At 68.7% G+C, this 56475-nt stretch carries 53 protein-coding genes and 1 riboswitch (2 of these 54 cut by a window edge); of the genes, 35 read left to right on the plus strand and 18 right to left on the minus strand.

Annotated features, from left to right (window positions below):
* A protein-coding gene (cobT, locus tag TSH64_RS27480; RefSeq protein ID WP_109449953.1) for a nicotinate-nucleotide--dimethylbenzimidazole phosphoribosyltransferase crosses the window boundary here: on the plus strand, positions 1 to 677 show its 3' portion. It extends 349 nt beyond the left edge of the window; the window shows 677 of its 1026 coding nt (coding positions 350-1026); its start codon lies off the left edge, out of view; its stop codon occupies positions 675 to 677.
* 36 nt (positions 678 to 713) lie between these two features.
* Here cobT and TSH64_RS27485 read toward each other — a convergent pair whose 3' ends face one another.
* The 4 genes from TSH64_RS27485 to TSH64_RS27500 all read right to left on the minus strand — a co-directional run bounded on the left by TSH64_RS27485 (position 714) and on the right by TSH64_RS27500 (position 4324).
* Complete coding sequence (locus TSH64_RS27485) at positions 714 to 1283, minus strand: hypothetical protein (RefSeq protein ID WP_109449955.1); 570 nt, start codon at positions 1281 to 1283, stop codon at positions 714 to 716.
* 22 nt (positions 1284 to 1305) lie between these two features.
* The gene (dapE, locus tag TSH64_RS27490) at positions 1306 to 2454 is read right to left on the minus strand and encodes a succinyl-diaminopimelate desuccinylase (protein ID WP_109449957.1); all 1149 of its coding nucleotides are present in this window, start codon (positions 2452 to 2454) and stop codon (positions 1306 to 1308) included.
* Between the two features lie 137 nt (positions 2455 to 2591).
* Positions 2592 to 3434 carry a 2,3,4,5-tetrahydropyridine-2,6-dicarboxylate N-succinyltransferase gene (dapD, locus tag TSH64_RS27495; RefSeq protein WP_109449959.1) on the minus strand — a complete coding sequence of 281 codons (843 nt, stop codon included), beginning with the start codon at positions 3432 to 3434 and terminating at the stop codon, positions 2592 to 2594.
* A gap of 122 nt (positions 3435 to 3556) precedes the next feature.
* Positions 3557 to 4324: a pyrimidine 5'-nucleotidase gene (locus TSH64_RS27500; protein ID WP_109449961.1), complete on the minus strand. Its 768-nt coding sequence runs from the start codon at positions 4322 to 4324 to the stop codon at positions 3557 to 3559.
* Between the two features lie 235 nt (positions 4325 to 4559).
* Here TSH64_RS27500 and TSH64_RS27505 point away from each other — a divergent pair, with 235 nt between their 5' ends.
* The 4 genes from TSH64_RS27505 to TSH64_RS27520 all read left to right on the plus strand — a co-directional run bounded on the left by TSH64_RS27505 (position 4560) and on the right by TSH64_RS27520 (position 9078).
* Positions 4560 to 6299 carry a sensor domain-containing diguanylate cyclase gene (locus TSH64_RS27505; RefSeq protein WP_109449963.1) on the plus strand — a complete coding sequence of 580 codons (1740 nt, stop codon included), beginning with the start codon at positions 4560 to 4562 and terminating at the stop codon, positions 6297 to 6299.
* Positions 6296 to 7624 carry a DUF2336 domain-containing protein gene (locus TSH64_RS27510; protein ID WP_109449965.1) on the plus strand — a complete coding sequence of 443 codons (1329 nt, stop codon included), beginning with the start codon at positions 6296 to 6298 and terminating at the stop codon, positions 7622 to 7624. Before TSH64_RS27505 ends, TSH64_RS27510 begins: the two co-directional genes overlap by 4 nt.
* A gap of 31 nt (positions 7625 to 7655) precedes the next feature.
* On the plus strand, positions 7656 to 8288 hold the full coding sequence (locus TSH64_RS27515; RefSeq protein WP_109449967.1) for a hypothetical protein: 633 nt from the start codon (positions 7656 to 7658) through the stop codon (positions 8286 to 8288).
* Positions 8289 to 8433: 145 nt separating this feature from the next.
* Positions 8434 to 9078 (plus strand): hypothetical protein, encoded by a 645-nt coding sequence (locus TSH64_RS27520; RefSeq protein ID WP_109453083.1) that lies wholly within the window; start codon positions 8434 to 8436, stop codon positions 9076 to 9078.
* Between the two features lie 39 nt (positions 9079 to 9117).
* Here the strand turns inward: TSH64_RS27520 and TSH64_RS27525 are convergent, their stop codons facing one another.
* Positions 9118 to 10470: a pentapeptide repeat-containing protein gene (locus tag TSH64_RS27525; RefSeq protein WP_109453085.1), complete on the minus strand. Its 1353-nt coding sequence runs from the start codon at positions 10468 to 10470 to the stop codon at positions 9118 to 9120.
* Between the two features lie 333 nt (positions 10471 to 10803).
* On the opposite strand from TSH64_RS27525, the gene ffh reads away from it, so the two are divergent.
* From ffh to thiC, 16 genes are all read left to right on the plus strand, one after another.
* Positions 10804 to 12189, plus strand: coding sequence for a signal recognition particle protein (gene ffh, locus TSH64_RS27530; RefSeq protein WP_109453087.1), 1386 nt, complete (start codon positions 10804 to 10806; stop codon positions 12187 to 12189).
* Between the two features lie 61 nt (positions 12190 to 12250).
* On the plus strand, positions 12251 to 12607 hold the full coding sequence (rpsP, locus tag TSH64_RS27535; protein ID WP_042704821.1) for a 30S ribosomal protein S16: 357 nt from the start codon (positions 12251 to 12253) through the stop codon (positions 12605 to 12607).
* Positions 12608 to 12683: 76 nt separating this feature from the next.
* The gene (gene rimM, locus TSH64_RS27540; protein ID WP_109449969.1) at positions 12684 to 13259 is read left to right on the plus strand and encodes a ribosome maturation factor RimM; all 576 of its coding nucleotides are present in this window, start codon (positions 12684 to 12686) and stop codon (positions 13257 to 13259) included.
* A complete protein-coding gene (gene trmD, locus TSH64_RS27545; RefSeq protein WP_109449971.1) occupies positions 13256 to 14065 on the plus strand; it encodes a tRNA (guanosine(37)-N1)-methyltransferase TrmD in 810 nt (269 codons plus the stop codon). The genes rimM and trmD overlap by 4 nt, the downstream gene beginning before the upstream one ends.
* A 41-nt stretch (positions 14066 to 14106) precedes the next feature.
* A complete protein-coding gene (gene rplS / locus TSH64_RS27550) occupies positions 14107 to 14502 on the plus strand; it encodes a 50S ribosomal protein L19 (protein WP_109150133.1) in 396 nt (131 codons plus the stop codon).
* A gap of 101 nt (positions 14503 to 14603) precedes the next feature.
* A complete protein-coding gene (rpmH, locus tag TSH64_RS27555) occupies positions 14604 to 14738 on the plus strand; it encodes a 50S ribosomal protein L34 (RefSeq protein WP_012973146.1) in 135 nt (44 codons plus the stop codon).
* Positions 14739 to 14746: 8 nt separating this feature from the next.
* Entirely contained in the window at positions 14747 to 15133 is a 387-nt protein-coding gene (rnpA, locus tag TSH64_RS27560) for a ribonuclease P protein component (RefSeq protein ID WP_098740537.1), read from the plus strand.
* Positions 15134 to 15148: 15 nt separating this feature from the next.
* Positions 15149 to 15478, plus strand: coding sequence for a membrane protein insertion efficiency factor YidD (gene yidD, locus TSH64_RS27565; RefSeq protein ID WP_109449973.1), 330 nt, complete (start codon positions 15149 to 15151; stop codon positions 15476 to 15478).
* Between the two features lie 55 nt (positions 15479 to 15533).
* Entirely contained in the window at positions 15534 to 17261 is a 1728-nt protein-coding gene (gene yidC, locus TSH64_RS27570; protein ID WP_109453089.1) for a membrane protein insertase YidC, read from the plus strand.
* Positions 17262 to 17375: 114 nt separating this feature from the next.
* Complete coding sequence (gene yihA / locus TSH64_RS27575) at positions 17376 to 18059, plus strand: ribosome biogenesis GTP-binding protein YihA/YsxC (RefSeq protein WP_109449975.1); 684 nt, start codon at positions 17376 to 17378, stop codon at positions 18057 to 18059.
* 13 nt (positions 18060 to 18072) lie between these two features.
* A complete protein-coding gene (locus TSH64_RS27580) occupies positions 18073 to 19371 on the plus strand; it encodes a cation:proton antiporter (RefSeq protein ID WP_109449977.1) in 1299 nt (432 codons plus the stop codon).
* Between the two features lie 82 nt (positions 19372 to 19453).
* Entirely contained in the window at positions 19454 to 20353 is a 900-nt protein-coding gene (argB, locus tag TSH64_RS27585; RefSeq protein ID WP_098740533.1) for an acetylglutamate kinase, read from the plus strand.
* A 19-nt stretch (positions 20354 to 20372) separates the two neighbouring features.
* Positions 20373 to 20669 carry a hypothetical protein gene (locus TSH64_RS27590; RefSeq protein ID WP_109449979.1) on the plus strand — a complete coding sequence of 99 codons (297 nt, stop codon included), beginning with the start codon at positions 20373 to 20375 and terminating at the stop codon, positions 20667 to 20669.
* Positions 20670 to 20781: 112 nt separating this feature from the next.
* Positions 20782 to 22395 (plus strand): FliM/FliN family flagellar motor switch protein, encoded by a 1614-nt coding sequence (locus TSH64_RS27595; protein WP_158285418.1) that lies wholly within the window; start codon positions 20782 to 20784, stop codon positions 22393 to 22395.
* An 81-nt stretch (positions 22396 to 22476) separates the two neighbouring features.
* Complete coding sequence (locus TSH64_RS27600; protein WP_109449983.1) at positions 22477 to 23460, plus strand: magnesium transporter CorA family protein; 984 nt, start codon at positions 22477 to 22479, stop codon at positions 23458 to 23460.
* Positions 23461 to 23537: 77 nt separating this feature from the next.
* A riboswitch (TPP riboswitch) is annotated at positions 23538 to 23672 on the plus strand.
* 132 nt (positions 23673 to 23804) lie between these two features.
* Positions 23805 to 25532, plus strand: a complete 1728-nt coding sequence (gene thiC / locus TSH64_RS27605; protein ID WP_109449986.1) for a phosphomethylpyrimidine synthase ThiC — start codon at positions 23805 to 23807, stop codon at positions 25530 to 25532.
* Between the two features lie 33 nt (positions 25533 to 25565).
* Here the strand turns inward: thiC and greB are convergent, their stop codons facing one another.
* On the minus strand, positions 25566 to 26117 hold the full coding sequence (gene greB / locus TSH64_RS27610; protein ID WP_109449988.1) for a transcription elongation factor GreB: 552 nt from the start codon (positions 26115 to 26117) through the stop codon (positions 25566 to 25568).
* A gap of 102 nt (positions 26118 to 26219) precedes the next feature.
* A complete protein-coding gene (locus TSH64_RS27615; protein WP_109449990.1) occupies positions 26220 to 29216 on the minus strand; it encodes a ribonuclease E/G in 2997 nt (998 codons plus the stop codon).
* 717 nt (positions 29217 to 29933) lie between these two features.
* Here TSH64_RS27615 and TSH64_RS27620 point away from each other — a divergent pair.
* Positions 29934 to 31424: an N-acetylmuramoyl-L-alanine amidase gene (locus TSH64_RS27620; RefSeq protein WP_109449992.1), complete on the plus strand. Its 1491-nt coding sequence runs from the start codon at positions 29934 to 29936 to the stop codon at positions 31422 to 31424.
* 215 nt (positions 31425 to 31639) lie between these two features.
* Entirely contained in the window at positions 31640 to 34180 is a 2541-nt protein-coding gene (locus tag TSH64_RS27625) for a penicillin-binding protein 1A (RefSeq protein WP_109449994.1), read from the plus strand.
* 71 nt (positions 34181 to 34251) lie between these two features.
* Here the strand turns inward: TSH64_RS27625 and TSH64_RS27630 are convergent, their stop codons facing one another.
* Positions 34252 to 35376, minus strand: a complete 1125-nt coding sequence (locus TSH64_RS27630; protein ID WP_109449996.1) for a hypothetical protein — start codon at positions 35374 to 35376, stop codon at positions 34252 to 34254.
* An 18-nt stretch (positions 35377 to 35394) separates the two neighbouring features.
* Positions 35395 to 36831, minus strand: a complete 1437-nt coding sequence (locus TSH64_RS27635; protein WP_109449998.1) for an MBOAT family O-acyltransferase — start codon at positions 36829 to 36831, stop codon at positions 35395 to 35397.
* A gap of 384 nt (positions 36832 to 37215) precedes the next feature.
* Between TSH64_RS27635 and prfB the strand changes: the two genes are divergently transcribed.
* Both prfB and TSH64_RS27645 read left to right on the plus strand, forming a co-directional pair.
* A protein-coding gene (gene prfB / locus TSH64_RS27640) for a peptide chain release factor 2 (RefSeq protein WP_109450000.1) occupies positions 37216 to 38347 on the plus strand; the annotation gives its coding sequence in 2 pieces (ribosomal slippage) (positions 37216 to 37284 and positions 37286 to 38347; 1131 coding nt in all).
* A 143-nt stretch (positions 38348 to 38490) separates the two neighbouring features.
* Positions 38491 to 38802: a peptidoglycan-binding domain-containing protein gene (locus tag TSH64_RS27645; RefSeq protein ID WP_109450002.1), complete on the plus strand. Its 312-nt coding sequence runs from the start codon at positions 38491 to 38493 to the stop codon at positions 38800 to 38802.
* Positions 38803 to 38809: 7 nt separating this feature from the next.
* Here TSH64_RS27645 and TSH64_RS27650 read toward each other — a convergent pair whose 3' ends face one another.
* Both TSH64_RS27650 and otsB read right to left on the minus strand, forming a co-directional pair.
* The gene (locus TSH64_RS27650; RefSeq protein ID WP_109450004.1) at positions 38810 to 39046 is read right to left on the minus strand and encodes a hypothetical protein; all 237 of its coding nucleotides are present in this window, start codon (positions 39044 to 39046) and stop codon (positions 38810 to 38812) included.
* 99 nt (positions 39047 to 39145) lie between these two features.
* Positions 39146 to 39952, minus strand: coding sequence for a trehalose-phosphatase (gene otsB / locus TSH64_RS27655; RefSeq protein ID WP_109453091.1), 807 nt, complete (start codon positions 39950 to 39952; stop codon positions 39146 to 39148).
* Positions 39953 to 40404: 452 nt separating this feature from the next.
* On the opposite strand from otsB, the gene TSH64_RS35440 reads away from it, so the two are divergent.
* Positions 40405 to 40710: a hypothetical protein gene (locus TSH64_RS35440; RefSeq protein ID WP_146208077.1), complete on the plus strand. Its 306-nt coding sequence runs from the start codon at positions 40405 to 40407 to the stop codon at positions 40708 to 40710.
* 114 nt (positions 40711 to 40824) lie between these two features.
* Here TSH64_RS35440 and TSH64_RS27660 read toward each other — a convergent pair whose 3' ends face one another.
* Together TSH64_RS27660 and TSH64_RS27665 are read right to left on the minus strand one after the other, a co-directional pair.
* Positions 40825 to 41070 carry a hypothetical protein gene (locus TSH64_RS27660; RefSeq protein WP_247873179.1) on the minus strand — a complete coding sequence of 82 codons (246 nt, stop codon included), beginning with the start codon at positions 41068 to 41070 and terminating at the stop codon, positions 40825 to 40827.
* A gap of 201 nt (positions 41071 to 41271) precedes the next feature.
* Positions 41272 to 42162 carry an ROK family protein gene (locus TSH64_RS27665; RefSeq protein WP_109450006.1) on the minus strand — a complete coding sequence of 297 codons (891 nt, stop codon included), beginning with the start codon at positions 42160 to 42162 and terminating at the stop codon, positions 41272 to 41274.
* 218 nt (positions 42163 to 42380) lie between these two features.
* Between TSH64_RS27665 and TSH64_RS27670 the strand changes: the two genes are divergently transcribed.
* Positions 42381 to 44777, plus strand: coding sequence for an ankyrin repeat domain-containing protein (locus tag TSH64_RS27670; protein ID WP_109453093.1), 2397 nt, complete (start codon positions 42381 to 42383; stop codon positions 44775 to 44777).
* A gap of 54 nt (positions 44778 to 44831) precedes the next feature.
* Here the strand turns inward: TSH64_RS27670 and TSH64_RS27675 are convergent, their stop codons facing one another.
* Positions 44832 to 46550, minus strand: coding sequence for a caspase family protein (locus TSH64_RS27675; RefSeq protein ID WP_109450008.1), 1719 nt, complete (start codon positions 46548 to 46550; stop codon positions 44832 to 44834).
* 267 nt (positions 46551 to 46817) lie between these two features.
* Between TSH64_RS27675 and TSH64_RS27680 the strand changes: the two genes are divergently transcribed.
* Positions 46818 to 47081 carry a DUF3126 family protein gene (locus tag TSH64_RS27680; protein WP_098740518.1) on the plus strand — a complete coding sequence of 88 codons (264 nt, stop codon included), beginning with the start codon at positions 46818 to 46820 and terminating at the stop codon, positions 47079 to 47081.
* A 36-nt stretch (positions 47082 to 47117) separates the two neighbouring features.
* On the opposite strand, the gene TSH64_RS27685 is transcribed toward TSH64_RS27680, so the two are convergent.
* Complete coding sequence (locus tag TSH64_RS27685) at positions 47118 to 47747, minus strand: hypothetical protein (RefSeq protein WP_109450010.1); 630 nt, start codon at positions 47745 to 47747, stop codon at positions 47118 to 47120.
* Positions 47748 to 48442: 695 nt separating this feature from the next.
* Here TSH64_RS27685 and TSH64_RS27690 point away from each other — a divergent pair.
* The 7 genes from TSH64_RS27690 to TSH64_RS27720 all read left to right on the plus strand — a co-directional run bounded on the left by TSH64_RS27690 (position 48443) and on the right by TSH64_RS27720 (position 54491).
* Positions 48443 to 49219: an ABC transporter ATP-binding protein gene (locus TSH64_RS27690; protein ID WP_109453094.1), complete on the plus strand. Its 777-nt coding sequence runs from the start codon at positions 48443 to 48445 to the stop codon at positions 49217 to 49219.
* A complete protein-coding gene (locus TSH64_RS27695) occupies positions 49212 to 50075 on the plus strand; it encodes an ABC transporter permease (protein ID WP_109450012.1) in 864 nt (287 codons plus the stop codon). Before TSH64_RS27690 ends, TSH64_RS27695 begins: the two co-directional genes overlap by 8 nt.
* Positions 50072 to 51232 (plus strand): ABC transporter permease, encoded by a 1161-nt coding sequence (locus tag TSH64_RS27700; RefSeq protein ID WP_109450014.1) that lies wholly within the window; start codon positions 50072 to 50074, stop codon positions 51230 to 51232. The genes TSH64_RS27695 and TSH64_RS27700 overlap by 4 nt, the downstream gene beginning before the upstream one ends.
* Before the next feature lie 69 nt (positions 51233 to 51301).
* On the plus strand, positions 51302 to 51634 hold the full coding sequence (locus TSH64_RS27705) for a hypothetical protein (protein ID WP_109450016.1): 333 nt from the start codon (positions 51302 to 51304) through the stop codon (positions 51632 to 51634).
* 176 nt (positions 51635 to 51810) lie between these two features.
* Complete coding sequence (locus TSH64_RS27710; RefSeq protein ID WP_109450018.1) at positions 51811 to 52584, plus strand: ABC transporter ATP-binding protein; 774 nt, start codon at positions 51811 to 51813, stop codon at positions 52582 to 52584.
* Positions 52577 to 53404: an ABC transporter permease gene (locus TSH64_RS27715; RefSeq protein WP_348770331.1), complete on the plus strand. Its 828-nt coding sequence runs from the start codon at positions 52577 to 52579 to the stop codon at positions 53402 to 53404. Before TSH64_RS27710 ends, TSH64_RS27715 begins: the two co-directional genes overlap by 8 nt.
* A 49-nt stretch (positions 53405 to 53453) precedes the next feature.
* On the plus strand, positions 53454 to 54491 hold the full coding sequence (locus tag TSH64_RS27720) for an ABC transporter substrate-binding protein (protein WP_247873180.1): 1038 nt from the start codon (positions 53454 to 53456) through the stop codon (positions 54489 to 54491).
* 19 nt (positions 54492 to 54510) lie between these two features.
* Here the strand turns inward: TSH64_RS27720 and TSH64_RS27725 are convergent, their stop codons facing one another.
* The 3 genes in view from TSH64_RS27725 to TSH64_RS27735 are tightly spaced (each overlapping or abutting the next) and all read right to left on the minus strand, a layout consistent with a single transcriptional unit that may run on beyond the window.
* Positions 54511 to 55224: an ABC transporter ATP-binding protein gene (locus tag TSH64_RS27725; protein WP_109450021.1), complete on the minus strand. Its 714-nt coding sequence runs from the start codon at positions 55222 to 55224 to the stop codon at positions 54511 to 54513.
* Entirely contained in the window at positions 55221 to 55964 is a 744-nt protein-coding gene (locus TSH64_RS27730) for an ABC transporter ATP-binding protein (RefSeq protein ID WP_109450023.1), read from the minus strand. The genes TSH64_RS27725 and TSH64_RS27730 overlap by 4 nt, the downstream gene beginning before the upstream one ends.
* On the minus strand, positions 55961 to 56475 hold the end of the coding sequence (locus TSH64_RS27735; protein WP_109450025.1) for an ABC transporter permease. The gene runs 1318 nt beyond the window's last position; 515 of the gene's 1833 nt are visible here — the last part of the coding sequence; its start codon lies off the right edge, out of view; the stop codon is at positions 55961 to 55963. Before TSH64_RS27735 ends, TSH64_RS27730 begins: the two co-directional genes overlap by 4 nt.

The following is a 56475-nucleotide window of genomic DNA, read 5'->3' on the forward strand; positions in this document are numbered from 1 at the left end:
ACCTGCGCGTCTACGAGCTGGACCTGGAGAACCCGACCGCCGACTTTACCCAGGGCCCGGCCATGGGTGAGGAGGAGTGCTGCCGCACCATGGCCTACGGCATGATGGCGGTGGAGATGGGCGTCCAGCTGCTGTCGCTGGGCGAGATGGGCATCGCCAACTCGACCTCGGCAGCGGCGCTCTGCCTCGCGCTGTTCGGCGGCGAGGCGGCCGATTGGACCGGCCGCGGCACCGGCATCGACGACGACGGGCTCGCCCGCAAGATCGCCGCGGTCGAGGCCGGCGTCGCCGCCAACCCGCAGGCCAAGGACGACCCGTTCGAGGCGCTGCGCTGCCTGGGCGGCTACGAGTTCGCCGCCATCGTCGGCGCCATCCTGGCCGCCCGCGTCGCCCGCGTTCCGGTGCTGCTCGACGGCTTCGCCTGCACCGCCGCCGCCGCGGTGCTCTACAAGGCCGACCGCCGCGCGCTCGACCATTGCATGGTCGCCCACCGCTCGGTCGAACCGGGCCACAGCCGCCTGATGCAGCTGATCGGCAAGGAGCCGCTGCTCGATCTCGGCATGCGGCTGGGCGAGGGATCCGGTGCGGCGCTGGCGATCAACATCGTCAAGTCGGCCGTCGCCTGCCACGCCGGGATGGCAACCTTCGCCGACGCAGGCGTCAGCACGCAGGGGTGATTGTGGAGTCGGGTGTCGTGAGGGCTTCCGTGGCCCTCACAGCATCCCGTCCGCCAGATCGCTGATCGCGGCCGACAGGAACAGGTCCAGCATCACCAGCGCGGCGGCGGCAAGACCCGACAGCGACAGGGCGGTGCGCAGGACGAACCACTGGTAGGTCAGCATCGCCATCATGACGCCGAAGACGAGCGCTTCGGACACGCCCGACGGCAGCAGGCCGGCGGCGGACAACAGGATGGCCGGCAGATAGATCGCCATCTGCACAACCGCCGACCAGTTGTAGGCGGCGAGCGCACCGGGATAGAGCTGCTCCTTGCCCAGCAGAGACGCGATGCGGAACAGGGCGAGCGGGAAGGCGGTCCAGCTGACCACATAGGCGATGCCCTCCACCGTCACCAGTTGCAGGACCGGCGTGCCGTCCAACTGGTCCCACAGGCGGATCGCCAGCAGCAGCGCATAGGCCGGCAACACCACCAGGGCAGCGTAGAAGGAGTTCAGCGCGCCGTCGGGCGTGCGGTCGAAGAACTCCATCCCCGTCCGGTCGAAGCGGGCCAACCGCCAGGCGCCGGTCAGTGCGGACAGGATGGCGGGAGTGGTCAGCGGCATCGTGGTGTCCCGGTCAGACCTCTCACCCGGCAAGGCGCGTGAACACGCCCTTCAGGATCGACTCGTAGATGGCGGTCAGCTGGCGCAGATCCTCCACCGAACAATATTCATCCACCTTGTGCATGGTCTGTCCGACCAGCCCGAATTCCACCACCGGGCAGACATTCTTGATGAAGCGCGCGTCCGACGTGCCGCCGGTGGTCGAGTATTCCGGCCGGCGCCCGGTCACCCCCTCCACCGCCTCGGCCACCAGTTCGGTCAGCGGACCCGGCGGGGTGACGAAGCTGTCGCCGGAGCAGTAGACCTCCAGCTCATAGGCGCCGCCGACGGCATCGAAGGTCCGGCGCAGCCACGCCTCGATGCCGGCCGGGGTGTGGGCGTCATTGAAGCGGATGTTGAAGGTCGCCTTGCCCTGGGCCGGGATGACGTTGGTCGCCGTGTTGTCGACGTCGATGGTGGTCAGCGCCAGGGTAGAGGGCTGGAAATGCGCCGTGCCTTCGTCCATCGGGTCTTCGGTGATGGCGGCCAGCATGCGGACCAGCCGCGGCAGCGGGTTGTCGGCCAGATGCGGGTAGGCGACGTGGCCCTGCGCGCCGAACACGGTCAGGAAGCCGGTCAGGCTGCCGCGCCGGCCGATCTTGATCATGTCGCCCAGCGCCTTGGGGTTGGTCGGCTCGCCGACCACGCAGGCATCGATGCGCTCGCCGCGCTCGGCCATCCACTCCAGCACCTTGCGGGTGCCGTTGATCGCAACCCCCTCCTCGTCGCCGGTGATCAGCAGGCTGATCGAGCCGGCGGGCGGACCGTCCTCCAGCCGACGCGAGACGGCGGCGACGAAGGCGGCGATGGCACCCTTCATGTCCACCGCACCGCGGCCGAACAGGCGCCCGCCCATCACCTCGCCGGCGAAGGGATCGACGGTCCAGCCGCGGTCGCCCGGCGGCACCACGTCGGTGTGGCCGGCGAAGCAGAAGTTCGGCCCCTCGGTGCCGAGCCGGGCATAGAGGTTCTCGACCGGCTCGGTCCCCTCCTGCTGGAAGCGCAGGCGGTGGCAGGTGAAGCCCATCGGCGCCAGCGCCGCCTCCAGCACGCTGAGCGCACCGTCGTCGCGCGGCGTGACGCTGGGGCAGCGGATCAGATCCTGGGCGAGGGCGACGGGGTCGATGGTCATGCGGCTCTTTTCCAACCGGCCCGGCCTCCGCCGGTCGTCATCCCCGCGAAGGCGGGGATCCAGGTGCAGGGCCGGAATGCTGTATGCGACGCCTGGACCCCCGCCTTCGCGGGGGTGACGCTTGGTCTATTGGCGGATCAATCCCGCAGCAGGTCGTTGATCGCGGTCTTGGAGCGGGTCTTCTCGTCGACGCGCTTGATGATGACGCAGCAATACAGGCTCGGGCCCGGCGTGCCGTCGGGCAGCGGCTTGCCCGGCAGCGAGCCGGGGACGACGACCGAATAGGCCGGGACGCGGCCCATGAAGATCTCGCCGGTGTGGCGGTCGATGATCTTGGTCGAGGCGCCGATGTAGCAGCCCATCGAGATGACGGCGCCTTCCTCGACGATCACGCCCTCGACGATCTCCGAGCGGGCGCCGATGAAGCAGTTGTCCTCGATGATGACGGGATCGGCCTGCAGCGGCTCCAGCACGCCGCCGATGCCGACGCCGCCCGACAGGTGGACGTTCTTGCCGATCTGGGCGCAGGAGCCGACGGTGACCCAGGTGTCGACCATGGTGCCGCTGTCGACATAGGCGCCGACATTGACGAAGCTCGGCATCAGGATGACGCCGGGGGCGACATAGGACGACTTGCGGGCGATGGCGCCGGGCAGGGCGCGGAAACCGGCGTTCTGGAACTGGCCTTCGCTCCAGCCCTCGAACTTCGGCGGCACCTTGTCGTACCAGGAGGAGCCGCCGGGGCCGCCGGGGATCATCTCGTTGGCGTTCAGGCGGAAGGACAGCAGCACCGCCTTCTTCAGCCACTGGTTGACCTTCCAGCCGTCCGCGGTCTTTTCCGCGACGCGCAGATCGCCGGCGTCCAGCGCGTCCAGCGCCGAATTCACGGCGTCGCGGACCGAACCGGTGGTGGCGGTGGTGAGATCGGCGCGGTTTTCCCAGGCGGCGTCGATGGTGGCTTGCAGGCTGGCGTGGCTCATGGCGCGGTCGTTCTGCTGTCGATTGTCCAAGGGACGGCACCATGGAGCCGCATCGCCGCCCCTGTCAACCATACCCGCGGCCGGCATCGGCCGGTTTGCGACAAAGCCCCCGGACTGCCCCCTCAAACCCCCGCCACCGCCGCCAGCCAGGAGGGCAGGTCGTCGACGGTGTGGTCGATGTGGACACCGGCGCCGACACCGGCCTTCTCGTATTCCTTCTCGCCGCGGACCCAGACGGTGGTCATGCCCAGCGCGTGTGCGGGGGCGAGGTTGCGGGCGATGTCCTCCACCATGCAGGCGTCGGCCGGATCGACGCCGTGGTGTTCCACCAGCGTGGCATAGGGGCGGGGATCGGGCTTCGGCACGAAGCCGCCGGCGGCGATGTCGAACACGGCGTCGAACCGGTCGAGGATGCCGAGCCGGCCGGCGACGTTCTCGGCATGGCGGACCGAGCCGTTGGTGTAGATGATCTTGCGGCCGGGCAGCCGCGCCAGCGCGTCGGCCAGCAGGGCGGAGGGCTGGACCCCGGTCACGTCGATGTCGTGGACATAGTCCATGTAGGCGACCGGATCGACGTCATGCTCCATCATCAGGCCGCGCAGCGTGGTGCCGTATTCGCGGAAGAAGTGCTTCTGCCGCACCCGCGCCTCGTCCATCCCGATGTTGAAATGGGTGGCGATGAACTCGTTGATCCGGAGGTCGACCTGGGCGAACAGGTTGCAGGACGCCGGATAGAGCGTGTTGTCGAGGTCGAAGATCCACACGGCGCGGTTGCGCAGGGCGGCGAGGGGATGGGGCGCGGAGCCGGAGGTGGAGCCGGTCGTGAAACCGGTCGTGGAGCTGGGCGCCGGAGCGGCGGCCCTGTCCTGGGGGGAGGTCGGGACGGTCATCCCACAAGAATGGGGCCGCCGCCGTCCGGCCGCAAGGCGCTTCACATGGTCGCAGGCGCGCAGCCGCCCTTTGGCCAAGCCGACGCTATGGGGAGTCTCCCGCGTCGTTGGTTGATTGAAGATTAACCCCTAAAGAGGTAGCATGGACCAGACCTTGTAATGGTTTACAGCCAAAGGTTTCCGCTCCGCCTGCCTCGTGGCCCGCAAGCCTCGTGGATTGCCCTCTGGGATTGCCGTGGACCTTCTTCTGACCACCGGTACCTCTGCCACCGCTTCCGCCGCCACCGGCGGCCAGACCGGCCCCGTGCCATTGGTCGCGCTGTATCCCGGCCCGGCCCTGCGGCTGGATTCGGCGCTGGCCGTCGCCGAAGCGAATGCCGAGGCGGAAGACATGATGGACAGCGATCCGCGCTGGCTGCCGGAGTTGCGCAACTGGCTGTCGGCCTCCAGCGTGGCGCCGGGGCTGCGCTCGGTGCCGGTGGAATCGCTGCGCGGGATCATGATCGTCGAATGGGCCGGCGTGCCGCTGCCCGACGGCGGGTTCCTGCTGCTGGGCCGCGACGACACGCTGGAGCGCCAGCTGCGCCACACGCTGACCGAATCGCGGCGGCGCTACAAGGATCTGGTGGAGGTCTCTTCCGACTTCGCCTGGGAGACCGGGCCGGACGGCACCTTCGTCTTCGTCAGCCATAAGGGTGCCTTGGGTTATCCGGCCGACGCGCTGATCGGCCGCGACCCGCGCAGCTTGGCGCTGGAAGAGGCGGAAGACCTGCCGATGCCGTTCGACTGCCGCCGGGCGATCGACCAGACGGAGCTGTGGCTGAAGAGCGCCGACGGCACGCCGGCCTGCGTCGTCGCCTCCGCCCTGCCGCTGTTCGGGGTGCAGGGCGACTGGATCGGCGCCCGCGGCGTCTGCCGCGACGTGACCGAACAGGTGCTGCGCTCCAACGAGCTGGCGCGCATCCGGAACCGTGAACGGCTGCTCGGCCACATCGTCCATACCCTGCGCGACAGGCTCGACGCCGCGGAGGCGCTGGCCGTGGCCGCGACGGAAACGGCGCGGGCGCTCAGCGCCGACGGCTGCCGCATCTATCGGGCGGAGGAGGGTGCGGCCGGCGGCAATGGGGGCAGCCGTGTCGTGCTGTCGCTGGTGGCGGAGTTCGGCGCCAAATTGCCGGGCGTCGGCACCGCCCTGCTCGACCGCATCGCCAACAGCGAAGGGCTGGTGACCGACCGGCTGGGCGACGTGCAGCTGATCGGCGAGCGGACGGAGTACCGGCAGGCGGCGAACGGCGCGCTGCTGGTCTGGCGCGCCGGCGATTCCGAGCCGTGGGACGAAGACGACCGCCATCTGATGTCGGGCGTGGCCGACCATATCGGCATCGCGCATGCCCATCTCGCCTACCAGGAGCGGCTGCGCCGCCTGTCGGAGCGCGACGGGCTGACCGGACTGTTCAACCGCCGCACCTTCTTCGAACGGCTGGAGGAGTCGATCTCCCGGCCGGACAGCGGGCCGTCGGCCCTGCTCTATGTCGACCTCGACAATTTCAAGGCGGTCAACGACCTGCATGGCCACCAGCAGGGCGACGCGGTGCTGAAGGCCATCGGCACGCTGCTGAGCACCGGGGTGCGGCCGGGCGACCTGCCGGGCCGCCTCGGCGGTGACGAGTTCGTGTTGTGGCTGGGCCGCACCGACGAGGCGAAGGCCCGCATCGTCGCCGAACGGCTGCTGAACGGCATGCGCGATCTGGCCCACCTGTCGGCCAGTCCCGAGAAGCCGCTGGGCCTGTCGATCGGCATCGCCGTCCACACCCCCGGCCGCGGCGAATCGGTGCGGGAGTTGACCGACCGGTCCGATGCCGCCATGTACGACGCCAAGAAGAGCGGCAAGGGCCATTTCGCCCTGGCCCCCGCCTATCGGGCGGCCGCTCAGGCATCCTCCTCCGATGTTTCCGCCGCGGAGCCTATACCGTGACCCCGCCCGCCAATCCGCGTCCCGAAACCCTCGACCCCGCCGACTACGAATCCGCCAAGCGGATGGTGCAGAGCGAGGATCCGGCGGTTCGCCGGAAGGTTGCCGAGCATCCCAAGACCCGGCCGGAGCTGCTGTATTTCCTTGCCGCCGATGCCGCGGCCGAGGTGCGGCGCGCCATCGCCACCAACGCCGGCACGCCGCGGCAAGCCGACCTGCTGCTGGCCAAGGACCGCGAGGTCATGGTGCGGCAGGCGGTGGCGCGGAAGATCGCCCGCCTGCTGCCAGAGCTGTCGGCCGATCAGGCGATGCAGATCGAACGGCTGACGGTGGAATGCCTGGAGACGCTGGCCCGCGATCAGGCGACGGAGGTGCGCGGCATCCTGGCCGAAGCGCTGAAGGACCTGCCCAACGCGCCGCACGGCGTGATCAACCGGCTGGCCCGCGATGTCGAGCTGTCGGTCTGCGCGCCCGTGTTGCAGCATTCGCCGATCCTCACCGAGGAGGATCTGACCGACATCATCATGAAGGGGCCGGTGCGGGGCGCGATGACCGCCATCGCCAGCCGGCACAACGTCACAGCCTCCGTCGCCGACGCCATCGCGCGCTCGGACGACGAGGCGGCGGTGACGGCGCTGCTCGGCAACCCGTCGGCCCAGATCCGCGAAGAGACGCTCGACCGCATCCTCGATCAGTCGCCGCAGCACGAACCCTGGCATTCGCCGCTGGTCCGCCGACCGCGGCTGCCGGCCCGTGCGGTGGCGCGGTTGGCCAGCTTCGTCGCCGACAAGCTGCTGAAGGTGCTGCAGGATCGCGATGACCTCGACCCCGACGCCACGCGCGGGCTGGTGGAGGCGGTGCGCCAGCGGGTGGGGCAGGCAGCCGGCGCACCGCCCGGCCTGCCGCTCGGCCCGGTCGATTTCGGCGAGGAGGCCGTCGGCGGTGCCGCCGCCGGGCCGGAGAAGCCGGTCGAGCGTCCCGGCGACAAGGCGGCACGCCTGAACAAGGAAGGCAAGCTGACCGAGAAGCTGATCGAGGGCTCGATGGTGGAGGGCGACCGCGGCTTTGTCATGGCCGCCTTGGCGGAGCTTTCGCAGATTCCGCTGCCGGTGGTCGACCGCATCGTCGCCACCCATGCGCCGCGCGCCGTCACCGCCCTGGTCTGGCGCGCCGGGCTGACCATGCGCTTCGCCCGGCAGGTTCAGTTGCGGCTTGCCCAGATTCCGCCAAAAACAGCGCTTAATGCTCGGGACGGCACGCACTATCCGATGACCGATGAAGAGATGCGCTGGCAGCTCGAATTTTTCGGCGTCGAGGAGAAGGCGTGACGTTTTCCCCCCTGTTCGGGTTGTCTCCGGTATGCGTGTCGCCTTTCTCGCCTTCTTCTTCGTCCTGATCGCCGCCGCCACCAGCTTCGCCGCCCCGCCGCGCGAAACGCCGGAGGAGCGCGAGGTCGCAGCCACCTTCGACGCCGCCCGCACGGCGCTGTCCGAGAAGCGTGGGTCGGCGGTGATCCCGCTGCTCACCCGCAATTCGGTCAAGACGCTGGAGTCGGTGCGCGACGCCGCCCGCCAGCCCGGCGATGCGCCCCTGCAACGGCTGGAGCCGGCGGAGCGTTTCGCCGCCATGGGGCTGCGCCGCTATCTTGGCCCGGCGGACCTGCGGCGCATGTCGGTCGGCGACATCGCCAACCATGCGCTGAAAGCCGGCTGGCTCGGGCCGAACGTCATCTCCCGCAGCGCGCTGGGGCCGGTGCGGGTGAAGGGCGACCGGGCGTCGGGCCTGCTGATGGTCGACAACCGGCCGGCGCTGGTTCCTGCCGATTTCGTCCGCGAGGGCGGGGCATGGCGCATCGACCTCGCCAGCGTCTTCACCTTCGGCGGCCAGATGCTGAAGGGCTTCGCTGCCATGGCCGGCAAGGACGAAACCGCCTACATCGGCGAACTGCTCGACCGGCTGCCGGCCAAGCCGGGAGCGATGAAGGTGCAGTGATCCGGAAGCGGTTCTTCCATTCCCTTCATCCACCCTCTTTTATCCAGCCTCATTAATCCCTCCGCCCGCATCCATCGGTGCGATTGCGGCGACTCCGACGATTGCGTAGACTCGCGCCCGCTTCCACCAAGTGTTGGCGCCGACGATGACCGCACCGGAAGAGACCGCTTCCTCACCGACCCCCGGCCGTGCCGTGCCCTGCGGCGCCCGGTTCCGTGCCGCCGTTCTGGAACTGGCCGCCGCCCGCGGGGCAGCAGTGCCGATGCTTGTGGCCGCCGCCCTGCTGCTGGCGCCGAAGGGGGGTGCCGATCCGGGCCTGCGCGACCCGGAGGGGGAGGCGCTGCTGGAGGTGGGGGAAACCGACGCCAGCGACGGCACGATCCGCAAGGCGCTGGCCGCCGCCCTGGCGCTTGCCGGCCCCGGTGCGCGCATCCTGCCGGGCGAGGATGTCCGCCGGCTCGAAGCCGCGGTGGAGACGCTGGGCTATCGCAACAAGACGCTGGCCCACGCGCTGCAACGCCTGTCGTTCCAGCCACTCGACGGCCGCATCACGCAGGTGCGCGACGCCGCCCAGCTGTTCGGTTTCGTCAATGAATGGTGCTTCGACGAGGATCAGGTCCGGCGGCGCTTCCGCGAACTGGCGCCAGTCTATCACCCGGACACCGGCATCGTCGCCTGCCGTGAGCGGATGGGCCAGCTGATCGACGCCCGCAACCTGCTGGTCCGCCATGTCCGCAGCGTCTACGGCTCCGGCGACTGGATGGCGCAGCGGGGCGGGCCCTCCGTTTAAAACTTCGGCCGCCTGAATTCGGAGTCCTGAACCGACCGCTCAGCTGGCCAGCCCGATCGCCTCCTCGACGATCGCCTGGTCCATGGTGGCGCCGTCCAGCACCGCACCGGTCAGGTCGGCACCGGTGAGGTCGGCTTCGCTGAGGTTGGCGCCGCTCAGGTCGGCACCGGCGAGATTGGCGCCGGAGAGGTTGGCCTTGCGCAGGTCGGCCTTGCACAGCAGCGCCATGCCGAGCCGGGCGCGTTGCAGGTTGGCCCGCCAGACATGGCCGCTCATCGTCTGGATATGGACGGGGCCGAGCTGGGCGCCGGTCAGGTTGGCGCCGGTCAGGGTGGCGCGTTCGAAATTCACCCCGCGCAGGTCGGCCTTCGACAGGTCGGCCTTGCGCAGGTCGGCCAGCGACATATCGGCTATCGCCATGGCGGCACCCGACAGGTTGGCGCCGCGCAGCGCGATGCATTGCAGGATCGCCGCCGACAGGTTGATCCCGTCCAGCCTGCGCCCCGACAGGTCCAGCGCCGACAGGTCGGCGCGCTTGCCGGCCTTGCCGCCGCTGTCGATCCAGCTCAGATGCTCCATCAGCATCTCGCGCAGGTCGTCCTCCGGGTTCTCCAGCGTCTTTGCCAGCACCGCCGCCTGGAGGTTGGGCGAACGCATCTGCGCCGCGTCCAGAATGGCGCCGATCAAGGTGGCGCCGCTGAAATTGGTGCGGTTGATGGCGCAGCCGGTCATCACCGCCCCGGACAGCCGGGCGCCCGACAGGTTCGCCTCCGTCAGGTCGGCGTCGGTCAGGTCGCAGCCGGTCAGGTTGGATCCGGTCAGGTTGGCGCGCATGAACTTGGTGCCGCGCAGGACGGCGTCGGTCAGGTCGGTCTGCATGACGAAGGCGTTGGCGATCTTGGCCCGCGACAGGTCGGCGCCGCGGATGGTCGCCGCCGTCAGTTCCGACGTCAGGACGGAATCCTCATATTCATGGGCGTACATCTCGCCGCTGGAGTCGTAATGCAGCAGCGTGCCGTCGCGCAGGTCGACCTCCACCAGCGTCGCCTCGCTCAGCACGGCGCCGCGCAGGCAGGCGCCGCGCAGATCGGCCCGGCGCAGATCCGCCTTCTCCAGGTTGGCGAGCCGCAGGTCGGCGGCATAGAGGTTGGCGTTGGCGAGGTTGGCGCCGGTCAGCCGGGCGCTGAACAGCTTCGCCCCCGACAGGTCGGCGTCGGACAGGTCGATGCCGGACAGATCGAGGTGCGACAGGTCGCGCATCTTCAGGTTGGCGCGCACGCCGCCGGGCTGGCTTTTGCGGAATGCCTGGTGCCGCAACAGGATCGCGTTGAGCTGGCTCTGGGTCAGCTTGGTTCGCGGGCTGTTGGACCCAAAGCCCTGGGCGGACGACATCGCCGGCATACCTTCTCTATTTGGTGACTCATAATCCGAAAGAGTCGCCAAAATTTGGTTAAGGGTTGATGGCTTGTGACAAGCTTGGGGCCGATAACCGCCTCCGGGCAAGGCAGACGTAAGGACGACAGCAAAAGACCGACTGTGGCGGTTGACTCGGCCTGCCGGCTTCTCTATGGTCCGCCGACCTGTCTTCCGCAAAGCCGATAGACCGGGTACCCCGGCCCAACGCCGGGTATCTCCGCCAGTCCGCGAAATTCGCGCACTGGCGCTTTCGTGCTTGTGCGGGTGGCGGCCCTGACGCTGGACCCGGAACTGGGGAACGAGTATCGCATGTTCGAAGGCCTGACCGGACGCCTGGGCGACATCTTCGACAAGCTGCGCCGCCGTGGCGCGCTGACCGAAGAGGACGTCTCCGCCGCACTGCGCGAAGTTCGCGTGGCGTTGCTGGAGGCTGACGTCGTTCTGCCCGTCGTCAAGCAGTTCGTCACCCAGGTGAAGGAACGCGCCGTCGGGCAGGAGGTGCTGAAGTCGGTCACCCCCGGCCAGCAGGTCATCAAGATCGTCCACGACAACCTCGTGGAGATGCTGGGCGAAGGCGCCGAGATCAACCTGAACGCCGCCGCCCCGGTGCCGATCCTGATGGTCGGCCTCCAGGGTTCCGGCAAGACCACCAGCACCGCCAAGATCGCGCTGCGCCTGAAGACGAAGGACCGCAAGAAGGTCCTGATGGCCTCGCTGGACGTCCGCCGTCCCGCCGCCCAGGAGCAGCTGAAGGTTCTCGGCGAGCAGACCGGCGTCGCCACGCTGCCGATCGTGCCGGGCCAGGACCCGGTCGCCATCGCCAGGCGCGCCATCGAGACCGGCCGTCTCGAAGGCTATGACGTCGTCATGCTCGACACCGCCGGCCGCCTCGCCATCGACGAGGAGCTGATGGCGGAGGTCGCGGCCGTCCGCGACGCGACCAAGCCGGTGGAAACCCTGCTGGTCGCCGACGCGATGACCGGCCAGGACGCCGTCACCGTCGCCACCAATTTCAACGACAAGGTCGGTATCACCGGCATCGTGCTGACCCGCATCGACGGCGACGCGCGCGGCGGTGCCGCCCTGTCGATGCGCCAGATCACCGGCAAGCCGATCAAGCTGCTGGGCGTCGGCGAGAAGATCGACGCGCTGGAGCCCTTCCACCCCGACCGCATCGCCGGCCGAATCCTCGGCATGGGCGACGTGGTGTCGCTGGTGGAGAAGGCCGTCGAGACCATCGACAAGGACGAGGCCGAAAAGCTCGCCCGCAAGATGGAGAAGGGCCAGGGCTTCGACCTCGACGACATGGCGATGCAGCTGAAGCAGCTCCGCAAGATGGGCGGCATGTCCGGCCTGATGGGAATGCTGCCGGGCATCGGCAAGATCAAGGACCAGCTGAAGGACGCCAACGTCGACGACGGGATGATCAAGCGCCAGGAGGCGATCATCTCCTCGATGACCAAGGCGGAACGCAAGAACCCCGACCTGATCAAGGCTTCGCGCCGCAAGCGCATCGCCGCCGGTTCCGGCACCTCGGTGCAGGAGGTCAACAAGCTGCTGAAGCAGTTCGAGACCATGCGCGGAATGATGAAGCAGGTGCAGAAGCTTGGGAAGAAGGGGATGCTGCGCGGCGGCCTCGGAAACCTGCTGCCGAAGGGACTCGGCGGCTTTGGCGGCAAGGGGCCTTTCGGCTGACCTGACCGCCTCTCGAAATCACCCGATACCTGTTTGACTTGAGAAGAGAAAGTTTCGACCAATGGCTTTGAAGATTCGTCTGGCTCGCGGTGGTGCGAAGAAGCGTCCGTTCTACTCGATCGTCATCGCGGACGCCCGCAGCCCGCGTGACGGCCGCTTCATCGAGAAGATCGGCACCTACAACCCGATGCTGCCGCGCGAGCATGAGCAGCGCATCATCCTGAACGCCGAGCGCGCCAAGCATTGGCTGTCGGTCGGCGCCCAGCCGACGGACCGCGTCGTTCACTTCCTGGCCACTGCCGGCCTGGTCGAGAAGCCCGCCGTCCGCGAGACCCCGAAGAAGTCGGCTCCGAAGGCCAAGGCGCAGGAGCGTCTGAAGGCCGAGGCCGCCGCTGCCGCGGCTGCCGCCGAGGGCTGAGGTTGGGTCTAAAGGTAAGGTCGGGCCGGTTGGCCCGCAGGGTTGAGGTCGTGACGACGTGCCGGGTGCTCCTTCGATGACCGCCAAAATCTGTGTCGGCCAGTTCGCGGGATCGCACGGCGTGCGAGGGCTGGTGAAGCTGCGCAGCTTCACCGCCGAACCTGCCGACGTCATGACCTACGGCCCGCTGTCGGACGAGACCGGGACCCGCCGGTTCACGGTGACGCTCCAGGGCATGGTCAAGGACAACTTCCTGGCCAAGGTCGACGGGGTGACCAGCCGCGAACAGGCGCAAGCCCTGGCCGGTGTGCGGCTCTATGTGGAGCGCGGCGCCCTGCCGGCGACGGAGGACGAGGACGAGTTCTACCATGCCGATCTGATCGGCCTGCGTGCGGAACTCGCCGACGGAACCGTCTACGGCACGGTGAAGGCGATCTACGACTTCGGCGCCGGCGACGTGCTGGAGATCAGGACCGCAGGCGGGCCTTTGGAGATGCTTCCCTTCTCCAAGGCCTGCGTGCCGGTGGTCGATGTCCGGGGCGGCCGCATCGTCGTCGACCTTCCCGCCGTGATCGAGGCCCGCGAGGACTCCGGTGACGAGGCGGAGGAGGGTGAAGAGGACGGAGACCGGAGCGGGGAGGAGGGGCCGTGAATCACGGCGCCGACGGTCCGCGGGTCTGGACGGCCAAGGTTCTGACGCTGTTCCCGGAAATGTTTCCGGGGCCGCTCGGCCACTCGCTGGCGGGCAAAGCGTTGGAAAATGGAGTCTGGGCGCTGGAATCGGTGGACATTCGCTCGTTCGCGCGCGATAAACACCGCTCCGTCGACGAGACCCCCTTCGGCGGAGGGGCCGGCATGGTCATGCGGCCCGACGTGCTGGACGCGGCTTTGACTGCGACGGCGGGACCTGTGGGGGCACCGGGACGCGGCCGGGCGATTTATCTGTCGCCTCGCGGACGGGTGCTGAACCAGGAACTGGTCAAGGAGCTGGCCGCCACCCCGGTGGTGACGCTGCTCTGCGGCCGGTACGAAGGGGTGGACCAGCGGGTCCTCGATGCGCACGGCCTCGAAGAGGTCAGCCTCGGGGATTTCGTGCTGTCCGGCGGGGAGCTCGCCGCGCTCAGCCTGATGGATGCCGTGGTGCGCTTGCTCCCCGGTGTCATGGGTAATGTTGAGACGGCGGGCGAAGAGAGTTTCGAACGGGGGTTGCTAGAATACCCCCACTACACCCGGCCGGCGGTCTGGACCGACGGACAGGGTGTGGAGCGCACGGTGCCGGAGGTTCTGCTGTCCGGTCACCATGGGAAGGTCAAGGCCTGGCGGCTGGCCGAGGCGGAGAAGATCACGGAGGCCCGACGGCCGGACCTGTGGTCGCTCTACCAGGCGAGCCGTCCGGTAGTAACTGTTACGAACAAGGGTCGGCGGCAGGCTCGCCGGCGCGACCCGAAACCGGAGTGACGGTCCGCCGCGAGGCGCGCCGATAGAAAAGGGGTAGTGCTATGAACCTGTTGCAGCAGCTCGAGCAGGAGCAGATCGAGAAGGCCCTCGGTGGCAAGACGATCCCGGAGTTCTCCTCGGGCGATACCGTCCGCGTGAACGTGAAGGTCGTCGAGGGCACGCGCGAGCGCGTCCAGGCCTATGAGGGCGTCGTGATCGCCCGCAAGAACGCCGGTGTGAACAGCTCCTTCACCGTTCGCAAGATCAGCTACGGCGAGGGCGTGGAGCGCGTGTTCCCGCTGTACTCCCCGCGCATCGACTCGATCGAGCTGGTCCGCAAGGGCGCCGTCCGTCGCGCCAAGCTGTACTATCTGCGCGATCTGCGCGGCAAGGCCGCCCGCATCGCCGAGCGCACCACCGGCCGCGGCATGGTCAACGGCCGCCGGGCTGCCGAGTAAGGCGCCTTCCGGTTCGGTTCAGGTTCATAGATACGGCGCCCGGCCGTCCGGCTGGGCGCTTTCTTCCCGTCACCATCAGCAAAGTTTAAGGAGTAGGCGCCATGAAGCGCACGTTCCAGCCGTCCAAAATCGTGCGTAAGCGTCGTCATGGCTTCCGCGCCCGCATGGCCACCGTCGGCGGCCGCAAGGTGATCGCCCGTCGCCGCGCCCGCGGCCGCAAGGTTCTGAGCGCCTGATCCCCGCTATGGCGGCGCCGGGCCACGAGGTCGGGCGCCTGATGCGGCGGCCGGAATTTCTGGCCGTGGCCGGGACACGGCGAAAGCATGTGGCTCCCGGCCTGATCCTCCAGGTGCGCCGGCACGACGACAAGCAGCGGCCCGCCGAAGGCGGTCCGCCAATCCGTCTCGGTTTGACGGCGAGCCGCAAGGTCGGCAACGCGGTGGTGCGCAATCGTGCCCGCCGCCGTTTGCGTGAGGCCGCGCGGCAGATTCTGACCGTTCATGCGGCGCCCGGCCACGACTTCGTGCTGGTCGCCCGCGGCGGCACGGCCGAGCGGCCGTGGACCGACCTGCTCGGCGACCTTGCCGCCGGGCTGAAGCGCCTCGGCCTGTGGCGCGAGGCGGAAGGGTAGGAGGCTCGCGACGTCATGTTTCGCATCGCCGGCCTCAGCCCGCTCGCGCACCTGCTCCGCGCGCTCGTCTATCTCTATCGCTGGACCTTGTCGCCCTTCGTGGGCTGGCAGTGCCGTTTCCAGCCGACCTGCTCCTGCTACGCCATCGAATCGCTGGAAAAGCATGGGGCCATCCGGGGGGGATGGCTGACTGTGCGCCGGCTCGGGCGTTGCCATCCCTGGGGCGGGTCGGGCTGGGATCCCGTGCCCGATCCCGTGCCGCGGCCGGCGCCCCTGGCGCCGCATCGCTGCGGACTGCGGGAAAAGGGGCATGCGGCGGTTGCCCAGCCCGGCGAAAACCCGTAACAAGGCCGCGCACACGCCGCCCTTCTTCCAAAGGCCCCACGGCAACCGGGACGCCATGACCGACCAACGCAACCTCATCATCGCGATTGCCCTGTCGATCGCCATCCTTCTGGGCTTCCAGTTTTTCTACGAGAAGCCGCGGGTGGAGCAGCAGAAGCAACTCGCCGCCCAGCAGGCCGCCCAGACGGAGCAGTCGGTGCCGGTGCCGGCCCCCGGCGTGCCCGCCCAGCAGCCTCCGGCCACGGCTGAGGTCGCGAAGGAGCGCCCCGTCCTGCTCGCCGAGCAGCTGGCGGCCGGTACCCGCGTGAAGATCGACACGCCGGCCCTGCACGGCTCCGTCAACCTCGTCGGCGGCCGCATCGACGACCTGACGCTGGCCCAGTACCACGAGACCCCGGACCCCAAGAGCCCGGAGATCGTGCTGCTGGCCCCGGCCGGCACGCCCGCCGCCTATTATGCCGAGTTCGGCTGGGTCCCGCAGGGCGCCGGCATCGCCGCCCCGACCGCGACCACCCGCTGGACCGCCGACGGCGCCGCGCTGACCCCTGACAAGCCGCTGACCCTGACTTGGGACAACGGCCAGGGGCTGGTGTTCGAGCGCAAGATCGCCGTCGACCCGGACTTCATGTTCACGGTGACGCAGACCGTCCGCAACACCGGCACCGCCCCTGTCACCCTGCTGCCCTACAGCCTGGTGTCGCGCAGCGGCACGCCGCACACGTCGGGCTACTACATCCTGCATGAAGGCCCGCTCGGCGTCTTCAACGGCTCGCTGACCGAAGAGAAGTACGACGACGTCCGCAAGGCCGGCTCGATCGCCAAGGAGACCACCGGCGGCTGGGTCGGCATCACCGACAAGTACTGGCTGGTGTCGCTGGTGCCCGACCCGAACGAGAAGGTCACGGCGCGCTTCCTCTACAACCAGGTTGCCAACACCGACCGCTACCAGACCGACACCATGGGTGCGCCGGTCACGGTGGCGCCGGGCGCCTCGGCCGAGAACACCGGCCGCCTGTTCGCCGGTGCCAAGCAGGTGAAGCTGCTCGACGGCTACTCCGAGAAGCTGAACATCAAGAACTTCGATCTGGCGATCGACTTCGGCTGGTTCTACTTCCTGACCAAGCCGTTCTTCTACGCGCTGGATTTCCTGGGCCGCATCATCGGCAACTTCGGCGTCGCCATCCTGGTGCTGACCGTCTGCGTCAAGGCCGTCTTCTTCCCGCTCGCCAACAAGTCCTATCAGGCGATGAGCAAGATGAAGGCCCTGCAGCCCAAGATGCAGGAGCTGCGCGAGAAGTTCAGCGACGATCAGGCGCGCATGAACCAGGAGCTGATGGCGCTGTACAAGCGCGAGAAGGTCTCTCCGGTGTCGGGCTGCCTGCCGATCCTGATCCAGATCCCGGTGTTCTTCTCGCTCTACAAGGTGCTGTTCGTGACCATCGAAATGCGGCATGCGCCGTTCTTCGGCTGGATCCACGACCTGTCCTCGCCCGATCCGACGACCATCTTCAACCTGTTCGGCCTGATCCCCTGGGACCCGCCCGCCATGCTGCATCTCGGCCTGTGGCCGCTGATCATGGGCGTGACGATGTGGTTCCAGCAGAAGATGAACCCGGCCCCGCCGGACCCGATCCAGGCGAAGGTGTTCCAGTTCCTGCCCATCGTCTTCACCTTCATGCTCGCCGGCTTCCCGGCCGGTCTGGTGATCTACTGGGCCTGGAACAACACCCTGTCGGTTCTGCAGCAGTGGACCATCATGAAGCGCATGGGCGTGAAGGCCTGATCCGTCAGGTCCTGACCCCCCTGCCCAATGCCTGAGACCTGCCGCCGGCAAAGACCCTTGACGGGCCTTTGCCGGCGGTATGTTTTTTAGCCGACCCAAACGAGAGCGCCCGCCATGACCAGCCCCGCCACGCCGACCCCCGACACCCCCAGCATCGTTTCCGGCTTCGACGAGGCCGCGCTGGAGGCCGGCCGGCTGCTGTTCGCCAAGGAATGCGACTTCGTCTGGGGCGCCAACGCGCTGAACCAGCTGCCCGAGGCGGACCTGCCGGAGGTTGCCTTCGCCGGCCGGTCGAATGTCGGCAAGTCGAGCCTCGTCAACGCGCTGACCGGACGCAAGACGCTGGCCCGCACCTCCAACACGCCGGGCCGCACGCAGCAGCTGAACTTCTTCAACCTCGGCAATCGACTGAAGCTGGTGGACATGCCCGGCTACGGCTATGCCAAGGAATCGAAGGAGAAGGTGGAGGCGTGGAACGACATGGTCCGCCGCTTCCTGCGCGGCCGGGTCACCCTGCGCCGGGCGCTGGTGCTGATCGATTCGCGCCATGGGATGAAGCCCCACGACCATGAGATCATGGAGATGCTCGACCGCACGGCGGTGCCCTACGTCGTCGTGCTGACCAAGGCGGACAAGGTCAAGGCCGCGGATCTCGACAAGGTTCGCCGTGACACCCAGGCCGGGCTGAAGAAGCACCCTGCCGCCTTCCCCGACATCCATGTCACCAGTTCCGAGAAGGGCATCGGCATCGCGGAGCTGCGCGCCAGCCTCGCCGCCCTGGCACTCGGCGCGGAATAGGCGGGCCGCGGCGATGGGCGGTCTGTCTCCCGCGCTGCTGTTCCTGATGCAGGCCCTGCTGCTGATCGCCGGGCCGTTTCTGCTGTGGCGGCTCGGCGGCGGTCGTCACATCGCCCCGATGGTGGTGGTCCAGATCCTGTTCGGGGTGGCGCTGGGGCCGTCGCTGCTCGGCCGGCTGGTTCCCGATCTGTGGGGCGTGCTGTTCGCACCGGCGGCGCTCGCGCCCTTGTCCGGGTTGGCCTTGATGGCCGTGGTGTTCTTCGCTTTCCTGACCGGCCTCCATCTCGATCCCGCCGAGTTCCGCGGGCGGGGTGGGGCCTTCGCCACGGTGGCGCTGTCCAGCATGCTGGTGCCGACCCTGCTGGGCGGGGCCCTGGGCTGGTGGCTGGCCGGCGCCTTTCCCGCCATGACCGGTACGCGCGCCACACCCGGCCTGTTCGCCGCCGGCTTCGGCATCTGCGTCGGCGTCACCGCTCTGCCGGTGCTGGGCGCCATCCTGCGCGAGATGGACCTGCTGGGCGACCGGGTGGGGCGGCTGGCGCTGGGCTATGCCGCGGTAAACGACGCGTTGCTCTGGCTGCTGATCACCGCGGTGCTGGCCTGGTCGACCGCCGATGGGGCGGCTGGCGGCGGCGACGCCTGGGCGGTGGCGAAGGTCGGCCTTCTGGGCTTTGCCTATGTCGGGGCGACGGTTCTGGTGGTCCGCCCGCTGCTTGACCGCCTGCTGGAGCGGGTGGCGCCGGACGGGCGGATGGGCGACACCGCGGTGGTGGTGACCTGTGCGGCGTTGCTGGCCTCGGCCGCGGTGACCGAGTTGATCGGGCTGCATTATATCCTGGGCGCCTTCATAGCGGGCAGCGCGATGCCGCGCCGCTATGCGGCGGCGATCCTCGACCGGCTGGAGCATTTCGCCACGCTGATCCTGCTGCCCTTCTTCTTCACCCTGACCGGGCTGAAGGTGACCCTGACGTTGGACGATCCGGCGCAATGGACCGTCTTCGCGCTTGCCAGCCTCGCCACCATCGCCGGCAAGATGGCCGGCACCACGCTGCCCGCCCGCTGGACCGGGGAGTCCTGGCCCGACGCGCTCCGGCTCGGCACGCTGATGCCGTGCAAGGGGCTGATGGAGGTCATCGTCCTGACCGTCCTGCTGGAGGCGGGCGTGCTGTCCGGCCCCTGTTTTTCGGCGATGGTGCTGATGGCGGTGGCCGTCACCGCGCTGACCCAGCCGATGACGCGGCTGGCCGGATTGTGGCGTCCGGCCGGCGGCACGGCTGCTGCGGCCGCAGGAGGCCGTCACGGGGGTGTGTGACCGATAAATTGCCCCCTAGGCAACCGGCCGGCCTTTCCGTTAAAGAAGCCCGACACTCCACCCCGACAAAGGGCATCCTCCCGTGCAGACTCCCACCCGTGACGAGTGGCTCGCCAAGGCCCGTACCCTGTCCGAAGCGCTGCCCTACATGCGCCGTTATGCCGGGAGCACCTTCGTCATCAAGTACGGCGGCCACGCCATGGGCGACGCCAGCCTGGCGGAGCTGTTCGCGCGTGACATAGTCCTGCTGAAGCAGGTCGGCATCAACCCGGTGGTCGTCCATGGCGGCGGGCCGCAGATCGGCCAGATGCTGGAGCGTCTGAAGATCAAGTCCAGCTTCATCGACGGCCTGCGCGTCACCGACAAGGAGACGGTCGAGGTGGTCGAGATGGTGCTGGCCGGCTCCATCAACAAGCAGATCGTCGCCGCCATCAACAGTGCCGGCGGTCGTGCCGTCGGTCTATCGGGCAAGGACAGCAACCTGATCACCGCCCGCCGTCTGGAGCGCGTCCAGCGCGATCCCGACAGCAACATCGAGCGGGTGCTGGACCTGGGATTCGTCGGCGAGCCCTACAAGGTCAACCCGCAGATCCTGCATGCGCTCGCCCAGTCGGACATCATCCCGGTGATCGCGCCGGTCGGCTTCGACGTGAATGGCGACACCTACAACATCAACGCCGACACGGCGGCCGGCGCGGTCGCGGCGGCGGTGAAGGCGGCACGCTTCTTCCTGCTGACCGACGTCGCCGGCGTGCTCGACAAGGAAAAGAAGCTGATCGAGAAGATGTCGCTGGAGGATGCCCACAAGGCCATCGCCGACGGCACCGCGTCCGGCGGCATGATCCCGAAGATCGAGACCTGCATCGGTGCGGTGGAGCAGGGCGTCGATGCCGCTGTTATCCTGGATGGCCGCGTGCCGCATGCGCTGCTGCTGGAGATCTTCACTGAGGGTGGCGCCGGCACCCTGATCGGCAAGGCCTGACGCTGCTTATGGGGACCCGATGAACGACCTGCGCAAGGACCTGCTCCGCCAGATGAAGGCCATCCGCGAGAAGATGGACCCGAAGCTGGTGGAGCGTGCCCGGCTGGCCGCTCTGGGCAAGGTCCCCTATGACAGCGACGCGGCGAAGGAGGCTGTCGGTCATTTCCTCGACGCCAAGCGGGATGGCGGCGCCTTCCGCCGCAAGCTGGAACAGGCGCTGAAGGACGAGGGCGCCGTGCTGGACCTCGATGACGGGGGGAAGGCCGCGCCCGCCAAACCGCCCGAAAAGCCACGTCGCGGCGGTCGTATCGTCTAGACTTTTGGTGTTCCGCCTGCTCTCGTGGTCGGCGGTGAGCATTCGCCAGGACCCGAATCTCTGGCAAGGCCATTCGGGATCCACTCTGCGCAGAACTGCCTGGGAGGCCGGCATGGCGGCGGACAGAGTTCCCTTGTGCGGTTTGCGGACTGTGCCGGCTGACCGGCTTGCCCGTCTTCTCGGTGGCGAGGCGCCCCAGACCATTGCTGCGGTGCTGTCCGCTCTTCCAGCTGAAGTGGCGGCCGAGGCGCTGATTGCGTTGGACGACCAGCTTCAGCCGCTTGTGGTGCGCTGCCTGTCGCGCACACGTCGGCCATCCCCCGCCGCGCTCGCGGTTCTCGACCAAGTGCTGACGATGGCCGAGTCTGCGGAGTCCGCCGTCGGGGCGGAGGCCCTCGCCCGTATTCTCGACCATGTGGCACCGGACCGGCAAAACGCGCTTCGCGTTGCCGCCGATGCCGCCCCCGTGGAAACCGCCCCCATGGATACCGTCGTCGGGCCCAGCGCACCGGCGCAGGATGCGGAGGCAGGCTGGACCCCGCCGGTTCTGTCATCGGGCTTGGCGGCCCTGCTACAGAACAGGCGGGTTTCGGTAGACCGCCTGCCGATGCTCGAGGTGGTGATCGACCGTTTCGTGCGCATGCTTGCCACCTCCCTGCGCGCCCATAGCGGTGCGTCTGTCGATGTGGCTCTGATGAGCATGCGGTCGGTGCGCTTTGCCGACTGGATCGATGACGAGACGGGCGAACGGCCGCTGATCCCGTTTCGTGCGGATCCCTGGGACGATTACGGACTGCTCGCCATCGACCGGGCCTTTGTCGAGGCGTTGGGAGAAGCCTTGCTCGGCGGCGATCCGGCCGATGTTTGCCTGCGCATTCCGTCGCGCACTCTCAGCAGATTGGACCTTGAGTTGGCGATGGGGATGGCCCACCGGCTGCTGGGCGACCTCGGAGCGGCTTTCCAGCCGGTGGGCACGGTGCGTTTCGATGCGGACCGCATCGAAACATCCCCGCGTTTTGCGACCATCGCCCGACCGTCTTGCGGCTGCATGTGCGTGCGACTCGCGGTCGAACTGGAGGGGCGGAGCGGTGGCCTGGATCTGCTCCTGCCCTATGGGCTCTTGGAACCGGTGCGCCCACAGCTTCAGTCCATGTTTGCCGGAGAACGCTTCGGCAATGATCCGTTGTGGCGCCGCCATCTGGTGCGGGAGACGCTGCACAGCCTGACGACCGTGCAGGTTGTGGTCGGTACGATACAGCTGCCATTGTGCGATCTGTTGGCGGCGGAAACTGGGACGGTCTTTGCCGTCGACGGCGACTCCGATGGGGCCGTCCGCGTCGAGGTGGCGGGGCGCTCGCTGGTGACCGGGCGGCTCCGTGCCGGCAAGCGGTGCTGGCGGGTTGTCGTCGCCTCCGAACCGGATGACCTGGAGATCCCCCGTCAACTCCCCCAGATGGCTGCATCGGTGACGGACGCCGGAGCGAAGCCGGCAAGGTCCGCCCTGCTTGAGGTGGATGTGACGCTTTCGGTCATCGTTGGCACGGCGGAACGACGCCTAGCCGACATTCTGGCGCTGATCCATGGGGGCGTGTTGGATTTGGACCGTCCGGTTCAGGCGCCGGTCGATGTCTGTGTCGAAGGGCAGGCAATTGCCCATGGCGAACTGGTTGACGTAAATGGAGGGTTTGGGGTGCGTCTGCTGGAAATGGTGAGCGCGCGGGGGTGATGCCGTCGATCACGTTGCCGTCCTGCTGTTCCACATGGGCGAAGGATAAGCTCAGTTCAAAGCCACGCGAGGAGCGCAGACTTGCTGCATGTTTTCGTCAATGACGGCGGTCTGCTGCGCTGGGACAGGGAGGCCGCGGACGTGTCGGTCACGCTGCCCGACACTGCCGTGTGGCTGGACCTGATCAACCCGACGCCCGACGAGCTGGCGCGGGCGGAGGCGCTGATCGGCACCGGCCTGCCCACCCGCGAGCAGATGGCGGAGATCGAGGAATCGAGCCGTCTGCGCGTGGCCGGTGGTGCCTTGACCATGACCGTCACCGCCCTGGTCTGGGCCGACACCGACGAGCCGCGCATCGCCACCGTCAGCTTCGTGCTGGCCGGCCGGCGGCTGGTGACCATCCACGACATCGACCCGCAGGCCCTGCTGGCCTTCCGCCGCCGCGCCACCCATGGGCAGGTCTCCGCCGCCCGCGGCGAGCTGGTGCTGGCCGCCCTGGTGGACGGGATGATCGACCGCACCTCCGTCGTGCTGCGGCGGACCGGGGTGGAAATGGATGCGCTGAACCGCCGTTACTTCCGCGGGCGCAAGCTGCGCTCCCGCGGCGAGACGCTGGACGACGCCCAGACGCTGAAGCGCATCGGCCATGCCGGCCATCTGATCGGCAAGGCGCGGATCAGTCTGGCCAGCCTCACCCGCATGACCGATTTCCTGGCGCGCGGCGACGGCTGGAACGCCGGCAAGGCGACGCGGCGCTGGGCCAAGACCACCTTGCAGGATCTGCGCGGGCTCGACCAGTATGCCCGATTCCTATCGGGAAAGGTCGCGTTGGCGCTGGACACCGCGTTGGGACAGATCAATGTCGAGCAGAACGAGATCGTCAAGATCGTGTCGGTCCTGACCGTCCTGCTCTATCCGCCGACCCTCGTCGCCAGCATCGGCGGCATGAACTTCACCGACATGCCCGGCAGCCAGTCGCCCTTCGGTTATGCCAGCGCCTTGGGTCTGATGCTGCTGTCGGCGTTGCTGCCGATGGTCTATGTCCGGTCGAAACGCTGGATGTAGCGCGTTTCCACAATATGGCAGGCGGATCGTCCGCAGCGCTTTCCTTTTGACACGACCGTCCGTCGGCGGCAGGATGGGCCGCATTCCAGGGGGGTCCCGACAGGGGGCTGAGATACCAACGGCCGGGCGGCGCACTGCGCAAGCCGGCAGCGTGGTGACCCTTCGAACCTGATCCGGGTCATACCGGCGAAGGGAGGGACCTCGTGACGGGCCGATTCTCGCCCCGTCCGGCCGTATTGGCCCCGCCACGCCGGGGAAGCCATTCCGAGAACGGCCCGCACGAAGATACCGCACCTCCGTCCGCAGTCCCGGGTTTGTCCGCCCACCTCCGACGGAGAAACCCAATGCCTAAGGACTTCAACGAGACCGCCATCCGCATTTCGACCGGCCCGCTGCCGTCGTCGCGGAAAATCCACGTGCCCGGCACGCGTTTCCCCGATCTGCGCGTCGCTCTGCGCGAGATCGCGCTGTCGGGCGGCGAGCCGCCGCTGACCGTCTATGATGCTTCCGGTCCCTACACCGACGAGTCGGTTGCCATCGACGTCCGGATCGGCCTGTCCAAGCACCGCCGCGACTGGATCCTGGCGCGCGGCGATGTCGAGACCGCCGACAACGGCGTGCTGCGCGCCAAGGGTGGCGGGGCGGTGACCCAGATGGCCTATGCCCGCGCCGGAATCGTCACCGCGGAGATGGAATACATCGCCATCCGCGAAAATCTGGGTCGCGCCGCCGCCTTGGAGGCTGCCCGGGACGGCGAGGATTTCGGCGCCGAGATTCCCGACTTCATCACCCCGGAATTCGTCCGTGACGAGGTGGCGCGCGGGCGGGCGATCATCCCGTCCAACGTCAACCATCCCGAGTCGGAGCCGATGATCATCGGCCGCAACTTCCTGACCAAGATCAACGCCAACATCGGCAATTCCGCCGTGACCTCCTCCATCGAGGAGGAGGTGGAGAAGATGGTCTGGTCGATCCGCTGGGGGGCGGACACCGTGATGGACCTGTCCACCGGCGCCGACATCCACCAGACCCGCGAATGGATCCTGCGCAACTCCCCGGTTCCCATCGGCACCGTGCCGATCTATCAGGCGCTGGAGAAGGTGAAGGGTAGGGCCGAGGACCTGACCTGGGAGCTGTTCCGCGACACGCTGATCGAGCAGGCGGAGCAGGGCGTCGATTACTTCACCATCCATGCCGGCCTGCGGCTGGCCCACATCCCGCTGACGGCGAAGCGGGTGACCGGCATCGTCTCGCGCGGCGGCTCGATCATCGCCAAATGGTGCCTGGCGCATCACCGCGAGAATTTCCTCTACGACCACTTCGCCGACATCGTCGAGATCTGCCGGACCTATGACGTGGCGCTGTCGATGGGCGACGGGCTGCGGCCGGGCAGCCAGGCCGACGCCAACGACGCCGCCCAGTTCGCCGAGCTGGAGACGCTGGGTGAGCTGACCAAGATCGCCTGGGCGCGCGACGTGCAGGTGATGATCGAGGGGCCGGGCCATGTGCCGATGCACAAGATCAAGCACAATGTCGAGAAGCAGCTGGCGCTGTGCGGCGAGGCGCCCTTCTACACGCTCGGGCCGTTGGTGACCGACATCGCACCCGGCTACGACCACATCACCAGTGCCATCGGTGCGGCGATGATCGGCTGGTTCGGCACGGCGATGCTCTGCTACGTCACGCCGAAGGAGCATCTCGGCCTGCCCGACCGCGACGACGTGAAGGCCGGCGTCATCGCCTACAAGATCGCCGCCCATGCCGCCGATCTCGCCAAGGGACACCCGGCGGCGCGGTTGCGCGACGATGCCATGTCGCGTGCCCGCTTCTCATTCCGCTGGCGCGACCAGTTCGCCCTGTCGCTCGATCCCGACACGGCGATGGCCTATCACGACGAGACCCTGCCGGCGGAAGGCGCCAAGACCGCGCATTTCTGTTCGATGTGTGGGCCGAAATTCTGCTCGATGAAGATCACGCAGGAAATCCGCGACGCCGCGGAGTCCGGCATGGCCGAGATGTCGGAGAAGTTCCGCCAGTCGGGTGGGGAGATTTACCAGCCGGCAGCGGAATAAAGTCTGGCGGGGGGCGGGTCGCCGCCCCCTTCGTCAGTCGGCGTACCGGATCTCCAGCACTTCGACCTGTTCCAGTCCCGCCGGGGTGCGCACGTCCACCAGTTCACCCTCCCGCGCCTTCAGCAGGGCACGGGCCATGGGGGAAATCCAGCTGACATGGCCGCGGTCGGGGTCGACCTCGTCGGCGCCGACGATGGTGACGGTGTTCTCCGCCCCATCCTCGCGGGCATAGGTGACGGTGGCGCCGAAGAAGACCTGTTCGCGGTTCTTCTGGTCCTGCGGATTGACCACCACCGCCGATTCCAGCCGCTTGTTCAGGAAGCGGATGCGGCGGTCGATCTCGCGCAGGCGCTTCTTGCCGTACAGATAATCGCCATTCTCCGAGCGGTCGCCGTTACCGGCGGCCCAGGACACCACCTCCACCACCTTCGGCCGCTCCACCCGCAGCAGGTGGCGCAGTTCCTCCTGCATGCGCTGGAAGCCGGGCGGGGTCATGTAGTTCTTGAAGCCCTGCGGCAACGGTGCCGGATCGTCGAGGTCGTCGTCGTCCTGCGTGTCGGTCTCGCGGGTGAAGGCCTTGCTCATGGTCCGACCTGTCCTGTGGCAGGGGTGATAATGTCCGGGAAAAGGAAAAGGCGCCTTGCGGCGCCTTTTCCCGTTCCAGAGGTCCCGGTTGGGCCGTTGGGCTTACCGCTTCCACCAGCCGCGGCGCGGCTTGGCATCGGCGTCGGCATCGTTGTCAGCCGCAGCCGGCTCGGGAGCCGGGGCCGGCGTGGCTGCCGCGGGCTCGGACGCGGCTTCGGCCGGGGCCTCGGCAGCAGCCTTGCGCTTGCGCGACGCCTTCTTGGCCGGAGCAGCTTCGGCAACGGTCTCCGCCGGCGCCTCGACCGCAGCGGCGGCCTTGCGCTTGCGGCCCTTGGCCGGGGCTTCGGCAGCGGCCGCCGGAGTCGGCTCGGGCGCGGCTTCGACCGGCGCCTCGGCGGCGGCCTTGCGCTTGCGCGACGCCTTCTTCGGCGCGGTTTCGGCAACGGCCTCGACCGGCGCTTCGACCGGGGCAGCGGCCTTGCGCTTGCGGCCCTTGGCCGGAGCTTCGGCAGCGGCCGCCGGAGCAGCCGCGGGGGCGGCTTCGACCGGCGCCTCGGCGGCGGCCTTGCGCTTGCGCGACGCCTTCCTGGCTGGCGCCTTGGCAGCGTCGGCCGGAGCGGCCACCGGCGGTTCGGTGGCGGTCACCGGAACCGGGGCTTCCTCGACCGCCGGATCGGCTTCGCCGGCCAGGATCCAGTCGAGATCGCTCGCCTCGGCCGGAGCCTGCGCCGTCTGGGCCGGAGCGACCGGAGCGGCGTCGAGCTGCTGGTCGGCGGCGTCTTCGCCGCCCTCCAGGCCTTCCGCACCCTCGCGGCGCGACCGGCGACGGCCACCACGCTTGCCGCGGCGGCGCTTCTTGCGGCCATCGCCGTTGCGCTCGCCGGCATCGGCGCCGGTCTCGTCCTCGCCGTCATCCTCATCCCCGTCGTCGCCTTCGGCGTCGGCGGAATCGGTCTCGGGTTCGGAGATGGCGGCACCGGGGATGGCTTCGGCGGCAACCGGCAGAACGCTCTCATCGGCGTCCTGGCCGGCGTCCTGATCCGCCTCGTCCGTCTCGGCCTCGCCTTCGGCGCTGTCGCCCTCGGTCCGGCCGTCCTCGCGGTCACGGCCACGGCCACGGCGGCGGCGGCGGCGGCGGCGGCGATCCTCGCCGGTGCCCTCGCCGTTGGCTTCGGCACGCTCGCCGGTCTCCTCGGCCTGCACGGCCTCGGTCTCGGCTTCCGGCTCCTCCACCGTTTCGACCGGCTCGGCGGCGAGCGCGCGGTCGGTCTCCGCCATCACGCGGTCGGCGCTGACCAGCGGGGCGTCCTCGTCGGGCAGGCGGGCCTTGTTGCGCTCCAGACGGTGATCCGGTGCGATCAGCCCGTCGTCGGCCTGGACCATCACGCTGAAGGCGTGACGCTCTTCGATCTTGGCCAGTTCACCGCGCTTCTGGTTGAGGATGTAGAGCGCGATGGAGGTCGGGACGAAGATGGTGATCTCGGCCGAGCGCTTGCGGATGCCCTCTTCCTCGATGGCGCGCAGGACGTGCAGCGAGGCGGATTCGACCGACCGGACGACGCCGGTGCCCGAGCAGTGCGGGCAGCGCTCGAAGTTGGTCTCCAGGAGCGACGGACGCAGACGCTGCCGCGACAGTTCCAGGAGGCCGAAGGCGGAGATGCGGCCGAGCTGGATGCGCGCCCGGTCGTTCTTCATCGCCTCCTTCATGCGGCGCTCGACGGCGGCGTTGTTCCGCGGCTCCTCCATGTCGATGAAGTCGATGACGATCAGGCCGGCCAGATCGCGCAGACGCAGCTGGCGCGCCACCTCGTCGGCGGCCTCCAGGTTGGTCTTGTAGGCGGTTTCCTCGATGTTGCGCTCGCGGGTCGACTTGCCGGAGTTGACGTCGATGGAGACCAGCGCCTCGGTCGGGTTGATGACGATGTAGCCGCCGGAACGCAGCTGCACCACCGGGCTGTGGATGGCGTCGATCTGCGTTTCCACCTGATAGCGGTGGAACAGCGGGATCTGGCTGTCGCGGTACAGCTGGACGCGCTGGGAATGTCCCGGCATCAGCATGTCCATGAACTCGCGCGCCGTGCGGAAGCCGGCCTCGCCCTCGACCCAGATCTCGTCGATGTCGTTGGAATAGAGATCGCGGATCGACCGCTTGATCAGGTTCGCCTCTTCATAGATGAGGCAGGGCGCCGACGACTTCAGCGTCTGTTCGCGGATGTCGTCCCACAGGCGCAGGAGATATTCCAGATCGCGCTTGATCTCGGGCTTGGAGCGCTCCAGCCCGGCGGTGCGCAGGATCACCGCCATGCCGTCGGGAATGTCGAGATCCGACAGGATTTCCTTCAGGCGCTTGCGGTCGGCCGGGTTGGTGATCTTGCGGGAAATCCCGCCGCCACGGCCGGTGTTGGGCATCAGGACGCAGTAGCGGCCGGGCAGCGACAGGTAGGTGGTCAGCGCCGCGCCCTTGTTGCCGCGCTCCTCCTTCGTCACCTGCACCAGCATGACCTGCCGGCGCTTCACCACTTCCTGGATCTTGTAGGAGCGCAGCGGGCGCGAGCGGCGGCGCTGGGTTTCCGCCTCCTCGTCCTCGTCGCCGCCGAGCGTGTCGGGGGCGGCGCCTTCGGACGGGGCGGCCTGCTCGTCGCCGGCCTCGGCATCTTCGCCGGTCTCGTCACCGTCTTCCTCATCGGACGCCTCGGGCGCGATGGGGGAGGGCATCGGCGACCATTCCTCGACCACCTGCTCGGGGCGGATCGGCTCGGCCATCACGGCGCCGTCGGCGGCGGCCTCGGCCCGGGCTTCCGCCTGCTCCTCCAGCCGGCGTTCCTCGGCCAGCAGGGCCTCGCGGTCGGCCATCGGAATGCGGTAATAGTCGGGATGAATTTCGGAGAAGGCGAGGAAGCCGTGGCGGTTCCCGCCATACTCCACGAAGGCCGCCTGGAGCGAAGGCTCGACCCGCGTCACCTTCGCCAGGTAGATGTTGCCCTTCAGCTGCTTGCGGCTGGCGATCTCGAAGTCGAGTTCTTCCAGCCGGTTGCCATTGACCACGGCGACCCGGGTTTCTTCCGGGTGCGTGGCGTCCACCAGCATGCGCTTGGCCATATACGATCCTCAACGGCGCGACCCAGGGAACCCGCGCGACCGGTCGGGCCGCCTGGACGCAGCGTCTGTTGTGGGCGAAGCATACGGCACGACGGACCGGAACCGCCGAACGGCGCTGACGAGAGCAGCCAGGACGGCCCGGTCGACACGCGCCGGGCTGCCGCCTTGCGGCCACAGCCAGCTTCGAGGTTTCGTCCTCTCACCGCCAATCCGAACGCGCCACCCTGCGACGTCCCTCCGGCGCGGATGGCCGGACAGGCGGTGTCGAGGGCGACGCCGCAGCCCCTTGGATCAGGCCCCGTGACCGGCGATCGGCTGACCTTCGGCTCGATGGAATCGATGTCCGGGGATCAGCGAAGCGACGCTCACCTTGGAAGTCCGACCCTGGTCTGGCGAATTGCGGTCTGTCGCAAAGATACCATAGACAAGCGATCCCTCTTGCACAACGCGGAAATGCGCCGATTCGGCGAACAAGTTCGTCGCGGGGAAGGCGGGCCGCCACCTTCCACCGGGGCAGCCCGTCCGGGGTGCGGTCCGGCCACGCCGGGGCTTGCCGTCCCCTCCACTGTTGCAGGAACGGCACCCCCGGCCGGAATTGACTCGGGCTCTGACGATCCGCGTTGAGAGCGTTGAATTGGCTGGGCTATAGCTGGTCATCAGGCGCCCGCTCGCGCTGCTTGCCCATTGCCGCACACCCTCTGCCGCCGAGGAGATTTGATGCCACGGCCGCCCAGCCTGCCCGCCACCGTACCCGACCGCCACCCGCATTCCGCCGGTTCGCCGCGCAGATCGGTTGGCCGTGTCCTCGGGGTGCTTGTGCTGGCGCTGGTGCTGCTGGGCTTCGGGTCGGCCGGGATGACGGCCGGGCCGGCGACGGCGCAGACCACGGCGGCCCTGCCGTCGGCGCCGCCGCGCACCGCGGTGGTCGATGCCCGGCTGGGCATCCATCCGGACAAGACCCGCTTCGTGCTGGAGCTGAGCGACCCGGTGTCCTTCACCGTGTCGTTGGCCGCCGATCCCTACCGCATCGTCGTCGATCTGCCCGATCTGATCTGGCCCGGCGGGTCGCTGCCGATGGAGGGCAAGGGGGTGGTCGCGCGCTACCACCATGCCGGAGGTCCGCGCGGCACGCGGCTGACCTTCGAGACGGTCGGTCCCGCCCGCCTGCGCGAGGGCTACATGATCCCGGCGCGCGACGGCCATCAGCCGCGCCTCGTCCTCGACCTGGAAAAGTCGACGCCGGCCGAGTTCCGGCAGCTCGCCGGGGCCGGCAGGAAGGAGGTCGGCGGCAAGGGGCAGCTGACGATGTCCTCCATAGTGTCGTCGGCGATGGCGATCCCGGCGCCGGTTCCGGCCCCGCAGCCGTCGCCGCCCGCGGCCGATCCCGCCAGCACGGTTCCGGCTCCGCCGCCCTTCGCCCCGCTGCCGCCGATTCCGCCGGCCCAGCTGATCCCGGCCGCTCTGCCCGTCGCTCCGCCGCTGCCGGACAACAAGCCGCCGACGGTGGCGGAAAAGCCGCTGATCGTGCTCGATCCCGGCCATGGCGGCCAGGACCCCGGCGCCATCGGCGTCGGCGGCATCTATGAGAAGGACATCACGCTCGCCACCGCCAGGGAGGTGAAGCGCCAGCTGGAGGCGACCGGCCGCTACCGGGTGAAGCTGACCCGCGACAGCGACGTGTTCATCCGCCTGCGCGACCGCGTCGCCATCGGGCGCGAGGCCGGGGCCGACCTGTTCATCTCGCTGCATGCCGACAGCATCAGCAGCGGCGACATGCGCGGCCTGTCGATCTACACCCTGTCCGACAAGGCGTCCGACCGCGAGGCGGAAATGCTGGCCGCCAAGGAGAACAAGGCCGACGCCCTGGTCGGTCTCGACCTGTCGGGCGAGAACCAGCTTGTCGCCAACATCCTGATCGATCTGGCCCAGCGCGACACGATGAACCATTCCAAGCGCTTCGCGACGCTGGCGTTGCAGACGCTGGGGCGCGACGTGCCGCTGATCTCCAGCCGGCCGCACCGGCAGGCCGGCTTCGCCGTGCTGACCGCGCCCGACGTGCCGTCGGCGCTGATCGAGATGGGGTATCTGTCGAACCGGCAGGATGTCGGTCTGCTGACCTCCGGCGCGCACCGCGAGCGGCTGGGCAAGTCGCTGGCGCGGACCATCGACAGCTATTTCCGCTGGCTGCACGGCGCGCAGCGCAGCTGAAACGCGACAGCGAGGGGCGGATTACCCCTTTTGCGCCGGCGATTTCTCGCGCATGCCCTCTGCGCGTCACATTTTCCTGACATGACGGGAACGGGGGCGGCGCTTCCCGGCGCGGCGGTGTAGGATGCGCCGCCCTGTCAGGCATGGCTCGCGGTCCCGCCCCGGAAAGGGGCGGGCTTCAGCCACGCCGTTCGTCGTTTCTTGCGGGATTGGTCATGCGTCTCCTTCTGTCCTTGCTGATGGCCTTCGTGATGCTGGTTCTTGCCGGCGCCGGGGGGCTGGTCTTCCTGTTCGAGCATTACGACCACGACCTGCCCGACTACACCAAGCTGGCCAACTACGAGCCGCCGGTGACCACGCGCATCTATGCCGGCGACGGGCGCCTGATGGCCGAATTCGCGTCGGAGCGGCGCATCTTCGTGCCGATCGACGCCATGCCGCGCCAGGTGATGAACGCCTTCATGGCGGCCGAGGACAAGAATTTCTACGGCCACCAGGGCGTCGACCCCATCGGCATCCTGCGCGCGATCCTGACCAACATCGAGAATTTCGGCCGCGAGCGCCGGCCGGTGGGCGCCAGCACGATCACGCAGCAGGTCGCCAAGAACATGCTGCTGACCAACGAGGTGTCGTTCGCCCGCAAGATCAAGGAAGCGATCCTGGCGGTCCGCATCGAGCGGGCCTTCACCAAGGACCGCATCATCGAGCTGTATCTGAACGAGATTTTCCTGGGCAACCGCTCCTACGGCGTGGCGGCGGCGGCGCTGAACTATTTCAACAAGGCGCTGGACGAGCTGAGCATCGAGGAGGTCGCCTTCCTGGCTGCCCTGCCCAAGGCGCCGTCCAACTACAACCCCGACCGCCAGCATGACGCCGCCATCGCCCGCCGCAACTGGGTGATCGGCCGCATGGCGGAGGACGGCTACATCACGCCGGAGGAGGCGAAGGCCGCCCAGGGACGCCCGCTGGTCACCCGCAAGCGCGACGAGCAGGAGGTCGTGACCTCCGAATATTTCGCAGAGGAGATCCGGCGCGAGCTGGTGAAGCTCTATGGCGAGCAGGCGCTGTACGAGGGCGGGCTGTCGGTCCGCGCCTCAATGGACCCGGTGCTGCAGGCCACCGCCACCAAGTCGTTGCGCGACGGGCTGATCGCCTACGACCGCCGTCATGGCTGGCGCGGTCCCGTCGCCAAGATGGAGAATTTCGACAACTGGCCGAAGAAACTGGCCGCCATGCCGCCGCCCGCGGGCTCCGAGGGCTGGAAGTTGGCGGTCGTGCTGAAGGACGATCAGGCGGACGGGCTGGACATCGGGGTGGCCGACGGCACCCGCGGGCGCATCCCGCTGTCCGAACTGCGCTGGGCCCGCGCCTCCAAGGACGGCGACGTCGCCGGCCCGGCGATCCGCAAGCCGTCCGACGTCGCCAAGCTGGGCGACATCCTGCTGGTCGAGGCGGTGAGCGGCCCGCCGGCCAAGGACGAGGACGAGAAGCCGGCCAGGAAGAATGACAAGTCCGCCGCCAAGGAACTGCCGCCGGGCAGCTACGGCCTGCGCCAGATCCCGCAGGTCCAGGGCGGTCTGGTGGCGCTCGATCCGCACACCGGTCGCGTGCTGGCAATGGTCGGCGGCTTCTCCCCGGCGATGAGCGTGTTCAACCGCGCCACCCAGGCGCTGCGCCAGCCCGGTTCGTCCTTCAAGCCCTTCGTCTACCTGACGGCGCTGAACCAGGGCTTCACCCCGTCGTCGCTGGTGATGGACGCGCCCTTCTCCTTCGATCCGGGCGGCGGGCAGCCGGTCTGGCGGCCTGAGAACTACAGCCACGAATTCTACGGCCCGACCCCGCTGCGCGTCGGCATCGAGAAGTCGCGCAACGTCATGACCGTCCGCCTCGCCCAGCAGATCGGCATGGACAAGGTCAAGGCGCTGGTCGAGAAGTTCGGCATCGTCGACAACCTCCAGCCCTATCTGCCGATGTCGCTGGGCGCCGGGGAAACGACGGTGCTGCGCCTCGCCACCGCCTACGCCATGCTGGACAATGGCGGCAAGCGGGTGGTGCCGACCTTCATCGACCGTGTGCAGGACCGCAACGGCAAGACCGTCTTCCGCCACGACAACCGCGCGTGCGAGGGCTGCACCAACGTGAGTTGGAAGGACGGCATGGCGGTGCCCGCCGTGCCCGACACACGCGAGCAGGTGAACGACCCCCGCACAACCTACCAGATCGTCTCGATCCTGGAAGGCGTGGTCCAGCGCGGCACCGCGGCGGCGCTGAAGTCGCTGGGCAAGCCGCTGGCCGGCAAGACCGGCACCACCAACGACAGCCACGACGCCTGGTTCATGGGCTTCTCGCCCGATCTGGTGGTCGGCACCTACATCGGCTTCGACCAGCCGCGCTCGCTGGGCAGCCACGAGACCGGCGGGTCCGCCGCCGTGCCGGTGTTCAAGGAGGTCATGCAGGTGGCGCTGAAGGACAAGCCGGCGACACCGTTCCGCGTTCCGCCCGGCCTGCGCCTCGTCCGCGTCAACCCGGCCAACGGCCAGTTGGCCCAGTTCGGCGACAACCGCGCCATCTGGGAAGCCTTCCTGCCGGGCACCGAGCCCAACCCCGACCAGCCGCAAATGGTGCTGGACGGGTCCTCCCAGGGGGCCGGTGCCATGATGGGCGGCGACCCGAACGCCGCCGGCTTCGGGGCCCAGCAGCCGGGGATACCGGCCCCGCCGGCCGCGGCGACGCTGGGAACCGGCGGGCTGTACTGAGCTGAAAAGAGAAAGGGGCGCCCACTGCGGGCGCCCCTTTTTCGTTCGCTAAAGCGGCGACACCCTGACGATCAGTGCGTCGTGTTTCCGGTTCCCGACAGCGAGGCCATCGCATCGACCGGGCAGCTGCCGAGCGGGCGCAGGTCGGGTTCCATCGCCGCGAACATCGCGCGCACGCCGTCCTCGTTGACGTGCAGGGCGTCCATGAACAGCTCGTCCTTGTCCACCGCGCGGCGGGCGTCGATCACGGTGACGCCGGCGGGCAGGCGGCCCTTCAGGTCGGCGAAGAAGGCGTCGAAATTCTTCAGCTTGCCGGCATAGGTCGGGAAATAGGGGGTGATGACCACCGCCACCCGGGTGCCCTGCGCCTGGGCGCTGGCGATGATGTGGTCCAGCGCCTGCCAGTTGGCGGCATCGGCGGTCATCATCTCCTCCGGTGCGGCGGCCAGCTGCGCCTTCATCGGGTCGGGAATGGCGCCCACCAGGGTGCGGTCGGCGGCCGGCTTCACCAGCCCGGCGATCAGCCGCATGGTCTGGTTGTTGTTGAAGGTCATCAGGTTGAAGGCGTGGTTGGCCATCCACAGCTCCTGGTTTTCCTGACGGACGAAGGCGTCGATCCGCGGCGAGTAGTAGGCCAGCAGCGGCAGGTCGGCCAGATCGTGCGGATTGTCGACCAGGCCGGTCGGCTCCAGCACCAGCAGGCGCGGCGCGCCGTGCCGCTCGACGTAATCGTCCCACAACAGGGCCGACAGGACGGTCGGCGCCCCGCCCATGCCGAGGTTGAGCGCCCGGCCGCAGGTCATGTCCTGAAGTGCCGAGACCGGGAAGTGGTTGTCCGCCCGCGAGTTGCCGAGCACTAGCACGTCGGCGGGGCCGCTGGCCGGCTTGGCGGTGGGGCCGGCCGCCGGACCGTTGGCCGGCCGCGGCTGCGTCGTCAGGGCGGCCTTCACCAGCAGGGCGTTCGGCTGCTCCTCCTGGCCGGCGGGCGGCTTGATGCCGGGCTTGGTACCCGGCTGGGTGCCCGGATTGGTCCCTGGGCCGATGGCGGGCTGCTGCGCAGCCTCGAACGGGCGGTAGACCGTCATGAAGCGATCGCTGGAGCGCAGCAGAAGATCGCCCAGCGCCGAGGCCAGAACCCGGTCCATCGCGGTGACGGTGGCGAGGATCAGCGCGATGCAAGCCAGAAGGCGGTACATGGGGAGGTCTCCGTCCGGTCAGAACTGGAAGTAGATGAAGGCGTGGTTGGCGAAGCTGCCGAACAGCAGCATCACCAGGATCAGGGCCGAGCAGGCCATCGAGCGCGCCACCACATTGGTCCCGGCATAGCGGCGGCCAGCGCCGCGCTCGACCATCATGTCGACCAGCAGAACGATCAGGCCGGCAACGGCGACGCGGATCAGCGTGCTGGCCTGCTGGTTGCCCTGCTGGAGGCCGAAATCGCCATGGCCGATGATGCCGAGGATGGTCCATACGGTTTGCAGGTTGTCGGCGCGGAAGGGCAGCCAGGTGAGCGTCACCACGATGAAGACGAGGCCGATCATCACCAGCCGCCCGGCGGCCAGCATCGGGCCGTTGAGGCGCACCGGGCTGGCGGCTGCCAGCCGGCGCACGCCGTCCTCCACCAGCATCAGGCCGCCATGCATCGCGCCCCACAGCACGAAGGTCCAGTTGGCGCCGTGCCACAGGCCGGAGATCAGCATGGTGATGACCACGTTGCGGATGCGCAGCCAGCGCGTGCGGCTGCCGCCCATCGGCACATAGAGATAGTCGCGGAACCAGGTGGACAGCGAGATGTGCCAGCGGCGCCAGAAATCACGCATGCCGGTGGCGAAGTAGGGGCGGGCGAAGTTCTCGCACATGGTGTAGCCGAAGATCTGCGCCAGCCCGATGGCGATCAGCGAATAGCCGGCGAAGTCGCCGTAGATCTGCAAGGAAAAGCAGACCAGCCCGATCACATGCTGGAGCGCATTGAAGAACTCCGGCTGGTGGAAGCGGGCGTCGACCACCACGGCGGCATTGTCGGCCAGCCCGATCTTCAGGAAATAGCCCCAGATCACCTTTTCCAGCCCGGCGAAGCGTTCCTCGAACGGGATCTCGCGCGGGCGCTGCTGGATTTGCGGCAGCAGGTCGCGCGCCCGCACGATCGGGCCGGCCACCAGCTGCGGGAAGAAGGCGACGAAGGTGGCGTAGCGCATCAACGAGCGCTCCGGCTCCTTCACCTCGCCGGTGTAGAGGTCGATGCCATAGCTGAGGTTCTGGAAGGTGTAGAAGGAGATGCCGACCGGCAGCAGGATGTCCAGCGTCCGACGTCCGATCTCCACCCCCAGCGAGGCCAGGGCGATCTCGGCGCTGTCGGCGAAGAAATTGTAGTATTTGAAGAAGAACAGCATGCCCAGGTTGGCGCCCAGGCTGATGAACAGGTACATCTTCTTCGTGCTGCGGTCGGGCGAGTCTGCGATCTTCAACCCGCAATAAAAGTCGATGAAGGTGCTGAGCGCCAGCAGCCCGCAGAACCGGTAATCCCAATAGCCGTAGAAGATATAGCTGGCCACCAGCAGGAAGGGCGTGAAGGCGCGTGTGCGGGCCAGCGCCATGAAGCCGGCGCTGAACACGGTGATGAACAGCAGGAAATTCAGGCTGGTGAAGCTCATCGTGCCCCCGGCAGAGGTGTCGCGCGTCCAGGCGTTCGCGCAAGGAAGGCCCTGCGCGGAATCGCGCGCGGGGTGCCCGGCGGAATCGCGCAAGAAAGGTGAAGAACGACGCAGAAGATAAGCTCGATTTCGGGGAATCCCGGCCGCCGCGGTAGGGTTGTGCGGCCGGATATGGGACGTACTCTGAAATGAACCGGTCCGATGATTCCAAACGGATAGGACCACCAAGCAGGGGCTCGGCCATACTCGAAAGTGGCAAGCCGTCCCGGTGCGGCGGCGCGGTCCGGGGCAGCCCTGCTCATTAAGGGGGTGCAAGGCGGGGGACGAGCGGCTACATATGCAGCCGACACACCCTTCAACTCTGGCTGACGAGGAGGCACCGCCATGCGGGCCGAGATCGAAGCGGCCGCCGGCGAGATCAGAGAATCGCTGGCGCTGCTGAGGAGGCATCTTTGACTGGGACAATGCACTGCGGCGTCTCGACGAACTGAACAACCTCGCCGAGGATCCCAAGCTTTGGGACGATCCGACGCGGGCCCAGACCATCATGCGCGAGCGCACCCAGCTCGACACCTCCGTCGCCGGCTACCGCGCGCTGGAGCGTGACCTGTCCGACAGCCTGGAGCTGATCGAGATGGGCGAGCTGGAGGGGGACGCCACCGTCGTCGCCGATGCGGAGGCCCAGCTTTACGGACTGCGCGACCGCGCCAACAAGCTGCAGATCGAAAGCCTGCTGTCGGGCGAGGCCGATGCCAACGACTGCTTCGTCGAGGTGAATGCCGGCGCCGGCGGCACGGAGGCCCAGGATTGGGCGCTGATGCTGATGCGCATGTACACCCGCTGGGCGGAACAGCACGGCTACAAGGCGGAATGGCTGGACGAGACGCCGGGCGAAGAGGCCGGCATCAAGTCCGCGACCGTTCAGATCAAGGGCCACAACGCCTATGGCTGGCTGAAGACCGAGGCCGGCGTGCACCGTCTGGTGCGCATCAGCCCGTTCGACAGCCAGGCGCGGCGCCAGACCAGCTTCTCGGCCGTCTCGATTTCCCCGGTGATCGACGACAAGATCGACATCGAGATCAACGAGAAGGACTGCCGCATCGACACCTACCGGGCGTCGGGCGCCGGCGGCCAGCACATCAACAAGACGGACTCGGCGGTGCGCATCACGCACATCCCGACGAACATCGTGGTGAGCTGCCAGCAGGAACGGTCTCAGCACAAGAACCGCGCCAAGGCGTGGGACATGCTGCGTGCCCGCCTGTACGAGCGCGAGCTGAAGATCCGCGAGGATGCCGCCGCCGCGCTGGAAGCCACCAAGACCGACATCGGCTGGGGCCATCAGATCCGCTCCTATGTCCTGCACCCCTACCAGATGGTGAAGGATCTGCGGACGGAGGTGGAGACCTCGCAGAGCCAGGCGGTGCTGGACGGTGCGCTCGATCCCTTCCTGGAGGCGGCACTCGCCGCCCGGATCAAGGGGCAGAGCGACGACGCGCACGCCGCCGGGGGCTGACCGGTCTGAACGAAGGAAAGGGCGGTCGCTTGCGGCCGCCCTTTTCGATTCGGTGCGTTTTTGGAATGCCCATCCATGGAATGGAAGGGTGGGCTCGGCTGTTTCAACAGACTGCTACTCCAACGATGCGGAGCGACCGATCCATGAACAGACTTCTGCTTCCGGTTCTTTGCGGCGCCATGCTGCTGGCGACTCCGGCCTTTGCTGCCTGCGAAACGGACAACCTGCCCGACGAGATGCGCCGGGCCTTCATCTCCGGCGCCCAGGAGGCGCTGAACGACCATGGCTTCAACGCCGGTTCGGTCGATGGCCAGATGGGATCGCGCACCCGCACGGCGATCCGCTCCTACCAGCGCGCGGCCAAGCTGCCGGTGGACGGCTGTGCCACCCAGGGCCTTCTCGACCACCTGAATTTCAGCCAGCCCAAGATCTACGGCCCCAGCAAGCCGCGCTGATCCGGCGTCAGGCCAGCATGTCGAGCAGGCGCCGGCTGTTTTCCTGCGTCGCCTGGAGCACCTTGGCGTTCGCGGCGAAATCCACCTGGGCCGAGGTCAGGTCCAGCACCACGGCGGGGTCCAGGTTGCCAGCGGCGATCTGTTCCGACGCGGCCTCGGTGCGGGCCTGCGCGTCCTGCAGGCCGTCGACGGCGCTGGCCTGCGGCCGGTAGGGCGTGGCGGTGGTGGCCGATCCGATGTCCATGGCACGCTGTCCGGCTGGTTGAGCGGCCAGCGTAGCGCGGCGGGGGTTTAGGGTTGGTGAATGGGGGCGGTGCTCCTCCGGATCGTCAACCGTCCGTCATCACCCCTGCGCCAGCCAGTCCGCCAGCCGCCCCAGGAAGGCCGCGGCCTCCGCCGGGTCGTGCAGGCTCCAGGTCGCGGCCGTCTCCGCCGGGCCGTCCATCACCCGGATGCCGATGCCGATGCCGTTCCCGTCTCCCCGGCTTGCCAGGGCGCGGAAGGCATCCTCGTCGGTTTCGTCGTCGCCGAGATAGATCGGCATGGTGCCGTCCCCCTCCAGCCCCAGCGCCTCCAGCAGGGCGAGCACGGCGCGGCCCTTGTCCCAGGGCAGGTTGGGGCGAAGCTCGAACAATTCCTTGCCGCCGGTCATGCGCAGGCGCGGCTGGACCTCCACCACCGCGCGGACGGCATCGGCGACCCGGGGCTTTTCGGCTGAGGCGACCTGACGGGTGTGGATGGCGATGGCGAAGCGCTTGCGCTCCACCAGCGCGCCGGCGATGCCGCCGAGCCGGTCGCGCAGATTGCTGTCGGCGATGTCGAGGTCGGGGACATACTCCACCCCCACTTGGCGGCGCAGGCCCGGACCGCGCAGGTCGAAGCCATGGCTGCCGGCATAGACCAGGCCGTCCACCGCCACCATCGCCGTCAGGTCGTCCAGGTCGCGGCCGCTGACGAAGGCGACCGGGCAGAGCGCCGACAGCCGCTGCACCACCGCGCGCGCCTCGTCGGGCATCGTTGCCAGTTCGGGACGCGGCGCAATGGCGGCCAGCGTTCCGTCATAGTCGAGGAAGAGGGCAGGGGTGCGGCTGCCCAGGGATGCGGTGAAGGCGTCGAATTCCGCCAAGGCGGAGGGGGGATGGAGGGTCAAGGCTGGGTCCTCAGCGCCGCTGCCGGTCGGAATGCGGCGCTCGGCCAATGCCGGCACGCCGCGTTGGTGTAACGGCCGGACTGCCGGACTGGCTTGCGCTCCAGCAAAAGGATTGACCCGGCTGTGGCCGATGCGCAACAGACCCCTCCAAAAGCTGCGGCCCCACGCAGGGGCCGGCTTTGGGGGTTGCAGCGCCCCCCGCTTCTGGTACTGTTGCAGTGCAGCAAGCGATTGCTGCTTCGCCCTTCTTGGGCGTTTCCTCCCTAAACTCAAGGCCGCTGTTTCCAGCGGCCTTTTTCTTGCCAGAAAGCCCCCTGGGAAGGCAACCCCTGACAAAAGTCATAGCGCTGCGATCTTCCGGTCTGGAGCCGGCAGATCGGCGCAAGAGCCGGACGCGGCCATCGCAGCGGCGCGGGATCGGCGACTTCGAAATTCCTTTTGTTTACAAATAGATGAAGCGCGGTTTTCCGGCTCTTCGGTCCGGGTCGCCGGGCGGCGGGCGCCAGCGGGAAGGCCGCGTCCCCAAGTTTGTCGGCATCACTGGCCAGCATGCGCCCGCAGATTTTTTTCGTGCGGAGCGGGCAGGGGAGCGAAAAACCGCCGCAGGGGGAACGGAGGCACTGCCGCCGGCGGGCGAACTGTCGTATAGATCGAAGCGAAACACTTATCCGCCGTCATCCACAGGAGCCGTTCCCATGGACATCGCCATCATGGTTCTCGCCGTCGCGTTCTTCTTCTGGCAGACCATCACCGATTGAGCGCATCGCCGACCGAACCGGCATCCGACGGTCAGGCAAACGGAAAGGGCGGTCCCATCGGGCCGCCCTTTTCCATGTCGCCAAATTCAATGCCGCCAATGGCGGACTGGCGCGTCAGTCGGCGGCGATGGGCGGTTCCAGCCGGGCATGGGCCGACGCGATCAGTTGCAGCGTCTCCATGATCGAGCCGATGGCCTCATGCAGGTCAGCCTGCTCGTCGCCGGGCAAGGTCGCCAGCACCGTTTCCAACTCGACCGCCGCGTCCTGCAGACGCGCACAGGCATGCTCCAGATGGAGGCCGGTGCCCAGGACGGCTTGCTGACCACTTGCCCCAGGATCATTTGCAGAATGCAAACGCACTGCCGGTTTTCCCGCCCGCGTCGCGTTCCGGTTTGCAAAATGCAAATGAACGCTGCTGCCCGTGGCTCGCGTCCCCAATTTCTTCCGCATCATGGGCATATCCCCCGTTCGGTCTGAAGGGAGAATGCGCAAGTCCCGTGCCACCCGTGACCGTTGGTTGCGTCTGCTGTCTCGAAAGTGGTGCTGTGGCCGGGACGCCGGTCAGTCCGGCCACAGGCGGGCGGCACCGCGCATGCCGCTTTCCGCGCCATGGCGGGCGACGGCCATCCGGGTGCGCGGATCGGCGGCCAGGGTCCAGGCGCCCCAGCGCCGCGTCACCGTCTCGCACAGGCCGGGCAGGGCGGACAGGCCGCCGCCGATCACTATCATGTCGGGATCCAGCAGGTTCAGCACCGGCGCCAGCGCGCGGGCCAGGGCATCGGCATGGCGGGCCAGCGTTCCGGCCGCGGCGGCATCGCCGACGAGCGCGCGGGCGGCAATCTCCGGCGGGTCCAGCGTCTCGCCGGTCAGATGACGGTGCAGGCGCGACAGCCCGGCCCCGCACAGCATGGTTTCCAGGCAGCCGATCCTGCCGCAGCCGCAGGGCACCGGCGGGCCGTCCGCCTCCTCGCGCCAGGGCAGCGGCGCATGGCCCCATTCGCCGGCCAGCCCGTTGGCGCCGGGCAGGATGCGGCCATCCACCACGATGCCGCCGCCGACACCGGTGCCGAGGATGACGCCGAACACCACCGGACCTCCGCCGGCCGCCGCCCCATCGGTTGCTTCCGACAGGGTGAAGCAGTTGGCGTCGTTGGCGATCCGCACCGGCCGCCCGATCCGCCGCGTTGCGTCTGCAACGAGGGAACGGCCGTCCAGCCAGGGCAGGTTGACCGCCCTTACCCGTCCGGCGGCGGCGTCCACCACACCGGGCAGGCTTATGCCGATACCGCCGGTTCCAGCCGGGTCGAGGGCGTTCACCGTCTCCGCCAGGGCGTCCAGCGTGGCGTCGTAGCCGCGGGGGGTCGGACGGCGGCGGCGGGCGAGTTCCGTCCCGTCGCCGTCCAGCGCCACGGCGGCGATCTTGGTGCCGCCCAAATCGATTCCGACTCGCATGACTGTCGCTGTCCGGATGGTGGGATATGACCGAATTTCGGCGGCAACCCTATACCTCTCCCCCGTCCGGCGGACCAGGGTTGCTTTCGCGCCGGAAGGGTCAGTCCACCCACCCCGGAAGAGAGGGGGCAACCGCCCTTTGCTCCGTCGGGGCTTGGGGGGCGCATCACTAGAGTCTCATCAGCGCATCCTTCACTGATCGGCGTCTTGAGATGTCCATGGACCGTTCTGCCCCGAAACATTCCTCGCGCGCCCGGCGCGCCGCTCCGGGCCACCACGATCCCGTTTCCGAATCCGCCGGTGTCACGGCGGCCGAGATTCGCGATGGACTGGTGCTCGCCTTCCTGGCGCGCAAAAGGCTGCTGGTGCTGGTGGGCGATGCCGGCTCGGGCCGTCCCGCCCTGTTCCGCCAGCTGGTCGAGCATGTCGAGGCCGACGGTGCCATGGCGCTGCCGGTCGCGGCGTCGGTCGGATCGGAGGTTGAGGATCTGGTCGCTGCCGCCGGCACCGGTGCCCTGCCCGATCTGGTTCCGGGGGAGGACGGCGAGACCGATTTCGACACGTTGATCGCGGCGCTGGAGGAGCGGCTGGAGCTTGCCGGATCGGGCCTGCTGGCGGTGGACAACGCCGCCGTGCTGGCGCCACCGGTGCTGGCCGATCTGGTCGATCTGACGCGGGCGGAGACGCCGGCCGGACGCTTCATGCAGGTGCTGCTCTGCGGCACGCCCGAGCTGGAAGGCACATTGGCGCGCGCCGGTCTGACCGATGAGTTGCGCGACATGGGCGTGATCTACCGGATGACGGCGGGCGACTTCGTCGACGACGTGCGGGAGCCGGCTCCGGCGCTGCAGCCCGTGTCCCGGCCTGCGCCCCTTCCCGGGCCGATGCTGGCTGTACCGCCCCAGCCCCAGCCACAACAGGCTCCGGTGCAATCCGCCGCGATTCCACCGGCGAACGATTGGTCGGTGGGGCAGCGCCGGGAAAACCCGCCGCAAGAGACCTGGCAGCAGGATGAGCGTTGGGAGGGCCAGGGCTGGTCGCCGGACGGCGGTCAGGCCGGTGCCGTGCGGGCGCCGCGGCGCACCGCGCTCTATGCCGGGGCGGCGCTGACCACGCTGGTCCTGCTGGGCGCCGCCGGTGCCGCCATCGCCACCGCCGTGCCGGGCGCCTTCCCCGACCGTGCCCTGGCCATGGTCGAGGAGGGCTGGGCCAAGGCGCGCGATGCGGTCGAGCGCACCGTGCAGGGTCTGACCGGGGCCACGGCTCCGGCCGAGCGGCAGCATGCCGTCACGGTGCCGGTCGCACCGGCTGCGGACGCGACCGCCTCTGCCGCCGTCGCTCCTTCCACCGCATCGACGGCCCCGACCACGCAGACGGCTGTCCAGGCGCCCGCCGCGCCGCCCACCGCCGGCACCCAGACGGTGTCGAAGCCGGCGCCGCCTGCCTCGACAACCGTGCCGCCCGCGGCTGCTCCGATCGAAACCGCGGCGTTGCCGCCGGCCCAGGCGCAGCCGTCGGCCGCCAAGGCCTCCTCGACCGGCAACACGGAAGCGGCGCCGGGCGTCGCCTCGCTGCCGCCGCTGGAAGACCCGTCGACGACCGCCGCGGTTCCCGCTGCTCCCGCCGCTCCGGATGCCGACACCGCCCTGCGCGTGCGGACGATGGTCGATCAGGCCCGCCGCCAGATCGCCGGCAAGCGCCTGACCACCCCGCCGGGCGACAATGCCTATGAGACGGTGCAGCGCATCCGCCAGATCGCGCCGTCGTCGCCGGAGGTGGCGGAGTTGCTGACCACCATGACGGACACCTATCGTCGCTGGGCGATGCTGGCCGAGCGGGACGGCGATTGGTCGGAGACGAAGCGTTTCTATGAGCGGGCGCAGATGATCTCGCCGGAAAGCCCCGATCTGGCCGAGCGCATCCGTGCCGCGAGCGAACAGCGGGTCTACACCGGTCCCTCCGTCGGGCCTGCCAGCGGGACCGCTATCGGCACCGCTGGCGGCACTGCGCCAGGAAGCTCCGCGGCGCCGGTGAAGGCGACGCCGGGGCTGGGCGACCGCGAATCGGTCCTGGCCCTGCTGCGCAATCCGGCGGAGCTGTCGCGCACGCTCCAGGCCGGCGCCAGCGCCGACACGCGGCTGGACAATGGCAAGACCCTGCTGATGATCGCCGCCGAACAGGGGCTGGCCGACGCGGTGCGCGTGCTGCTCGACCGCCATGCCCGCACCGACCTGCGCACCTCCGACGGCGCCACCGCTGTGATGTATGCCGCCTGGGGCGGGCATGACGGGGTGGTCCGGGCGCTGGCCGAGGGCGGCGCCGACCTCGACACCACCAACAGCGATGGCAAGACCGCGCTGATGGCCGCCGCCGCCCGCGGCCACCAGGAGGTGGCGCGCACGCTGATCCAGCGCGGGGTGATGGTCGACCGCACCACCGCCTATGGCTGGTCGGCCCTGATGTACGCCGCCAACAACGGGCACGAGGCGGTGGCGAAGCTGCTGCTCGACAGCGGGGCGAACCCCTACCGCATGGATGCCAACGGCAATTCGGCCCTGACGCTCGGCGCGTTGCAGGGGCATGTGCAGGTGGTGGAAGCCCTGAAGCCGCGCTGATCGAAGCCGGGTTGATCCTACCGGCGGATCTCGCCGGTAGCGTCTACTGGCCGTTTACTGGTCAAGGCGGACGGAGCCGCGCCACATCCCGGCGCTCTGTCCGCCATTGGCGTAGTGGAAGATGCCGGGGCCGTCCGGCTGGCCGTTGCGGAACCGTCCGGCGAAGCGGCTGCCGTCGTTGAAGGTCATCACGCCGAAGCCGGACATCAGATCGCCCGACCACTCCCCTTCATAGGTCTGGCCGTTGGCGAAATGGTAGACGCCGGTTCCCTGGCGGATCGGGCGGCCCAGTGCCGTGCTGGCTCCAGAATTCGACGAGGGCTGTGCCCAGCCGCCCTCATAGCGGTCTCCGCCGGAAAAACCGTAGCTCCAGAACCGGCTGTCGGGTCGGCTGCGCGCCCGCTCCGCGGCGGTGCGGGCATCGCCCAGCGCGCGCATCGCCTGCTGCTCCGCCTCCACCGCCGGGCCGTCCGGGCTGGAGAAGCCGGTTCCGGCCGGTGCGGTGGGGAAGCTGCGCTGCTCGGTCTGGACCGGGTCGGAGTTGCCGGCGGCGGGCGGTTCGCTGCCCTGGTCCAAACCGGGGTCGCCGAAGGACGGTCCGGCCTCCACCGGGCCGCGGCCACGGGCAGCCTGCGGCGACGGGTCGGCCCAGCGGGCCGACAGCGCCCCTGCGGTGAGATAGCCGGTTCGCCCGGCCGGATCGCGCACGCGCAGCCAGCTTCCTTCCGGCACTGACTCCAGCACCGTCACGGCGCTGCCTGCCGCCAATTGGGCGACGCCGCGGGCACCGACCGCCGGCCGGTCGAACAGGACGCCCGGCTTCGCCATTTCATAATTGCCGGGCGGAAGACTGGAACCGGTCACCGCCGGCGGTTCCTTCGCCGGAGCGGCGGCCGGAGGCGTGGCTGGTGGGGTGGCCGGTGGCTTGGCAGGGGCGGCGGCAACCGCCGGCACCAGCACCAGAGTGCTGCCCAGCCGGTCCTGCAGCCAGGGCAACTGCCGGCCGTCGCTGCGTTCGGCCACCGAACGTGCGACCTCGGCCAGCGAATCGCGGAACGTGACCCCGGGTTTGACCATCTCGCGCGCCAGCGCGGCGGTGAAGGCATTGGGCCCTTTGCCCGACTTCGGCGGCACCGGCGGCACGCCCGGACGATGGGCATAGACGATGAACAGGCCGTCGGCCTCCATCGGCGTGCCCAGCGCGCCACCGCCGACCCGCTGGGCCAGTGCCTCGGCGACGCCGGGATCGATCACCACGATGGACTTGCGCCCGCTGTCGCGCAGGTCGCCCAGCACGCCGTCGAGGTCGAGGGCGTTGCGCGGCAGGTCATCCGCTCCGGTGGGGGCGGCATCGGCGGGCAGCAGGAATTCCCGCTCCCCCAGTCCGACGGCGAGGCCGGTGTAATAGACGAAGCCGAGGTCGGCCCCCGACAGCGCCTCGCGGAAGCGCTCCAGCGCCGATTCCATTGCGACCCGTCCGACATTGTCGGCCCGCGTCACCGAAAAGCCGGCGCCGCGCAAGGCCGATGCCATGGCGGAGGCGTTGGCGGCCGCCTGATCGGACCGGCCGTCGAGTGCTGTGTAGCGGCCGTTGTCGATGACCAGCGCCACGCGCTTGCCGGTCTCCGCCCGGGCGCCGCCTGCCTGCATGCCGCCGAAGGGCAGGGCGGCCAGCAGTGCCGCCGTCAGGACGGTCGCCTCGAGCCGGCGCCTCCACCGGCCGGCCGGGCGGCGGTCTGCATGGCTTGCGGTCGGGAGTGCGGTCTTCGTCACGGCGTTCCATCCTTACGTCATCGCGGCAGCCCGTTGCCGGGAAGCGTACCGCCGCGGGGAGCATAGCCTTTTCCGCCAGTCGGGAGCGCCGCTCATTCGGAGCGTCGGACTGTGCCGGCGTTACCCCGCGTGGGCGAGGGCGGGTCTGGGGCGGCTCTGGCGCACGTGCCACACCTCCGGTAGCAGCGGGAGATCCGGCGATGTATCGCTTTCCCTTCGCGGCGAAGCCGCCTATATGACGCTCCTTCGCAGACAACGAGGTTCGCCATGCCGCCCGCCAAGCCGTCCGCCGTCCGGATGTCCGACACCGAAATCGCCCGCGTGCAGATGTATCTGCGCAAGACGCTGGGCAATCCCAAGATCGTGATCGAGCCGCCGGCCAAGCCCGGCCAGTCGGCCGAAGTGACGGTGGATGGCGAGTTCTTCGGCACGCTGAACCGTGACGAGGACGAGGGCGAGGTGTCTTATGCCCTGAACGTCGTCATCCTGGAAGAAGACCTGCCGGAGCCGCCGGCCATTCCGCGCCGCTGATTTCCGGTTTTTTCCAGTCTATCGCCTGGGGGCGCCCTAGCGGCTGCGAGCGCGAAGCTCCGCTGCCAGGGCGGCCAGCAGGGTCTGCCCGCCCGACAGGGTCAGGCCGCGGACAAGGACGATCGCCTTGTGCCCGCCGCGCCGGTGCATGACCAGCCGCACATTGCGGCTGCCGGCAGCCTTCAATTCCGCCTTCACCGCATCGTTGGGCGCCACGTTGCCGGCGACCAGCGTCATCTCCGCCTTGTGACGGTAGTCGTACGCCGGGTCGATCCAGGCGACGAACAGCGGCTTGCCGCCCACCATCGGATAGAGCGCCAGATCCCGGATCGTCTCGTGCGGATGGATGCGCGCGCCGTCCACCGTCAACCCACGTTCCGTCACCCCGAGCCGTACGGCGCGGCGCTGCACCGTCTCCGACAATGTCACCACCCACAACAGCAGCACCGGCACCGCGCAGAAGGCCGCCAGCCATTGCAGCATGCCGGACAGCTCGTCGGGTGCCAGCCCGGCCCCGGCGATGAAGCCGGTCGCCAGCAGCCCTGCGATCAGCAGATAGCGCGTGCGGATCACCGGCGTCAGCACCGGCGTCGCCACGAACACGGTGCCGGCCGCGCCGTCTTCGCGCGTGACTTCCAGACTGGGGGGCGGCTTGGCGGCGGGCATGTCGCTGGCGCGGTCGTGAACGGGGCGTGATCCTGTTCCGGTAGGGTGCCGCCCGTCCAGTTCTTTCGCCCTGTCCCTTCCACCGGGCATCCGCACCCGCGTTGCGTGTCCGGGCGGGATGACCTCTCGCCCCTGCCTTGAAAATGGTGGGGGCGTGGTAATCTGCGGGGCAGGAGGTGACGCGAGCCGCTTCCTGAATGACGGGACCGGTTTCCCGGCCCCGCCAATGTTGGCTTACCTATCCTGGTCCGTGTTAAAGCCGGCTTCGAACTCGAACTTCAGCTTGAACCAGAAGCGGCCGAGCCACTTCAGGAATTTTCTCACTCGCGCCACCTCCTTCCGGTTGCTGTTGGCGCATCGTGCGCGTCCGGCTGCACGAGAATACAGGGCGTGCATGTGCGTGCCAAACGCGCTGCGGTGAAAATTTCCCTCAAAGTTGCGTTCCGATGCCCTTGGGCGAGAGGGCTGGACTTTTGCAACCCTGGTGCCCTGGTCGGGGCGGTGATAGTTTGCGGGGTGGATGATTTCTGACCAAACCGTCAGATCCGTCTTCCAAACCAGCCCGCTATCCGCCCTGTGAAGGACCGCCGCCCGTGACCTTCCCAAATCCGCTCGATTTCTGGGAGGCGTCCGCTTCCAGGCAAGGCTCGGACCGGGCCGTTTCTTCGGCCAAGTCTTCTTCGGCCAAGTCCCCGGTGGTTGTCGAGGCACGCAAGCTCTCCTTGGTCTATCCCACGGCGGACAAGCCGGTCACGGCGCTGAGCGAGGTCGACCTGACCATCGCCAGGGGCGACTTCGTCTCGCTGATCGGTCCCAGTGGCTGCGGCAAGACCACGCTGCTGCGCGTGATCGCCGATCTGGAGCGTCCGACCGCCGGCCAGATCGCCATCGAAGGCATGACGCCGGAGCAGGCGCGGCTGAAACGGCTCTACGGCTACGTTTTCCAGGCCCCGGCGCTCTATCCGTGGCGGACAGTGGAACGCAACGTCATGCTGCCGCTGGAGATCATGGGGATCGCCCGCGCCGAACGGCAGGCACGGGCCCGCGAGCAGTTGGAGCGCGTCGGCCTGTCGGGCTTCGAGCGCAAGTTCCCCTGGCAGCTGTCGGGCGGCATGCAGCAGCGCGTCTCCATCGCCCGCGCTCTCGCCTTGCAGCCCGACCTGCTGCTGATGGACGAGCCGTTCGGCGCGCTCGACGAGATCACCCGCGACCACCTGAACCTGCATCTGACCCAGCTGTGGCGGGCGACCGGCAAGACCTGCGTCTTCGTCACCCATTCGATTGCCGAAGCGGTGTTCCTGTCCACCCGCATCGTGGTGATGAGCCCGCGGCCGGGCCGTATCCTCGATGTCATCGACTGCAACAGCCTGCCGCGCGAGCGCACGCTGGACATCCGCGAGTCGCCGGAATTCGCCGCCATCGCCCACCGCGTGCGCGAGGGGCTGAAGGAGGGGCACAGCTACGATGACTAGGCGCGCGCTTCCCGTCACCGTGATGACGCTGCTCCTGCTGGCGGCCTGGTACATCGGGGCTGCGTGGCTGAACTGGCCGCAGGCAGCGGAGACGCTGGCGCGCGCCAACAGGCCAGCCGGCTTCGCAGACGTGCTGGCCCAGGCCTATGCGATGAAGCGGCCGATCCTGCCCACCCCCGATCAGGTGGTGGTGGAACTGTGGAATTCCCTGACCGGCTACGCGCCGACCAGCCCGCGCAATTTGCTGTTCCATGCCTGGGTGACGGCGGAGGCGGCGCTGACCGGGCTGGCGATGGGGCTGGCGCTGGGCATCCTGCTGGCCGCCGGCATCGTCTATACCCGGACGCTGGAGGCCAGCCTGCTGCCCTGGGTGATCGCGTCGCAGACCATCCCCATTTTGGCGATTGCGCCGATGATCGTCGTCATCCTCGGCAACATCGGGCTGACCGGGCTGCTGCCGAAGGCGGTGATCTGCATGTATCTCTGCTTCTTCCCGATCACGGTCGGCATGGTGAAGGGGCTGCGCTCCGCCGATCCGCTGTGGGTCGACCTGATGCGGACCTATTCGGCGAGCGGGTTGCGCGCCTTCTGGTCGCTGCGGCTTCCGGCCTCCATGCCCTTCCTGTTCGCCAGCCTCAAGGTGTCGGTCGCCATCAGCGTGGTCGGCGCCATCGTCGGCGAGTTGCCGACCGGCGGACAGGCCGGGCTGGGCGCGCGGCTGCTGTCGGGGTCCTACTATGGCCAGACCGTGCAGATCTGGGCGGCGCTGATCATGGCCTCGCTGCTCTCGGTGGCGGTGATCGCGGTGGTGCGTGGGCTTGAGCTGGTCCTGCTGGGCCGAGCGGGGGCGCGATGAGCGATTCGACGGGCGATGAGGCGACAAATCCCTACCGCACCAGCCTGCGCACGGCCGCCGATTGGGGGCTGGTCGCCATCGCCCTGCCGGCGCTGGCGGCATTGGCCCTGCCGGTGGGCGCCCAGGGCGGCGCCGTCCTCGGCTGGTTCGGCGGAACCATGGCGCCGCTGTTCCTGATCGGGGTGGTGCTGGCTGTCGTTGCCGGCGCGTCGGCACCGAAGCGGGTCTGGGGCGCCTGGCCGGAATTGGCCGGCGTGGCGCTGGCCTGGCTCCTGCCGCTGCATCTGCTGAACGAGGGGCTGGACCTGTCGGCCGGCTGGGGGCTGTGGCTGTTCCTGGTCGCGGCGACGCTGCTTTTGTGGCGGGTGATGGGGGTGCTGGCCGGCGTGCCGGGCTGGACCCGCTCCGTCATCGTGCCCGGCCTGTTCGGGCTCGGCCTGCTGGTGGGATGGGAGGTGCTGGTCCGCGGCTTCCAGGTGCCGGCGATCCTGCTGCCGCCGCCCAGCCGCATCGCCGCGGCGCTGGCGGCCAACGCGCCGGTGTTGTGGGACGATTTCCGCCAGACGGTGCTGACCTCCGTCCTGCGCGGCTATGTCATGGGCTGCGGTGCCGGACTCATTGTGGCAATCCTTGCCGACCGCGTGCCATTTCTTGCCCGCGGATTGCTGCCGCTCGGCAATCTTGCCAGTGCCATCCCGGTGGTCGGCATTGCGCCGATCATGGTGATGTGGTTCGGCTTCGACTGGCAGTCGAAGGCCGCGGTCATCGTCGTCATGACCTTCTTCCCGATGATGATCAACACGCTTGCCGGCCTTGGCACTTCGGAGCGCATCCAGCTCGACCTGATGCGCAGCTACGCCGCCGGCTATGGCCGCACGCTGGTGAAGCTGCGGCTGCCCAATGCGCTGCCCTTCCTGTTCAACGGCTTGAAGATCAACTCCACCCTGGCCCTGATCGGCGCCATCGTTGCCGAATTTTTCGGCACCCCGGTGGTCGGCATGGGGTTCCGCATCTCCACCGAAGTGGCGCGGATGAATCTCGACATCGTCTGGGCCACCATCGCCGTGGCGGCGCTGACCGGTTCCGGCCTGTATGGCACGCTGGCGCTGCTGGAGCGGGCGACGACGGCCTGGCATCCGTCGATGCGGGGGCGTTGACGGGTCTCGCGAAGCCGCTGGCACGGCCATTGCTTTCACCCAGCCATTCCAGCCGGCAGGGAGGTGGGCATGGCCGATGTCGTCGTTCTGAAGCATGTCCGCCTGACGCGGGCCCTGCTCGCCATCGAGATGGCCGCCGCGTCGCTGGATGGCGAGCTTGTCGCCCTGCGCACCGCCGGACAGGCCGGTCTGCTGGGCGATTATGCCGAGGAAGCCACGCTCCTGCGCACCTATGTCCGCACCTTGCGCGTCCTGTTGCAGGCGATGACCCCCGACGAGGTGGACGAGGCGGGCCTCAGCGAGCGCCATGCTTTGGCGGAAGCGGCGGTCGGCCGTTGCGCCGCCGCGCTGCGGGTGCTGGATCTGCCGGTCGGTGGTGGCCCGGTCAGCGGAACCGCCTGACGACCGCTGTCGCGAAACCGACAGCGGCTTGACGCCTTCCGGCCACTACCATACTGCCGTATGGCTGGGATGCGGAACGCCTTTCCCCTCTCCGCCGCCGGATCGCCGCGCTATAGTGGCAGGCCCAACGAACAGTCGGACTCCACCGACAAAGCTGCAGGCTTGATAAGGGCGCGATGAGGCTTCTCGTTTCCGATCTGACCCACCGCTATGACGATCTGACCGTGCTGGACGGCATCGACCTGACCCTGGCGGAGGGCGAAATCCTGGCGGTGATCGGCCCAAGCGGCTGCGGCAAGTCGACCTTGCTCGGCATCGCCGGCGGCATCGTCGCGCCGACCTCCGGCAGCATCCGGGTGGAGGGGGAGGTGCCGGACGGCTGCCTCAACCCGATCACCTTCATTTTCCAGGACTTCGCCCTGCTGCCCTGGCGCACGGTGGAGGACAATGTCGCCCTGGTGCTGGAGCATCACCCGCTCTCATCCGCCGAGCGGCGCGAGCGCATCGACAGCGGCCTGCGCCGCATGGGGTTGTGGGAGTTCCGCAAGGCGCTGCCCAAGCAACTGTCCGGCGGCATGCGCCAGCGGGTCGGCATCGCCCGCGCACTGGCGGTGCGCCCGGCGATGCTGTTGCTGGACGAGCCGCTGTCGGCGCTGGACGCCCAGACGCGCGAGCTGCTGATGGACGATTTCCTCGAGCTTTGGCGGCGGGAGAAGACCACCGCCCTCTATGTCACCCACAATCTGGATGAGGCGCTGCGGCTGGCCGACCGGGTCTGCGTGCTGAGCCGCCGTCCCGGCCGCATCCGCGAACTGGTCACCATCGAGGAGCCGCGGGAGCGCCGGCAGGAGCCGTCGGCCCAGGCCCATCTGGCCGAAGTGCGCGACCGTTTGTGGCACCTGATGAAGGCCGAAGCCCAGATGGCCGACCGGGAGATCGCCCGTGCCTGACAGCCTGAACCCGACCGCCGCAGCCGCTGCGTCCACGATGGGCCAGCCCGTCCGCTTCCGTGGCGGCGGTTTTACCGTAAAACGCCATCCCTGGGCGGCGCTGGCCGCCTTCGCCGTGCTGATCGCGCTGTGGGAAGGCGCGAGTCGTCTCGGCCTCGCCAGCCCGCTGTTCCTGCCGCCGCCGAGCGCCGTCGCCCATGCGCTGTCGGGCATGGTGACCGACGGATCGCTCTGGCTGAACCTGAAGGCGTCGCTGGGGCGCATCGCCGTCGGCTGGGTGCTTGGCACGGCGGGCGGCATGCTGGTCGGCTTCGCCATGGGGATCTTCTCCACCGCACGCGCGGTCGGCGTGCCGCTGGTGTCGGCCTTCTTCCCGATTCCGAAGATCGCCCTTCTGCCGCTGTTCATCCTGTGGTTCGGCATCGGCGAGCCGTCGAAATTCGCCACCATCGGCTTCGGCGTCTTCTTCCCCACTGTCATCGCCACCTATAGCGCCATCGATTCGGTGCCGCGCAACCTGATCCGCATGGCGCAGAGCTTCGGTCTGCCCTGGCGGTCGATCCTGCGCTCCATCGTTCTGCCGGGCGCCTTGCCGGGCATCCTGGCCGGCTTCCGCATCACCGCGTCGATCGCGCTGATCCTGGTGGTGGCAGCGGAGATGATCGGTGCCGAATACGGCATCGGCGCCTTCGTGCTGATGGCCGGCAATCTGATGCAGACCGACACGCTGCTGGCTGGCGTGCTGGTGCTGTCACTGCTGGGGCTCGCCATCGGCACCGTGCTGTCGCAGCTTGAACGGCGCCTGCTGAACTGGCGCTGACCGGCTTTTTCCCAAGAAACCGAACCATCCATCGGGAGGATTTCCGTCCATGACCGCCGCCATGACCCTGGCCCGCCTCACCCGGCGTGCCCTGATCGCCACCACTGGCGCCGCCTTCGCCGCCGGCACCCTGATGTCCGCCGCGCTGGCGCAGCCGCTGGAGAAGGCGACGGTCGGCGTGCTGGCGCTGTCCTCCTCCGGGCCGATCTTCATCGCCAAGGCCAAGGGCTATTTCGAGAAGGAGGGGCTGGACGTCGAGCTGAAGATGTTCACCTCGGCCCAGCAGGTTCCGGTCGCCGTCACCTCGGGTGATGCCGATTTCGGCGTCACCGGCCTGACCGCCGGCTTCTACAACCTCGCCTCCAAGGGGGCCGTGACCATCATCGCCGCGCAGAGCCGCGACGAGCCGGGCTTCCCCCTCAGTGCCTATCTCGCGACAAACGCCGCCTATGATGCCGGGCTGAAGTCGCCGGCCGACCTGAAGGGCAAGCGGGTCGCCATCACCACCGTCGGCTCGACCTTCCACTACATGATCGGGCTGTTGGCGCAGAAGCACGGCTTCACGGTCAAGGACGTGACCATGGTGCCGTTGCAGGACGTGCCGAAGATGGTCGCCGCCTTCAAGGGTGGGCAGGTCGACGCCATCATCGCGCCCTCCACCGTGTCGCGGCAACTGGTGGCCGACGGTGCCGGCAAGATGCTGGGCTGGGTCGGCGACGAGACGCCCTGGCAGCTCGGTGCCCTGTTCACCGCGCCGAAGACGATGAAGGACCGCCGTCCGCTGGTCGAGAAGTTCGTCCGCGCCTACAAGACCGCGCTGGCCGAATACCACGCCGCCTTCAACGGCAAGGACGCCTCGGGCAATCTGGTGAAGGGCCCCGGCTATGACGAGCTTCTGGGCATCATCGCCGACGCCACCAAGCAGAAGCCCGACATCGTCGCCGCCGGCCTGCCCTATGTCGATCCGCAGGCCCGCCTGCTGGTGGACGACATCGTCAATCAGGTGAAGTTCTGGCAGTCCGAAGGTCAGGTCGACAAGGCGCTGGATCCGAAATCGGTGATGGACCTCAGCGTCGCGGGTCAGTGAGGTTAAGGGGAGGGGGCGGTCACACCGCCAGATAGGCCGCTCTCACCCCGTCATCCGCCATCAGCTCCGTCATCGGGCCGGTCCAGCGCGGCCGGCCGGTTTCGATGACGCAGGCGCGGTCGGCGACCCATGAGGCAAAGGACAGGCTCTGTTCGGACAGCAGCACCGACAGCCCCTCCGCCTTCAGCCGCCGCACCGCCTCGGCCATCTGTTTGACGATCAGCGGCGCCAGGCCCTCCGACGGTTCGTCCAGCAGCAGCAGCGACGGGTTGCCCATCAGCGTGCGGGCCAGCGTCAGCATCTGCTGCTCGCCGCCGCTCATCCGGGTGCCGCGGCGTCCGCGCATCTCCGCGAGGTTGGGGAACAGCGCGAACAGTTTCTCCGGCGTCCAGGCCGGGGCGCCGGGGCGGGGCGGCTGGCGGCCGACCTCCAGGTTTTCCTCCACCGTCAGGTCGGCGAAGATGCGGCGATCCTCCGGCACATAGCCGACGCCGAGCCGGGCGATGCGGTGGGCGGGCAGGGCGGACAGGTCGCGGCCGTCGAAACGCAGGGTCGCGGCACGCCGCTCGACCAGCCCCATGATCGCCTTCAGCGTGGTGGTCTTGCCGGCGCCGTTGCGCCCCATCAGCGCCACCACCTCGCCCCGCCCGACCGTCAGGGCGATGCCGTCGAGGATGTGGGCGCGGCCGTACCAGGCCTGGAGGCCGTCGACCGTCAGCAGGGGTTCGCTCACGCCTCGCCTCCCAGATAGACGGACTGCACGCGCGGGTCGGCGCGCACCTGATCCGGCGGACCCTCCGCGATCAGCCGGCCGCGGTCGAGCACCAGCACGCGGGTGGCGTGGCCGAAGACGGCATCCATGTCATGCTCGGTGAACAGCACGGCGAGCCCGCGCTCGCGCACCAGCTCCGCCGTCAGCGCCATCAGGGCAAGCCGTTCCGCGGGCGCCATGCCGGCGGTCGGCTCGTCCATCAGCAGCACGGTCGGCTCGCTCGCCAGCGCCATCGCCAGTTCGACCCGCTTGACGTCGCCATAGGCCAGCACGCCGCAGGGCCGGTCGGCCTGTGCCGCCATGCCGACGCGGTCCAGCAGCGCCAGCGCCGGTTCGCGGAACTGGGCGGCTGCCGGGCGCCACAGCCCGAACAGCCGGCGGGCGCGCGACAGCAGGACCATCTGCACATTCTCCGCCACCGTCATCGAGGCGAAGGTCGCGGTGATCTGGAACGTGCGCCCGACCCCCAGCGCCCAGATGCGCCGCGGCGGCAGCCCGACCAGTTCGGTGCCGTCCAGCCTGACCGAGCCCGAGTCGGGACGCAACTGGCCGTTCAGCAGGTTGAAGCAGGTGCTCTTCCCGGCGCCGTTCGGACCGATCAGCGCCAGCAGGTCGCCGGAACGCAGGGTGAAGGACACGCCGCCCACCGCCTGCACCCCGCCGAAGGAGCGTTGCAGGTCGCGCACCACCAGCCCGCTCATGCCCGCCTCCTGATGCCCGAGAGGAAGCCGACGATCCCCTTGGGGAAGACCAGCACCAGCGCGACGATGATCAGGCCCAGCACCAGCCGCCACCAGTCGGTCAGGCTCATCACCTCCGACTCCAGCAGATGGAACACCAGCGCACCGGCCAGCGGGCCGGCGACGGTCTGGATGCCGCCCATCAGCACCATCACCAGCGCGTCGACCGACTGCGGCACCGCCAGCAGGGTGGGGAAGACGCTGCCCTTGGCGAAGGCATAGAGACCGCCGGCCAGCCCAGCCGCGGTGCCGGCCAGCACGAAGGCCATCCATTGGAAGCGGCGCACGTCGATGCCCACCGATTCGGCACGGAGCCCCGAGTCGCGCCCGGCCCGCAGCGCGTAGCCGAAGGGGGCGAAAGCCGCCCGGCGCAGCAGCCACAAGGCACCGCCGCACAAGCCCAGCGTCAGCCAGTAATAGGTCGCCTTGCCCGCCGCCCAGGCCGGCGGCCAGACGCCGAGGATGCCGTTGT

Origin of the sequence: Azospirillum sp. TSH64, from assembly GCF_003116035.1 — a bacterium.
Taxonomy (GTDB): domain Bacteria; phylum Pseudomonadota; class Alphaproteobacteria; order Azospirillales; family Azospirillaceae; genus Azospirillum.

Excerpts from the sequence above, each read along its gene's own strand:
- TSH64_RS27590 (WP_109449979.1), top strand. The coding sequence starts at position 20,373 with ATGAACGACCTGCGCAAGGACCTGCTCCGCCAGATGAAGGCCATCCGC.
- TSH64_RS27695 (WP_109450012.1), top strand. The coding sequence starts at position 49,212 with ATGACTAGGCGCGCGCTTCCCGTCACCGTGATGACGCTGCTCCTGCTG.
- TSH64_RS27625 (WP_109449994.1), top strand. The coding sequence starts at position 31,640 with ATGCGTCTCCTTCTGTCCTTGCTGATGGCCTTCGTGATGCTGGTTCTT.
- TSH64_RS27620 (WP_109449992.1), top strand. The coding sequence starts at position 29,934 with ATGCCACGGCCGCCCAGCCTGCCCGCCACCGTACCCGACCGCCACCCG.
- TSH64_RS27720 (WP_247873180.1), top strand. The coding sequence starts at position 53,454 with ATGACCGCCGCCATGACCCTGGCCCGCCTCACCCGGCGTGCCCTGATC.
- rplS (WP_109150133.1), top strand. The coding sequence starts at position 14,107 with ATGAACCTGTTGCAGCAGCTCGAGCAGGAGCAGATCGAGAAGGCCCTC.
- TSH64_RS27710 (WP_109450018.1), top strand. The coding sequence starts at position 51,811 with ATGAGGCTTCTCGTTTCCGATCTGACCCACCGCTATGACGATCTGACC.
- rnpA (WP_098740537.1), top strand. The coding sequence starts at position 14,747 with ATGGCGGCGCCGGGCCACGAGGTCGGGCGCCTGATGCGGCGGCCGGAA.
- TSH64_RS27730 (WP_109450023.1), bottom strand. The coding sequence starts at position 55,964 with ATGAGCGGGCTGGTGGTGCGCGACCTGCAACGCTCCTTCGGCGGGGTG.
- thiC (WP_109449986.1), top strand. The coding sequence starts at position 23,805 with ATGCCTAAGGACTTCAACGAGACCGCCATCCGCATTTCGACCGGCCCG.
- TSH64_RS27520 (WP_109453083.1), top strand. The coding sequence starts at position 8,434 with ATGACCGCACCGGAAGAGACCGCTTCCTCACCGACCCCCGGCCGTGCC.
- rimM (WP_109449969.1), top strand. The coding sequence starts at position 12,684 with ATGACCGCCAAAATCTGTGTCGGCCAGTTCGCGGGATCGCACGGCGTG.
- TSH64_RS27670 (WP_109453093.1), top strand. The coding sequence starts at position 42,381 with ATGGACCGTTCTGCCCCGAAACATTCCTCGCGCGCCCGGCGCGCCGCT.
- TSH64_RS27665 (WP_109450006.1), bottom strand. The coding sequence starts at position 42,162 with ATGCGAGTCGGAATCGATTTGGGCGGCACCAAGATCGCCGCCGTGGCG.
- yidC (WP_109453089.1), top strand. The coding sequence starts at position 15,534 with ATGACCGACCAACGCAACCTCATCATCGCGATTGCCCTGTCGATCGCC.
- TSH64_RS27485 (WP_109449955.1), bottom strand. The coding sequence starts at position 1,283 with ATGCCGCTGACCACTCCCGCCATCCTGTCCGCACTGACCGGCGCCTGG.
- TSH64_RS27580 (WP_109449977.1), top strand. The coding sequence starts at position 18,073 with ATGGGCGGTCTGTCTCCCGCGCTGCTGTTCCTGATGCAGGCCCTGCTG.
- TSH64_RS27615 (WP_109449990.1), bottom strand. The coding sequence starts at position 29,216 with ATGGCCAAGCGCATGCTGGTGGACGCCACGCACCCGGAAGAAACCCGG.
- TSH64_RS27635 (WP_109449998.1), bottom strand. The coding sequence starts at position 36,831 with ATGAGCTTCACCAGCCTGAATTTCCTGCTGTTCATCACCGTGTTCAGC.
- rpsP (WP_042704821.1), top strand. The coding sequence starts at position 12,251 with ATGGCTTTGAAGATTCGTCTGGCTCGCGGTGGTGCGAAGAAGCGTCCG.
- ffh (WP_109453087.1), top strand. The coding sequence starts at position 10,804 with ATGTTCGAAGGCCTGACCGGACGCCTGGGCGACATCTTCGACAAGCTG.
- TSH64_RS27525 (WP_109453085.1), bottom strand. The coding sequence starts at position 10,470 with ATGTCGTCCGCCCAGGGCTTTGGGTCCAACAGCCCGCGAACCAAGCTG.
- TSH64_RS27630 (WP_109449996.1), bottom strand. The coding sequence starts at position 35,376 with ATGTACCGCCTTCTGGCTTGCATCGCGCTGATCCTCGCCACCGTCACC.
- TSH64_RS27685 (WP_109450010.1), bottom strand. The coding sequence starts at position 47,747 with ATGCCCGCCGCCAAGCCGCCCCCCAGTCTGGAAGTCACGCGCGAAGAC.
- yihA (WP_109449975.1), top strand. The coding sequence starts at position 17,376 with ATGACCAGCCCCGCCACGCCGACCCCCGACACCCCCAGCATCGTTTCC.
- TSH64_RS27595 (WP_158285418.1), top strand. The coding sequence starts at position 20,782 with ATGGCGGCGGACAGAGTTCCCTTGTGCGGTTTGCGGACTGTGCCGGCT.
- TSH64_RS35440 (WP_146208077.1), top strand. The coding sequence starts at position 40,405 with ATGAAGCGCGGTTTTCCGGCTCTTCGGTCCGGGTCGCCGGGCGGCGGG.
- yidD (WP_109449973.1), top strand. The coding sequence starts at position 15,149 with ATGTTTCGCATCGCCGGCCTCAGCCCGCTCGCGCACCTGCTCCGCGCG.
- TSH64_RS27705 (WP_109450016.1), top strand. The coding sequence starts at position 51,302 with ATGGCCGATGTCGTCGTTCTGAAGCATGTCCGCCTGACGCGGGCCCTG.
- TSH64_RS27645 (WP_109450002.1), top strand. The coding sequence starts at position 38,491 with ATGAACAGACTTCTGCTTCCGGTTCTTTGCGGCGCCATGCTGCTGGCG.
- rpmH (WP_012973146.1), top strand. The coding sequence starts at position 14,604 with ATGAAGCGCACGTTCCAGCCGTCCAAAATCGTGCGTAAGCGTCGTCAT.
- dapE (WP_109449957.1), bottom strand. The coding sequence starts at position 2,454 with ATGACCATCGACCCCGTCGCCCTCGCCCAGGATCTGATCCGCTGCCCC.
- TSH64_RS27680 (WP_098740518.1), top strand. The coding sequence starts at position 46,818 with ATGCCGCCCGCCAAGCCGTCCGCCGTCCGGATGTCCGACACCGAAATC.
- greB (WP_109449988.1), bottom strand. The coding sequence starts at position 26,117 with ATGAGCAAGGCCTTCACCCGCGAGACCGACACGCAGGACGACGACGAC.
- TSH64_RS27515 (WP_109449967.1), top strand. The coding sequence starts at position 7,656 with ATGCGTGTCGCCTTTCTCGCCTTCTTCTTCGTCCTGATCGCCGCCGCC.
- TSH64_RS27700 (WP_109450014.1), top strand. The coding sequence starts at position 50,072 with ATGAGCGATTCGACGGGCGATGAGGCGACAAATCCCTACCGCACCAGC.
- TSH64_RS27650 (WP_109450004.1), bottom strand. The coding sequence starts at position 39,046 with ATGGACATCGGATCGGCCACCACCGCCACGCCCTACCGGCCGCAGGCC.
- dapD (WP_109449959.1), bottom strand. The coding sequence starts at position 3,434 with ATGAGCCACGCCAGCCTGCAAGCCACCATCGACGCCGCCTGGGAAAAC.
- TSH64_RS27500 (WP_109449961.1), bottom strand. The coding sequence starts at position 4,324 with ATGACCGTCCCGACCTCCCCCCAGGACAGGGCCGCCGCTCCGGCGCCC.